We start from the raw sequence: 57,671 nt of genomic DNA, 5'->3' as shown, positions 1-57,671 counted from the left end.
CGCCACCGAAATCGAGAGCGAGGATATGTCTCCGATATCCGTGCGCTCGACGATGGAGCTCTCTTCCGCACTCTACTCGCTACACCCTGCCTTCGCCGAAGCGCGCATTGTGGAAACCCGGGTCAACTGCCGCCCGGCCACCATGGACAATATGCCCTATCTCCACAGTGAGTCGGGGCTGGTGTGCGTCAATGGCCTTTACCGTCACGGTTATTTGCTGGCACCGGCGTTGGTGGAACAGGTAGAGCGGAGAATCGAACAACAAATCAATGGGGAGAAAGTCTGATGCGGATTTTCGTCAACGGTGAGGCGCGGATTGTTGAAGGTTCCCCGGATCTGGCCAGCCTCCTGCAGCAGATGGAATACAGCGGAGAGACATTCGCAGTGGCGGTCAACGGCGACTTTGTACCGCGCTCGGAATATCCGCGTACACAAATACAAGACGGCGATACCCTGGACGTGGTGGCGCCGGTGGTCGGGGGGTAGTGCTAGCTGTGAGCGATCCATTAAAACTCTACGGCAGGGCTTTTGGCAGCCGCTTACTGGTCGGTACCGCCCTTTATCCATCGCCGGCAGTGATGCGCGAAGCCGTACTCGAATCGGGGGCAGAAATTATTACCTTGTCCCTGCGCCGACAAAACCCGCAGCAGCGGCAGGGCAGAATGCTGTGGGATTACATCCGCGAATCCGGCTGTTGGCTGTTGCCGAACACCGCTGGCTGCAAAACCCCGCGGGAGGTGATTACTCTGGCGGAGATGTCGCGGGAAATTTTCCAGACCGACTGGATCAAGCTGGAAGTGATCGGCGACGACTACAATCTTCAGCCGGATCCCTACGGCCTGATTGAGGCCGCGAGAGAACTGGTAATACGCGGCTTTAAAGTACTGCCCTACTGTACCGACGACCTGGTTGTTTGCCGCAAATTGCTCGACGCGGGCTGCGAAGTACTGATGCCCTGGGGGGCACCGATCGGCACGGGACAGGGGCTGTTGAACAAATACAACCTGAGGACACTGCGCGAACGCCTGCCGGATACACCGCTGATTATCGATGCCGGTGTCGGTGCGCCTTCGCAGGCGGCGGAAGCGATGGAGATGGGCTACGACGCCGTGCTGCTCAATACCGCCATTGCCAAGGCTCAGGACCCGGTACAAATGGCGCGGGCTTTCCGCCTCGCTGTACAGGCCGGGCGCGAAGCATATAGGGCCGGTCTGATGGTGAAGCGCCAGACCGCAAGCCCCAGCACCCCGACCCTGGATATGCCTTTCTGGCAGCAGGTAGATAAGACACAGCAGGATTGATTGGCGATTTATGCGAGCGACTTCTCCCGGGCAAAAGCCCATTGTCTGGTCCATTGCGGGCAGTGATTCCGGCGGCGGGGCTGGCATACAGGCCGATCTGCTGACCTTTGCCGATATGGGGTGCCACGGCTGTACCGCGATCACGGCCAACACCGCACAAAACACACTGGAGGTGGCCGCCGTAAATGCGGTGGCACCGGAAGTACTGGCATCGCAGCTGGACGCACTGCGTCGCGACCTCTTTCCCGCGGCCATCAAAATCGGACTGCTCGCCAACGCCGAACAGGTCATACTTGTCGCAGAATTTTTACGGGCGCTGTTGAAGGTTAAGCAAATTCCCGTGGTCTACGACCCGGTGGCCGTGGCCAGTAGTGGCGGGACGCTGACCGAGGGCAATATTGGCGAAGCCGTTGTCGATCATTTATTGCCGCTGTGTGATCTTGTCACGCCCAATCTGCATGAACTGGAGTGGTTGGTCCGCGCCGCCGCAAACGACGCCGGAGAGAGAATAAAGGCCGCGCGGCGACTGTGCGACCGTGGTTGCGGTGCTGTATTGGTCACCGGTGGTCACCGCGAACTTGTGCACGGCGAAGTCGCCGATCTGCTGTGGGACGGCAATGACGTCGATTGGTTTATCGGGAAAAAAATTGCCAATAACAACAGTCACGGCACCGGTTGTACCTTGTCTTCCGCCATCGCCGCCTGCCTTGCCCGGGGCTATCCGCTGCGGGATGCCTGTGTAGTGGCCAAGGCTTATGTACAGCGGGGGCTGCGACTGGGGAGCGCGGGCACCGGTTCCGGTATCGCCCCGGTGGGTCACTGCGGCTGGCCATCTGAGCTGCGGGATTACCCGGAGATATTGCTGCCGACTGAGAGCCGGGCGGCGGCCTATGCCTACACAGACAATTCCTGGCAAGGCGCTTTTGTGCAGGGATTTGCCACACCGGATACCACCGCACTGGGGTTATATCCGGTGGTGGATTCCGTGGCCTGGCTGGAGAAACTCGCGGCGCTGGGGGTGCGTACCCTGCAGTTGCGGATCAAGAATCCCGATGAAAACCTCCGCGAACAGGTGCAGCGCGCCGTGGCCATTGGCAAGAAATACCAGCTGCGTCTGTTTATCAACGATTACTGGCAGCTGGCAATCGACTGTGATGCTTACGGCGTGCACCTCGGACAGGAGGACCTGCGCTGCGCCGATCTCGCCGCGATCAAGGCCGCGGGTCTGAAACTGGGCATCAGCACCCACGGATTTTACGAATTACTGCTCGCCTACCGCTATCGCCCAAGCTATCTGGCGATTGGAGCGATATACGCCACTGATACCAAAGACATGGGTGGCCAGCTGCAGGGAACCGAAAAGCTCGCGCGCATGGCCGAGCTTCTGCCGGAGTACCCTCTGGTCGCCATCGGCGGTATCAACCGTGCCCGGGCACCGGAGGTACTGGCGACTGGAGTGGGCAGTATCGCGGTGGTCAGCGCCGTTACCAAGGCGGATGACTACCGACGTGCGGTCGAGCAATTCCAGACGTTGATGGGGCCTTGCATATGCTGAGCCGGAAAGAATTGCAGCGTTACAGTCGCCAGATTATGTTGCCTCAAGTGGGGGAGGTCGGGCAGCAAAAACTATCCGCGGCGCGGGTGATGGTGGTTGGGCTGGGCGGGCTCGGCAGCCCGGTGGCACTCTATCTGGCCGCTGCCGGTGTGGGGGAACTCCACTTGGTGGACGGTGACAAGGTGGAAGTATCCAACCTGCAGCGTCAGATCCTATACAAAGTCAACCACCGGGAGAAACCCAAGGCAGAGGTGGCGGCACGGCAACTGACCGCGGCTAACCCGGAAATCCGGGTACATGCCCATCCTCATATGGCGAACCAGAACTGGTTGCGAAAGAGGGTAGCGGAGGTGGACTTGCTGCTCGACTGCACTGACAACCTGGAGACCCGCTATAGCATCAACCAGGTTTGCCGCGAAGTCGGGAGGCCAGTGGTGATGGCATCGGTGCGTGGTTTTTCCGGGCAGTTGATCAGTTTTGACTTTTCCACCAGCCGCTCGCCCTGCTACGCCTGCTTGTTTCCGCCCCGGCAGCAGCGGGAACCGCTGAACTGCGCTGGCGCCGGTGTCATAGGTCCGGCACTGGGGGTGATCGGCAGCATGCAGGCGCTGGAAGCGCTCAAGTTGTTGCTCGGTCTCCCCGTGGCCAGTCTGGCGCGGCTGCATTTATTTGAGGCGGAAACTCTGGAGTTGCGGCCGTTGCAAGTACAAGGTAATAATGACTGTCCCGTATGCGGGCAGAATCAACGATCGTGAAACGAATTGCAAAAGGTTTGACCGCGCTGGCACTGGTGGGTATTGCTGCGGGGTGCTCACAGGAGGATGGGGCGACCGGAAGCCAACGGGTCGCCGATGTGTCCGGAGGTGGGCAAATGAGCGTTATGGCGACCCGGGAGATCTACCTGCGCAGCTGTCACAGCTGTCACGGCAGCGGTGTCAGCGGTGCGCCGCGTACCGGTGATACCGCCGCCTGGGCGCCGCGCCTGGCCAAGGGCATGGACACGCTGGTTGCCAATGCAATCAACGGATATCAGGCAATGCCGCCAAGGGGGCTATGCTTTGACTGCAGCGAGGCGCAATTCGCCGATCTGATTCGCTATATGGCCAACTCTCCAGTGGATTAATTGGATACCAAGGACCGGAGCCAGAAATGTACAATTTTTCCCGTCGGTTCCCTTTTTCACTTTTCGTCGCATCCGTTGCTCTCTTGCTGCTTTCCGCCGATATCGCCGCACAGGGCAGTGCCCTGCAGGACAAGCTGGTTTTGAACGAATGGAAGGTCCCCTGGGGCGGGCGCCCCAGGGACCCTCATGTGGACGCCCAGGGCGATGTCTGGTTTTGCGGTCAGGGAGGTAACTATATCGGCCGCTTTTCACCGGTCAGCGGCATATTCAAACAGTTTTCCGTTCCGGACGGCTCCCATCCGCACAACCTGATTGTTGGAGACGGGGATCAAATCTGGTATGCGGGTAACCGCAATGCGCATATAGGACGTTTGAATCCGCAAAGCGGGGAAATACAGCGTTTTCCCATGCCCGAGGGCGTTGAAGATCCGCATACACTGATTTTCGGGTGCGACGGCAATATTTGGTTTACCGCCCAGAACAGCAACCGTATCGGCTGGCTGAATGTGTCCAGTGGTGAAGTGAAAGTGGTGGCGCCCAAAACCGCACGGGCGCGTCCTTACGGTATCAAGGTGGACAAAAACTGCCGGCCCTGGATCGCCCTGTTTGGGACCAACAAATTGGCCTGGGTGGAGCCGCGTACCATGGCGCTCACCGAGGTTGCACTTCCCCGTTCCGACGCGCGCCCGCGCAGGCTGGAGGTAGATGCCAACGGTAATATCTGGTACGTGGACTATGCGGAAGGCTATCTAGGCCGCTATGTTCCTGAATCCGGAAAGTTTACTGAGTGGAAGCTGCCCGGCGAGTCGCCGCGCCCCTACGGAACCGCACTGGACGGCAATGGGCGGATCTGGATTGCCGATACCGGAGTTATTCCCAATCGCCTGCTCGCCTTCGACATGGAGGCCGAGGCGTTTGTCAGCGAAAGCCGGATTCCCAGCGGTGGTAATGTGCGCCATATGTACTTCAACAGCGAGGACGGCAGTTTCTGGTTTGGAGTGGATACCGGTTATCTGGCGCAGGGAAAACCCCGTTCCTGAGCGCTGGTGCCGGTTGTAATGGAAGAATGCCGAGCGTGATCCATGGCACCCATGAACCTTTGTGCGTGTTCTGTTGTTCGTTCAGGGGGGGCTGAGAGGCGGATCGTATTTTTCTTGGACGGGGATCAGACAAAGGCTCCCTGCTGATTCGGAACGGTTTAAACCGGAAAGCCCAAAAGACGAGGTTATTCATGCAAAAGATAGATATCGGTATTGACGCCAAAGATCGCGAAAATATTGCCAGCGGACTGAAGCGTCTCCTGGCGGACAGTTATACCCTGTATCTGCAGACACACAATTTCCACTGGAATGTGACAGGCCCTATGTTCCGCGAGCTGCACTTGATGTTCGAAGAGCAGTACACCGAGTTGGCGCAAGCGGTGGACGATATCGCCGAGCGCATCCGCACCCTGGGGGCTCCGGCGCCGGGTACCTACCAGGCATTTGCGCAGCTCAGCTCCATCAAGGAAGTGGTGGAAATTCCTGAAGCCGAAAAAATGGTGGAGATCCTCACTCAGGGCCACGAGCAGGTGGTCAAAACCTGCCGTGAGGTGCTCAAAGCCGCTCAGGCGGGCGGGGACGAATCCACCCTGGCCCTGGTTTCCGATCGCATGCGCGTGCACGAAAAGACAGCCTGGATGCTACGGGCCACAGCTAGTTAAATCCCGATACCCCCCTTTGCCGCAGCGGCGCTTTGCGGCAACCCTCTCACAGATCTGCCGCCCCCTTTTGTGGGGCGGCAACTTTCCCCGGCGCCTCTGAGAGCTTTCCGCCAGTGCGGCACTAGCGGTGTTAGTCCGAAAGCAGCGCCAAAAATGCCTTTGCGGGCGCGGATAGTGCGCCGTGGCTTTTGATCAAGGCACCGACCTCCTGCGCCACCACCGGCGCGGACAAAGGCAGGCACTTGAGACCGTACTCGGTCATCTGGTTTTCACACATGCTGGGTACGGCACTGAGGCCCAGTCCCGCCTTCACCAGTCGCCCGATGGTGCTCAGCTGATTGGCCTCGCAAAGGCGTCGCACCGGCCTGCCGCATTGAGAAAAAGCTTGATCCGTCCAGCGCCGTACCGCTGAGCCGCGGTTCATACAAATAAACGGTTCGGCGGCGAGATGACTCCAGCGCAACGACGGTCTCCCAGCCAGGGCATGGTCCATCGGCAGTACGGCGATAAAGCGGTCGCGGGCAAAGGGCAGGAAATCCAACCCCTCCAGCTGATCCGGGCGGAAACTGATGCCCACCTCCGCGCGTTGTTCTTGCACCGCCTGTATGACCCGCTCCATAACAATATCCTCCAGCACTATGTCGATTGCTGGGTAGGCCTGGTGAAAATTCGCCAGCAGTGCGGGTAGTTGATTCAGGGCAAAGGCGGGAATTGCCGCCAGCGTTAGTTGGCCGCGCTGTAGATGGAAACGCTGTTGTATGGCCTCCAGAGACTGGTCCCAGCTGCGCAGCAGCTGTTCAGCGCGGCCGAGGAATTCGCGTCCCTCCGGGGTCAATGTCAACTGGCGGCTGTCGCGGCTGAACAGAGGGCCGCCGGCAATAGTTTCCAGATTGCGGATTGCTACCGACAGTGCGGGCTGGGAAATATGCAGTTGGGCGCTGGCCTCGGCCAGGTTTCGGCTGTGCGCTACGGCAACGAAGGCACGCAGTTGTTTGACGGTAGCGCTCACGGTCACTCCCCGGGGCTTTCGCCTATTTTCTGATAGTAATGTTAAATAGAATTTAACAAATACTAGAAAATTTAAAATAGTTTTAACTGTTAGACCAAGGCATGATTGTTCGCATCGCGCCGATGCGAATAATGGGCAGCGATGGGAAAGCGACTACCCTTGACAAAAACGAGCGAATTAGGGTCAACAGAGATGAACAACAATAATGTCCAGCCCCTGTGGCGACCGACCGAGCAAGCGATTGCTGCCACCCAGATGGATCAGTTTCGCCGCCGGACCAATGAGCGGCACGGCCTGAGTCTGGCGGATTATTCCGAGCTGTACCGTTGGTCCGTGGACAAGCGGGAGGCGTTCTGGAGCGACTTATGGGATTTTGCCGGAGTGATCGCCAGCCAGCGCGGTGAACGGGCACTGGCCCGCGATACGATGCCCGGCGCCGAGTGGTTTCCCGATGCGCGGCTCAACTTCGCCGAGAACCTGCTGCGCTACCGGGACGAGCGGATCGCCCTGGTAGAGCGGCTGGAAAACGGCAGGCGCCGCCAACTGACCTATGCCGAGCTCTACCGGCGCGTGGAGCGACTGGCCGCGGCCCTGGTGGCCCAGGGCGTGGAGCGGGGGGACCGGGTGGCCGGCTTTATGCCGAATATTATCGACACCGTTGTCGCCATGCTGGCCACCACAAGCCTCGGAGCGATCTGGACATCCTGTTCGCCGGACTTTGGTATCAATGGTGTACTGGACCGCTTTGGCCAGGTGCAGCCCAAGGTCCTTTTCGCCTGTGAAGGCTATTTCTACAACGGCAAAACCATCGACTCGCTGCCGCGTCTGACAGAGATAGTGGCGCGTATCGATTCCATCGAGCGTATGGTGGTGGTGCCGGTGGCGCGCTCCTCGGAGGACACGGCTGCGGCGGTGGGCACCCTGGAGAAAGCTGTGACGCTGGACGCCTTTGTCGATGCGGCACCGGAGCGGGCGCTCACCTTTACACAAACCGAATTCAACCATCCGCTTTACATCATGTACTCGTCCGGCACGACCGGCGTACCCAAGTGCATTGTCCACGGTGCTGGCGGCACACTGCTGCAGCATTTGAAGGAGCACCGCCTGCACTGTGATCTGAAGCGCGAGGACACGCTCTTCTATTTCACCACCTGTGGCTGGATGATGTGGAACTGGCTGGTGAGCGGTCTGGCCAGCGGTGCCACCCTGGTGTTGTTTGACGGTTCGCCTTTCTACCCCGCGGCGGAGAGCCTCTGGGATATGGTGGATGAGGAGCACATCAGTATTTTCGGTACCAGTGCCAAATATATCGCCGCGCTGGAGAAATCCGGCAGCAAGCCGCGTGAGACCCATCGGCTGGAGAAGCTGCGCGCGGTGCTCTCCACTGGTTCGCCTTTGGCCCACGAGGGTTTTCGGTACGTTTACCGGGATATCAAGACTGATCTGTGCTTGTCTTCCATCTCCGGCGGCACTGACATTATTTCCTGCTTCGCCCTCGGCAACCCCACCCTGCCAGTCTACGCGGGCGAACTGCAGTGTCGCGGGTTGGGTATGGCAGTGGAAGTGTGGGATGACGACGGGCGGCCCGTTGTCGGTGAAAAAGGCGAACTGGTCTGTACCAAATCGTTTCCGTGTATGCCCATCGGCTTCTGGAACGACGAGGACGACTGCAAATACCGAAGTGCTTACTTTGACAACTGGCCGGGCGTCTGGGCGCATGGTGACTATGCGGAGATTACCGAGCACGAGGGGGTGGTGATCTACGGCCGCTCCGATGCAGTGCTGAATCCCGGTGGTGTGCGTATCGGCACTGCGGAGATCTACCGCCAAGTGGAAAAGGTAGAGGAAGTGCTCGACAGCATCTGCATTGGCCAGGAGTGGAAGGGCGATGTGCGGGTAGTACTGTTCGTGGTGCTGCGCGAAGGTATCGAACTGAACGATGATCTGGTACAGAAGATTCGCAGCACCATCCGCGCCAATACCACGCCGCGCCATGTCCCCGCCAAGGTGGTGCAGGTTGCGGACATCCCCCGCACCATCAGCGGCAAAATCGTGGAGTTGGCGGTGCGCAATGTAGTACACGGCAAGCCGGTGAAGAATGTGGAGGCATTAGCCAATCCGGAAGCCCTGAAACTTTACGAAAACCTGCCAGCGCTGATGGAGGACTGACTGTCGTCGGCTTGTCATAAAGACAAGCCGTGTTTGGGAGGGCGCCTTGAGGCACCTCTGGTGAATCCGCGCAAGTGCTGCAGCTAGTTCCAGGATATCGCGTCTCGTTACCGCCAGCACGCGGATTTACCGGAGATTCTCTAGGGGCTGCAATATTGGAAAACCCGTCGAAATGACGGCGATCGCCAACGACCGTTCTGCCGAGGGCAAATCTGCGCTAACCTATCGGCGATACAAACACGGATGGATAGTGATGGTCACATACTTTTACTGGGCGGCGGTAATCGCCTTGGTCGTTTTGTCTCTCTTTGCCGGCAGTCGCCTGGGCAGTCTCAAGGCGGGTGCCATCTTTGCCGGTATCTTTTTCCTGGTCGGCTGGTTTGCTTATTACTTCCACTTCGAACAGGTTTTCGTCAAACGTTTTGGCGGTGTGATGTACATTTCGGTACCGAAAGGACAGCGCCATATCGGTGCCACCTGGAAGGATGACAACCTGTGGGTCGAAAACTATGACCCAGAGACCAACCGCTGTATCTTCTCTGAGTATTCCAAAGGCAATCTGCTTGAAGGCCGGGTGATTATCCGCGACTGCAATCCGCTGTTGGAAAGGGACGCGCCGCGCCAGTGACGGGCGCGATGCAACTTTTGTGCGCAACCGGAATCGGAAACTCTATTGTCGGCAACGGATAGGGAACGTCTGATTTATTCGCATGAGCGCTGTCGGTTGTCTCGGGGCGCTCAGGCAATGGGATGGACATGCCGAAAACGCAGAATGCGTCCCCGTCGCTCCCTTCCCCGTATGGGGCGGCCTCGACATGTCCATGCCATCACCTGAGCTTCGCATCCGGCCTCGAAGTATCACTATCGCCAGGAAGCGGCTTAATCAGAGGTTCCTAAGTCTTTTGCGTGTGTTCATTCCACTCCTGCTGAGCGGGTTATTGTTATCGACGGCGCTACCGGCACTGGCGATACCCTTCCTCGATCAATTGCCCGGATTCAAACTGCGCGTGCAGGGTGACCGCGAGCTGCAAGAGCAATTGCGCGATGAGCTGGAGAAACTGCGCAAAAGTGACAGTACCTTAAAGAGCTACAAAGATCCCCGAGAGGTAGCGCGCTACGAACGGGGCACGCTGGAAAAACTGCTGCGTTCACTCGGCTATTACGATGCCTGGGTGCGCCAGGCTGTCAGTGACGGAGACATTCTCTACCGGGTCAAGCCCGGCCCCAGGTACCGGATCAAAAGCCTGTCGGTAACAATGCCGGAGTCTCTGCGTGAAGGTTTGGGCGGCCTGCCCTTGGAGGTGGGAGATCCTCTGGTGGCGGAAAAGGTGCTTGCAGGGGTTAACCGTATCAAGCAGTACTTGGCTGACAATGCTTGCCTGCTCGAAATTGATGTCAGTTACAAAGCCACCGTGATACACAGTGAGGCGGCGGCGCGGTTGGAGTATCGGGTCGCCCCCAGCCCCGATGTCAGGGTAGGGGAAGTTTACCTCGAAGGGCTGACCTCGGTGGAACCCGCCTACCTACGCGACAAGTTACAGTTGAACAGCGGCGACTGTTTCAATCGGGGTAAAATCGATGCCGCCCGCCTGCGCCTCCTGCGCACCAATCTGATCTCCAGCGCCAATACCCGGGTATCTGAACCTTACGGCGGCTTGGTGGATATTACTTTTACCTTACAAGAGCGCCATCACCGTACGGTGAGTCTGGGGGTGGGTTACACCTCCGATGAAGGCGCTGGCTTTTCCGCCGGTTGGGAGCACCGCAATATTTTGCGCCGGGGAGAAAAAATTGAAGTCGAAGCAAAAGTGAATCCGGTGCAGCAGACGCTGAAGGGAGAACTCCTGGCACCGCGTTTTTTCAGCCGAGAACAGAACCTATCCGCCTCTGCAGAACTATCCAACGAGGATCGAGATTCGTACCAGGCTAAAGCCATCACCCTGGGGGCCACGGTAGCGCGCAAACTCAGCAAGCACCGCACCGCCAGCATAGGTGCCGAGCTGAAATTCAGTGAAGTTGAAGAAAGTGAAGAGCTGGCCAGCGCAGAAGACGACAGCAGCGACGAGAATTACCAACTACTTTCCTTTCCCCTGGGAATGAAATGGGATACCACCGATAAATTGCTGGATGCCCGTCGCGGTGCCACTGTGGCGCTGGAAGTCCGGCCCTACGTCGATTTGGGCAACACGAGTACCACTTTTATCAAAAACACGCTGGTGCTCACTGGTTACAAGACGGCCGAGACCCTGCGCTACCAGCCGACTTTGGCCCTGCGAATCAAGGCCGGGGTGATTTCCGGGATTGAGAACCTGGATATTCCCGCCGACGAGCGCTTCTACGCCGGTGGCGGAGGCTCCGTGCGCGGCTATGCCTACCAGGCGCTGGGGCCACGGCTGGTGGTATCGAGCGATGGCGAGACCTCGTTAAGTGATCCGATCGGCGGTCGCGCCCTCAGTGAGCTTTCTATCGAAGGGCGCTTCCGTTTCAGCAAATCTTGGGGTGGGGTATTGTTTCTGGACGGCGGAAATGCCTACGCGGACCCCAGCCCCGATTTCTCCGATCTCTACTGGGGCGCCGGTTTCGGCGTTCGCTATAACACTTCCTTCGCGCCCCTGCGCTTCGATATCGCCTTTCCCCTGGATAAGCGCGAGGACATAGATGATGACTTTCAGGTCTATGTGAGCCTGGGGCAGGCCTTCTGATGAAAGCGGTCATGGCACTGTTGGCCGGTTATACCCGAGCCATGGGGATTTTGCTCAAGTGCCTGTGGCAGGCGTTCAGCGGGCGCGTTTCACTGCTTTTTTCACTCGTTGTCCTGGCGGGCTTTTCCCTGTTTTATCTGCTGGGTACTGAATCCGGACGCGTCACTCTGACGCGGGGCGCTATCTACGCCGCGCAGCAGTGGCACCCACAACTGCACATCGACGCAGGCGCAATCTCCAGTGGCCATCTGGGTCAATGGTCTTTCTCCCGTCTGAAAATCGACCATGACAGCGACACTCTGGCGCAGGCCCGTGCACTTGCGCTGGATATCGACCTGGGCGGATTGTTGCGCGGCCGTATCGATATCGCTGCGCTCGATGCGGCTGAATTGACCTTCGATATTGACCTTCTCAACACCCTGCTGGCCGCACACCCGCAAGAGGAAAACACAGAACCTTCACGGACACCTCTGTCGGTGCCCGCCGTGCGCCTCGGTGCGCTCAACGTCGACCGGCTGCAGCTCATAGACAGCCGCATGCCGGAACTGCCGGTGGTCTCTGTCAGTGCCAGTGGCCGCTACCGCTGGCTGCGGGAACCGGCGCGGTTGTCGTTGGAAGTACGGGAACACAAGGGGGGCGGCCTCCGCTTATCGCTGACCGGCAGAGAAACACAACCCGGGCGCTACCGGCTGGCGTTTTCTGCCAGTGAAGGGGCCGGGGGCTTTGCAGGTAAGCAGCTGCAGCTGCCGGAGGGGCAGGCACTGGATGTGGATGGCAGTGTTTCCCTGCGGCAATTGGATGGTCGTTTGCTGGCGGATATCGAGACATTTTCCCTGCCGCTGGTGAATCACCACTTTGCTCTGTCCGGGGATGTCGAGATCCTGTTTTCCCCGTGGCAGATCTCCACACAAGCGTTGTTACTGGAAGTCGATGACAGCCGGCATCGCATCGCCGGCAGTATCAGCGCCGACAAGGTGGACGCGGAAATCAAATTCCAGCGCCTGCCGGTGGCCATCTCCCAACCCTGGCAGCACTACCTGGTGGGCGGCTCTCTCAGCGCGGACCTCAGCGTGCGCGGCTCCATGCCGCTGCCATCCATATCCGGTATTTTGGATCTGGACAGCCACTTCCGCGCCAGGGCCGAAGACCAGCCACAACCCCTGCACCTGCAGGCGAAAGTGCAAACCCGTGACAAAATTATTCACCTAGATACCGCGACCCTGGATTATGCAGAAGCCACCATAGGCGCTGCGGGCCAGGTGGATCTGGGGGGGGAAACCCTGGACCTGCAGGGCACTATTCAGCGCCTGACGCTCGACGAGCTGCGCGCCCTTCTGGCCGTACTTCCGGGCACGGACGGGGTGGCAATTCCGGAGGACCTGGATGGCGCCCTGGAACGCCTGCAGATTGCCGCCAAAGGTCCATGGAAAAACCCGGCGCTGAGCGGGCGCCTGGCGGCAACGCCCGCCTACCGGCAGATGCGTGGCCACTTGAGCGCCGCGGTGTCGGGTGATTTAGAGGCGCTAAAACTGAGCGAGTTTCACTTCCTCAGCGACACCGTTCAAATAACGGCTGACGGAGTCATCGCCATCGCGGACAAATCCCTGCAGCTGGCGCTCGCAGTGAAAGGGCGAGATTTCCGCCCGGCGCGGGAACTGCAGCTGGCGGCAGCGGAAGGAATCTCTGTGGATCTGGACACAGCGCTGGAGATCTCTGGCCCCTGGGCCAATCCACACCTGGAAGCCCGCCTGAACTCCGACGGACAGTATCAGAACTACCGCTACAAGCTGAGTGGTGCCGCCGCCGGTAACCCGGAAGCACTCACTTTCGAGCGGCTGCGGCTGGAACTGGCAGCCGGCAGCGGGTACAGCGGCTTTGAACTGCGGGACTGGGCTGGCGAGCAGGGGCCAGCTTCCGCTCTGCCAACGGGGCCGGAGAAGCTGACGGAAGCGGATATGGCGGCGAGACAGTACCGCGGTGCCACAGCGGTTCTGGTGGAAGAAGCGATTCAGTCAGCGCGTGCCGGCAATGCCTGGCTGGAAGTCAACGGCGTCTTGGATATCGGCCAGGCACATGCCAGTGGGCAAGTGAGCGGACACAACATCCCCTTGTCCCTGGCGGAACTGGCGGGCGTGGCGCTGCCCGCTTCGCTGGTGGGAGACATCAGTCTCGATGGCCGTTTTTCCGGCCCCTTCGACCAGCCCCAGGCCAGTGTCAAACTCTTCGCCCTGGGAGAATTCCGCAATGCCCCCTGGCAATTACAGGGGGATTTGCGTTACGCCAGTGCGCGTCTGGATCTGGCGGGTCTGGAACTGCTATGGGCAGAGCGCAACCGTCTGAGCGTGCATGGCAAGCTGAATGCCGAACAATTGGATCTGACTATCCGCGGCCAAGCCGCACTCGCGGATCTGAACCTTGGATTGCCCGCAGAGCTGGCTGAAAACGGTTTGATGACTCTTAGCGCCACGGCGGCCGGAAGCCCTCGCCAGCCGCAACTGAACGGAGAATTGAGTATCAGCGGTGGAGCGGGGACCGCAGGCGCCGCCCCACTCAGTGCGCAGCTCCACTGGCATTCCGAAGGCCGGAACCTGTCCCTTTCCCTGCTAGCCAGTCAAGGCAGCCGCAGCGCAGTGGATGCCCAAGCCAGAATGGCTCTGGCGCCCATTCTGGAACAGCTGTTTGCCGAGCGCGTGCCGGGAGCGGAGACAGTGCCGCTGCCGCTGTGGCTGGAGAGCAGCGGCAGTGCGGACCTGTCTGTGGTGGCGGAATTTATCGATCCGGAAATCCACGCCTTGCGCGGCGCCCTGAACTTCAGTGTCATTGCCGACGGCGATTTCGCCAGCCCCAAGCTCAACGGACATATAACCGTCGATAATGGCGGCTATGAGCACAGGCCCAGCAGTACCCGCCTGCGCGATATCGACATGGCGGTGAATCTGACGCCCGCCGAGTGGCGCATCGCAAGCGCCAGCGCGCAAGCCGGCGACAAGGGCCGTCTCAGTCTCGCTGGCGCCTTGACTTTTCCCTCACAAATGCCGCCCTCGTTCAATTTTGAACTGCGCGCGGACGAAGCCTATCTGCTCAACTCTCCGGCGGTACGCGGTGCCGTTTCCGGCAATCTGGCCCTGACCGGAACCACCGGAGACGCGATGCTGAACGGCAGTCTGACACTAGAGCCGTTTTCCGTACAGATAGAACAACTGATCGGCGGCAGCGTGCCGGAAATTGAAGTGGTGGAAGTAGACGAGGATGGTCCGGAAACTGAGCAAGCGTCGCCACTGCTGCGCAATATCGCGCTGGACGTCGCCGTGGATTTGGACAAGCAGTCCTTTATCCGCGGCCTTGGACTCGACTCCCAGCTGCGCGGCCAGGTCAAAATCGGCGGCACCGCAGCAAGCCCTGATGCCTCCGGCGAATTGAACATCGTGCGCGGCAGTTTCGATCTGCTGGGTAAAAAATTCGAGCTGGAGGAAGGGCAGGTGCGTTTTGAGAACAATATCGCCGCCATCTACGTGACGGGCCTGTATGAATACAGCGACGGCGAGATCACCGCGGAAATTTCCGGAACCACCGATGATCTCGACGTGACCTTCAGTTCCACTCCCGAGGCTGCCCAGGACGAGATTTTTGCCCAGCTGTTGTTTGGAAAATCCCTGTCGGATATATCCCCATTGCAGGCAGTGCGCCTGGTGGGTGTGGTGCGCAGTTTGCAAAGCGGCGGCGCTTCATTTAACCCAATGGCCAAAACCCGCGAACTGCTGGGGGTGGACACCCTCGACATTGAACAGGAAGCCACAGACGAAGGTGACCAGTACGCCCTCAGCCTCGGTAAGTACATCACTAACCGCATTTACATCGAGCTGCAGCGCAGTACAGATCCGCTCAACCCCTGGCAGGCGGAGATGCAAGTGGAACTGCGGCGTAAACTGAATCTGGAAATCCAGTCCGCCGATGAAGGGGATAGTGGCGGTGGTAGTGTGGAGCTGCAATGGAAAAAAGATTATTAAGGAGCCTTTGAGGAATTCGTACGGAAGCTGTATTGGGTTTTGGGGCGCTCAGGCAATGGAATGCGCTTTCCATCGGGCGTCAACGTATCTATATCGGCATAACGCCTTAATCAGAGATTCCCTGTTCGATTCGCGCCAGCGAAGCATAGGGTTTGGCGGTGCTTAAACGGATGTATTGAAACCGTGTGAAGGCAATAAGGCCGCCGGATCCATCCGGTAAAAACTGCTCAGCTCCCGGTAAAGTTGCGGATGTGCAGCGCGCATCTCGTGCGGGATAACGAAAAAGGCCTCCGTGGCCACCGCGAAGAACTCCGCCGGAGACTCGGCGCCGTAGAGGTCCAGAACAGGCGCCGCGCCTTGTTGATCCGCTATTGTCTCCTCGTGTTTCAGGCGTCGGCGCAACTTTTCAAACTCGTCCCCGAATACTTCGGACCAACGTCTGCCATTTTCGACGCGAAGTGGGCGGCCGTCATAGGCACCGTCCTCCTCATCGATTTTGTGCGCAAACTCATGCAGCGCCACATTGCGCCCGTTTTCAGGGTGGAGAATATCGTCTTCCAAATCCCCCCAGGACAAAACCACCGGGCCCCGGTAGTGGGCCTCCCCCTCGCGTACACTGTGTGCCGTGGTTTCGATATACCCCTCTCGATGAATTTCCCGGGCGACATAGGTAGTGGGGTAGAGCAACACAGTGTAGAGATCCGGATAACAGCGGTTCTCCCTGCCAAGTAGCAAAAGGCAGGCGTGCGCCGCCACGGCCACACGCATTGCTTCGGTAACCAAAAGGCCTTCGCAGCCGACGAAGGCTTTTTCGTGCAGAAAGAGCGCCATATTACCCTGGAACTCCCGCTTCTGCTCTGCCGGCAAATATCGGTAGAGCGGCAGCCACTGTGCCAGCAACTGTAGTTGCTCTGAGCTGAGCGGTCGCGAGCGCAGATAATACCGGCGCAAGCGCTGATAATAAGGCGGTATCAGCCAGAGCAGGGCTGCGAAGAGAACGATGGCCAGAAATTCGATCATGGTATTTAGTGAGAACAACAATTCGGCGTAACGCCTTGGAAAAAACAAGGCTACTATATCCACAGAAGCGCAAAGCGACCAGCGCAATAATCCCCGGAGAGATGTCATGTGCAGTGTATTTGATGTAAACGATGACGCTGGTATCGAGCGCTTTCTCGAAGACTATGGTGTACATAACCCGCAGCGCATGTTGTTTGGCCGGCGGCGGCGCCCCACTCAGCAGGTATCCATTGTCACCGCCAGGCACGGTAGGCCTGAAGTGGAAAACGCCATTTGGCATCTGTACCTTGAACGCGACGGCGAAAACTGGAAACCCCACCGCAAATACTGGTCTATCAACAGCAACTGGCAGAAGCTGGATAAACGCCCCGAATACCACAATTCACGCTGCCTGGTACCCGCCACCGCCTGGGTGGAAAGCCTGCATGGAAAAAATCCGGTGGAATTCAGTTACGGCCAGCCTTTCTTCTTCTGCGGTTTATACAAAACCTGGGGCGATATACTCAGCTGCTCTATCATCACCATCTCCGCACACCCAAAAACCCGCAAATATCACGAAAAATCCCTTCCCATGATTGCGCCGGCGGACAAACACTTTGTGGAACAGTGGCTCAAGGGCGGGCACGACACCGCTCTCTTTGAACCCTATCTGCAGCTGCATATTGAATACGCTGGGCAGCCATTAGCTGTACAGCCGTTGGTGCGAGCTACATCTACAGAATATGCAGGGGATAGGGTGATACTCGGCTGATGATGTATTGAAACTAAATTCTTTCTCCGATAATGAGACTGAGCAACTCTGCGTATTCCGTTTGCCAGAGTCATCCACCCCTACTGTCATCAGTACCACACAGCCGAGCACGCTGCCACCATGAAAACTTATTTGTAACGGGTATCGAGCTAAAGGTGGGCATAACTTCCCAACGCTCCCGTATGAATATGTATACGCTTCTGCTTAAAGCCGTTGGAAAATCTCCTGGGATTCTCTGAGCACTCGTAGAAGGGCATATCCCAGGCACTGCTCTTTCTCTATCAGCATCGGCTCTTTGAGTGGCACCTAGAGATCCGAAGCCAGCTCATAAAGCCTTGTTTAGAAAGGATTTCAGCTATAGCGGATATTGCTGTATTCTCATTGTCGTGGATCACGGTTATTTCCTTTTTGGATTGAATGTCTGGCGACTATCAGTCTAACCGAGGACCACTCTTAAATTTCATGGGGGTGAATTGACAGAATGGATGGGGTATCACCGGTTGAGAAAAAATGGGTGGTAGATGAAAGTATTTGACAATTTTAAATGTTATTAGATGGTAATGTTATAATCTCACAAAAAATGAAAGTTATATAAAAATGGAAAATAAGTGGTCAAGCGGTATTTGGTAATGCATTTGGGTGAAGTTTCCATGGAATATGTATGCGCTCTACATGTTGGCTGTGTAAATATTGGGATGTCATGAGAAAAAGTTTAATTTTATTTGTAACCTGCTTACTCGTATCAATGGATGCTGTCGCTTCTGATTGTGTGATTTTATTGCATGGGCTGGCGAGATCTGAGTCATCAATGTCTAAGATGTCTAACGCACTCGAAGAAGCAGGCTATTATGCGGTGAATATGGGTTATCCATCACGAGAAAGCGAGATTGCACTGCTTTCTGAAGATACAATTCCAAAAGCATTAGAAAGATGTCCAGAGGGAGTTCCTGTAAGTTTTGTAACCCACTCTATGGGCGGGATTATTGTTCGGCAGTATTTGTCTGAGTATGAAATACCAAACTTAAAGCATGTGGTGATGCTCGGACCACCGAATCGAGGGAGCGAGGTGGTAGATAATCTAAAAAATGTACCGGGCTTTAAGGCAGTCAATGGCCCTGCTGGATTGCAGCTCGGTACAGATAAGTCCAGTGTGCCAAACTCTCTGGGACCTGCAACTTTCAGCTTGGGGGTTATCGCGGGAAGCAGAAGCATAAATCCAATTTTGTCTACGATGCTTCCAAATCCGGATGACGGAAAAGTTTCCGTCGAAAATACGAAGTTGGAGGGCATGAAGGATCATATAGTGATGCCGGTTACGCATCCATTTATGATGAAAAATAATGAAGTTATCGAGCAGGTTCTACACTTTTTGGAGTTCGGAGAATTTTCACATAGTAATCCTGAGCAATCTAGAGATGATGAAGTGAGCGAACTGAAGTAGCATCGCAGATAAGTATTGGGCATCTGTAGAAGATAAATTATGAGAGAAAATCGCGGATTTTTATCTGTGGCTATCAGTTTCTGTTGAAAGTATCAATCCGAACCTCCAGTATCTATGCCATGAAAACCTCCATCAAAATCAGTGCTGGAAGGTAAGACTTCATGGGCGCTAAAATTTGTGTTTCCATTGAAGAATAGGTTTCCTACATAGCTGCGCATCGCTTCATAATCGCAGGTTTCTCCCATTTCCGTGTGATAGCGGTCAAAGGCTTTTTTCGAGCAAAATATTAAAATTGCGTAGCAAGAAAATTCTACCGGAAGACCAGACCTCTCGATTGTGGCTCTTACCTGCCTTGGTCGATACCGCTTGGATCTTCCATAATCTTTTTGCAACAGACGTGGAAGTTTGCGTAAATACAACTTTATTGCTCTATTTTTCTTTATTCTTAGTATAAATCCAGTAAAAAATGCCATGGATGGCGTAACCTCTCAAAAAACAGCTCTACATGGAGTCTGATACTTGATAAACCACTATTTGTATTTGAAGTATATTAATCCTGTCAATAGTTGTTTTCGGTATGTGCTATGGTCGGAGTTATGAAAGCCTCTGATTAGATCGCTTCGCAGCAATAAGGATGTGATGAGGCAAATTGAGAGGTTAGTTACATCGTCTGTGTGAAATAATTAGGGAACCTCTGATTAATTCGCATGAACGCTTTGGTTAGTTCTGTGGCGCTCAGGCAATAGGATGGCCATTTCGAAAACGCACGAGTACTTCCCTGTAGCTCCGACGGATACATCCCTGTATCCGACGGTTTCGAAATGGCCATCCTATCACCTGAGCTTCTCATCTAGCTCCAAAGAATTTTTACCGTTAGGAAGCGAATTAATCAGAGGTTCCTCAGAAACTCCTTGTGAGTCTTTTTTAATCAGCGTCAAGAGCGAGTGTGTAGTCACAGAGGCGGCTCGGCTCTGCTTGCGACGGAAGGGGAGGTGAAATGGTTGCTGAAACAGTGCATCCGACCCAAATGTCTTTAACTCCTCATAAAACGGATGATCGATACCAAGTTCAAGCGCGCCCTGGAATTGCTTGAATCGGGCTTCCGGTGATACATCTTCACCTGTGGTGCCAGCCCAAACTTCATCTGTTCTCTCGGTTACAGTGGGTAAATACGATCATAGGGCCTGAAAAAATTCCTATAGATAGACGCTAGACCACCTGTTCACCCGCCTTGGTAAGCGTCATAATGCTATCGCACCATCAAAGTCGGCTAAAGTGGACCCGTCCGCAAAGCCACCACGCCGTAGGTCGCTCCCTGCCCATTGTCACAATTTGCCGGTGGGGTGGCGGTCGACACTGCGCCACATCGCTGATCGCGACGCCTACAGCGGTGTCCGCGTCTATTCGAACGACAAAGGTGGCGTCGTCCGAAAGACCGTGCTGGCAGGTCTCAGCAACGGCGCTAAATGTCTGAGGGAAGCCTTCGCCTGTGAGCAGCAAGTACAGGAAGCAAAAGAACTGGCGGAGGCCGAGCGGCAGCGCATCCAGGGGGGGGAGGCTACCATGGGCTATCTACTGACCTTGGGTGAGCTGATATTTCCTCCGAACAGTCAGCGCGGTTTCGCGGGTTAAAATTGCTAATTTTTAGTAACTCATCACAGTCCCCCTCCTTTGCCAAAATTTTTCATTAATTTAAAATTTGGCTTTTACAACAGGCCAAGGGATTGTCTATGTACTTGAGCGTCGAAAACCGCCGGGGAATTCGCTATCGGGTGAGAGCGGGATGGACTTACCACACCGGGATGCCCCAAAACCTCGACGTCCACCTCCTGCTGGAGACTTTTGACACGGACGTACTCGATCAGATTTACGAGCAATTCCTCGCCTTCGACAAAAAATATCCCGACCCTTCTGCGCGCAGCCTGCATACCGCAGAAAGCCACACTTCCATCACCCTCCACGCAGAGGCGCCGAGCCATCTGAGCGACAGGCACCGGCAGGTGTATCTGGCCCTGCGGGAAAACCGCCTGATCATCGAGGAAAACCCTCTGGGTGAAAACCAGTTGGCGGAACAGCAATCCCAGCTGCTGGAGCAAATCCGTCGCGGCCTGCAGCGGATTATCGCCGAGGAGCGCGCCGAGGCGGCGCGGATTCAGAAAGTCCACGAGAAGCGCAGCACACTGGAAAAAGTCGGCGCCTATATCGAGCGCGGCGCCACCGGCCTTGGCAATGCTGCCTGGGACCTGGCGGTATGGGCCAAGGACGTGATGGAAGTGGTGGCTCTGGTTCACCCCGTCCGCCAGAGTATTACAACGGTAACTGCCTCATACGACTACCTCCTGTACGACAAACCCCTGGACCAGTCCATTAGCGAACACCTGTCGCAGGTACACAAAGAAATCGTCGATGTGCTGGGCTTTGACCCCAGCAAGATTTCCCGCAAACAACTGGAACAGGCCTTTGAAATCGCCGAACTGCTGTACGGCGATCCCAACCTGCGCAGCGCTGTCACCCAGTTCGCCAAAGACTATGTCAAGGCCCAGCACAGCCTGGAAATCACCGAACTAGCCGGTGCCGGCGTATTTGAAATTATCCTCACCATCATATTGGCCGCTGTTAGCGGCGGTGCCGGCGCTGTGGCCAACATAGCCAAAAACACCCGCCTGCTCGGCCGCTTCAAAGTCGTGGGCGAACTGATGATGGACTTTGCCAAGGGCCGAAGACAACAACTGGCTCGGGCCAAAACCCGCGGCGCCCGAGGTAAAGGCGCCAGCTTCGACGACTTGGAAACCGTCGACGCCCCCGCGCCTCAGGGACCGCCCGCAGCCCCCGCACAAACCAAGGCCAGCAGCACCGACAAGAGCGCCCCGCCAGCGGACAGCGACAGCGCCAAGCAACCCCAGGCCAAAGCCGACCCCACCGAACCGGACAACACCAACAGCGAGACCGGGCAAAACCAGAGCGGCGAAACCAGCCAGAACAATGCCAACGCCGTCGAGGGCGGCGAGCCCATCAACCTGAAGACCGGCGAGGAACGCCTGACTCTGGTGGACGCCGTCCTCGACGGCCCCCTGCCGCTGGTGATGGCGCGCACCTACCGCAGCAGCAACCCCAAAGACTTCGGCCTCGGCCACGGCTGGACCCACACCCTGGGCGAACGCCTCGAATACCGCGGCAAGGACAAACCCCTGCACTTCCACGACGCCGAAGGTCGCGTCATCGCCCTGCCGGTACCCGGCAAAAGCGGCCGCAGCCACAATGTGGCCGAACGCCTCAGCCTGACCCGCATCGCCGACGACCACTGGATCATCAGCCCCTACGGCGCCCCCAAAGGTGTGCAAAAACACTTCACTGCCGCAGGATCTTCCGCCAACGCCCTGAGGCTGGCGGAAATCCGCGACGGCTACGGCAACGGCTACCGCTTCCACTACATCGAAGAACGCCTCATCTGTGTGGAAAGCAGCCTCGGAGAAGCCCTGCACATCAGCAGTACCGGCGGCCGCATCAGCGAACTGAAAAAAGAAACCCGCGACGGCCGCATCACCCAACTGGCCCGCTACCAATACAGCGAAGAAGGCGACCTAATCCAAGCCACGGATGCCGAAGGCCACAGCGAACACTACCGCTACCACCAACACGTCATCCAACAGCGCACCCTGAAAAGCGGCTACAGCTTCCACTTCGAATGGGACCGCGAAGGCCCCGGCGCCCGCTGCCTGCGCCAATGGGGCGACCCCATCGACGGCCAGCCCACCTACAGCTACCAATTCGACTGGGACCAGGACGGCAAAGGCGTCACCGTCACCGACACCCGCGGCGGCGTAGAACGCTACCGCTTCAACGACCGCGCCCTCCCCATCTACCACCGCGACCCGGAAGGCGCAGAAACCCTATACACCTACAACGACCTGGGCCAACTGACCAAAGTCCAACTGCCCAGCGAAGACGGCCAGCTGCGCGAAGAACACTACGAATACGACAGCCACAACCGCCTTATCAAAAAAATCGACGCCACCGGCGGCGAACACCGCATCGAATACAACGCCGAAGGTCTACCGGAAAAAATTACCGACCCCGCCGGCCACCGCTGGCAACGCCGCTACAACCAAAGCGGCCAGATCACCGAAACCATCGACCCCCTCGGCAACGCCACCCAATACAGCTACAACCCCCTGGGCCTCGTGGGTGCCGTCACCGACCCCCTCGGCCACACCACCCGCTACCTCTGGAACCCCCAGGGCAAACTCACCGCCGTGCACGACCCCATGGGCCGCTCGCAGCACTACCGCTACGACAACGCCCAACGCCTGATCGAAGTACAACACGGACCCAATCAGAGCACCCGCTACGAATACGACGCCCAAGACCGCATCAGCGCCGTTATCGCGCCGGACGGTACCCGCACCGAATACCGCTACACCCCTCATGGCCTGGTAGCGGAAATCATCGACGCCGAAGGCCGCAGCACCCGCTACGAATACGACGGCTTAAGCCAAGTCAAAGCCCGTACCAACCCCGACGGCAGCCGCCTCCAATACCACTACGACGGCGAGCGCAACCTCATCGGCCTCACCAACGAAAAGGGCGAACGCTACACCCTCAAATACGACCTGGCCGAACGCCTGATCGAAGAAACCGGCTTCGACGGCCGCATCACCCGCTACGCCTACAACCGCGCCGGCCACCTCATCAGCAGCCGCGCCGTCACCGACCCCGACACCGGCAAAGGCATAGACACCCTCTTCGAACGGGACCCCTTCGGCCGCCTGCTGCAAGAAATCACCCCCGACGGCACCACCAGCTTCCGCTACAACCGCCTCGGACAACTCATCGAAGCCCAAAACCCTCACCGCAAACTGCGCTGGGAATACGACCCCTGCGGCCGCGTGACCGCCGACTGGCAAGGCCAGGCCAAAATCACCCACCACTACGACGCCGCCGGCAACCGCATCGCCACCACACTGCCCGACGGCGAACAACTGAAATTTGCCTACAACGCCGCCGACCAATTCCAAAGCCTCCACCGCCGACCCGCCGGCGCCCAAGCGGAACAGCTACTCGCCGCGATAGCCCACGACGACCTCGGCCGCGAAATCCAGCGCCAGCACGGCAACGGCCTTGCCACCGAACACCAATACGACCCCCAGGGCCGGCTGCAACAAATGCGCCTTGGCAAAGCCCAAGGCACCACCGAAAAACCCGTGCAGAACCCCCTGCACCAACGCCGCTACCGCTACAACACCGCAGGCCAACTGGCACAGATCGAAGACAGCCTGCGCGGCACCCGCAACTACCACTACGACCCCCTCGACCGCCTCACCCAGGTCGAAGGCCCCAACCCCGAACACTTCATCCACGACCCGGCCCACAACATCCTCGCCGCCGCCGGCTCCGTGGAAGAAGCCAAACAACAAGCCGCCAACACCCAAATCCGCGGCAACCGCCTCGCCTTCCGCGGCGACACCCACTACCGCTACGACACCCACGGCAACCGCATCGCCGCCCTCAGAGGCAAAAACCAAAAGCTGCAAACCCGCTACCACTACAACAGCCGCCAGCAGCTGACCCGCGTCGAACAACTCAAAATCGACGACAACGGCCAGGAACAACTACAACAACAAACCCACTACCAATACGACCCCTTAGGCCGCCGCATCGCCAAAATCAACGACGACCAACACACCGACTTCCTCTGGGACGGCGACCTACTCCTGCGCGAAACCGTACAGAAAACAAACAGCAAAGAAACCGCCAAAACCCGCACCTACTACTTCGAACCGGGCACCTTCAAACCCATCGCCCTGGACGAAAACGGCGAACTCTACCACTACCACCTGGACCACCTGGGCACCCCCGACACCCTGACCGACAGCCAGGGCGAAATCGCCTGGAGCGTCAGCTACACAGCCTATGGCAACCTAGCCATCAAACACTGCAACCGCATCGAACAACCGATCCGGTTCCAGGGACAGTACTACGATGAAGAAACTGGGCTGCACTACAACCGGTTCAGGTATTATGATCCGGAGGTTGGGGCGTTTACGCAGCAGGATCCGATTGGACTCTTCGGTGGCCTGAATAACTATATCTACGTAAAAAACCCCGTTAGATGGGTCGATCCATTAGGCCTAACATGTAAAGAAATCCCAGAAAATTATGACCCCTTGACAGACACCTATACTGGTGTTGATATAAACCTATTCCCAGAAAATGAACAAATACATTATTCAGCAAAACTAGTAGCCAACAACCACACTAGTTTGAGTATTGGCGCCCATGGATCTCCGCACGCAATTGTTGACCAAAATCGAAAAGTCATTCCAGCCAAAAACCTGGCCCAAAGAATATTAAACCACCCCAAATACGAGCCGGGAATGCGTGTAAACTTACTGTCTTGCAATACTGGAAACTTCATGGCAAATAGCAACTGTTATGCGCAACAATTAGCGAATGAGTTAAATACAGAAGTTGTAGCTCCTGACACCTTGCTTTGGTATTGGACAAACGGAAATATAGCTCCTTACCAAAAATCGCCTAATGGAGAGATAGACTACAGCAAGCCTGGACAGTTTTACTTATTCAAACCGAAAACTAGATCCTAGTTATAGAAATAAAATGACTAAAAAAAAACCTGAACCAATAGATATGAGTTGGATGAACAAAGACAACTCCCAAAAGTCTAATGAACCCCCAACTTCCACTGGGGCCATTTACTTCCTTACACCAGAAGAATTAGCTTGCCATATAAAAAACGGAGAATCTGGCAACAAAAAAAGTGCAATAAAAGTTCTAAATTACTATATGTTTTCAAACCTCAACGAGGAACTAAAAGTTTACTGGATGAAAAAAGCTGCAGAATTAGGAGACACCCCATCCCAGTTTAATTATGCCTTATATTTGAGCGAGAAAGGTGAAATTGGAGAGGCAATAAAATGGGCTAAAAAGGCTGCATCATCAGGAGATTCCAGTGCGCATGAATTTATAAAGAGACTTAAATCTAGCTCGTAAACATGAAGACCTTTTGAAGAGCCTTTCTAAATATCCGTGAAAATGGAGCAGTGAAGGCCCACTTCCTGCGTCAATGGGGCTCCCCCATCGACGGCCAGTCTACCTACAGCTACCAATTCGACGGCACTATGATGAAAAAGGCGCCACCGGAACTGTGGTGGCGTAGACGGTACCGCCTCAACGGCCACCCCCACCCCATCTGCCACCACGCCCCGGAAGGCGCCGAGACTTCTGGAAAAATTTCAAACTAAAGGAAAATAAATGAGTAATTCCGATATTTAAGATCTTGTTGTAGGTAAGCGGTAATTCTTCCACACCTTAACACCCCGCTTCCCAAATGCCATCCTGCCTTCAAATCCATAAAAAAGCAGGATCAGCAATGCCATAAATCACCAAAAAGCAAAAGTACTGGCTGGACCACTACCAAGCCGCAAAATTCTCCGGAAAATCCCTCGCTGTCTATGCACGCGAGCACCAACTGGATGCCAAGTGCTTTCACAACTGGGTATACCTGCTGCGAAAACGCGGGCTGATTCCGGGGTCAGAGCCCACAAATTCCAGTGGCCGCTTTGTCCCGGTTAAACCAGTCGAGGTGGCTGTGTTACACCTACACCTTCGCCTGCAGAAATTGTGTTGCCCAACGGTATAGCCTGCAGGTTCCAGCGCTCAGCAAGGCCTTGCTGTCTGACTTATTGGCCCTGGAGGTGACATCGTGATCCGGTCATCAAAGCATTACCCCAGAGTTTACCTCTACCGAGACTGGATGGATATGCGCAAATCCATCAACGGCCTGGCGGCCATCGTCGAGTAAGAGAAGGCTCTCAATCCCTTTGAAGAAACGCTGTTTGTGTTCTGCAATCGGGCCAAGGATAAAATCAAGATTCTGTGTTGGGAGAAGAATAACATTTCGAGACACCCATAAAAATAGAAACCCTTCCTTAGCTTCATCGCCGACTGGCAAGGCCAGGCCAAAATCACCCACCACTACGACGCCGCTGGCAACCGCATCGCCACCACACTGCCCGACGGCGAACAACTGAAATTTGCCTACAACGCCGCCGGCCAATTCCAAAGCCTCCACCGCCGACTCGCCGGCGCCGAAGCGGAACAGCTACTCGCCGCGATAGCCCACGACGACCTCGGCCGCGAAATCCAGCGCCAGCACGGCAACGGCCTTGCCACCGAACACCAATACGACCCCCAGGGCCGGCTGCAACAAATGCGCCTTGGCAAAGCCCAAGGCACCACCGAAAAACCCGTGCAGAACCCCCTGCACCAACGCCGCTACCGCTACAACACCGCAGGCCAACTGGCACAGATCGAAGACAGCCTGCGCGGCACCCGCAACTACCACTACGACCCCCTCGACCGCCTCACCCAGGTCGAAGGCCCCAACCCCGAACACTTCATCCACGACCCGGCCCACAACATCCTCGCCGCCGCCGGCTCCGTGGAAGAAGCCAAACAACAAGCCGCCAACACCCAAATCCGCGGCAACCGCCTCGCCTTCCGCGGCGACACCCACTACCGCTACGACACCCACGGCAACCGCATCGCCGCCCTCAGAGGCAAAAACCAAAAGCTGCAAACCCGCTACCACTACAACAGCCGCCAGCAGCTGACCCGCGTCGAACAACTCAAAATCGACGACAACGGCCAGGAACAACTACAACAACAAACCCACTACCAATACGACCCCTTAGGCCGCCGCATCGCCAAAACCGACAGCGACCAACACACCGACTTCCTCTGGGACGGCGACCTACTCCTGCGCGAAACCGTACAAAAAATAAACAGCGGAGAAACCGCCAAAACCCGCACCTACTACTTCGAACCGGGCACCTTCAAACCCATCGCCCTGGACGAAAACGGCGAACTCTACCACTACCACCTGGACCACCTGGGCACCCCCGACACCCTGACCGACAGCCAGGGCGAAATTGCCTGGAGCGTCAGCTACACAGCCTATGGCAACCTAGCCATCAAACACTGCAACCGCATCGAACAACCGATCCGGTTCCAGGGACAGTACTACGATGAAGAAACTGGGCTGCACTACAACCGGTTCAGGTATTATGATCCGGAGGTTGGGGCGTTTACGCAGCAGGACCCGATTGGACTCTTCGGTGGCCTGAATAACTATATCTACGTAAAAAACCCCGTTAGATGGGTCGATCCATTAGGCCTAACATGTAAAGAAATCCCAGAAAATTATGACCCCCTGACAGACACCTATACTGGTGTTGATATTAATTTATTCCCGACAAATGAACATATTCACTACTATGCTAAAAAAGTTCCAAACAACCATACTAGCTTAAGCATTGGGGCTCATGGGGATCCGCATGAAATTATCGATCAAAATCACAATCCAATTTCAGCAAATAAATTGGCCCAAATGATATTAAGTCATCCCAAGTATGAACCCGGGATGCGAGTGAACTTGCTATCATGCAACACCGGAAATTTCAAAGCCAACAGCAACTGCTATGCACAGCAATTGGCTAATGAAATAAAGTCAGATGTATTGGCGCCAGATACTACGTTATGGTATTGGCCTGATGGAAAGGTAGCCCCTTATGAGGAATTAGAAATCGGGGGCATAGACTACAATAGGCCTGGAAATTTTTATCTTTTTAAACCTCAAAACGGCTTATAAGAAAAGGATAGATAGCACCATGTCACAAGAAAAACCAAAACCTGTTGAAATACCAGAGATAACTAAAAGTAAAGAAAGCGCCATTATCTCCGATGAGCAACCAATTTCTACTGCCTCGATCTATTTCCTGAACCCTGATGAACTTTCTAGTTATATAAAGAAGGGGGAGTCTGGCGACGTAGTAAGTGCCACAAAAGTGCTAAATTATTATACGTTCTCCCGTTTAGACCGAAAAAAACAAATTTATTGGATGAAAAAATCCGCAATCTTGGGGGACGCCATATCCCAATTTCGTTACGCCATTTTTTTAAGAGAAGAAGGTCAAATTAAAGAATCAATAAAATGGGCTGAGAAATCAGCATTATCAGGAAATGTTGAGGCTAAAGCTTTTCTTGCAGAAATTAAATCCAATGGCTATAACCCATAGATCATTTCCGGGAGCATTTTCGGGGCGCCCAAAACTTGGAAAGATAAAGAAAATTAGCCATAAACGCCATCATTTCGGGACACCCATAAAAATGTAACCCCAATGTATTTCGGGACACCCATAAAATGTAATCGAAAAGCCCCAGCGCCCGCTGTCTGCGCCAATGGGGCGCCCCCATCGACAGCCAGCCCACCTACAGCTACCAATTCGACTACGACATTTCGGTACGACATTTCGGGACACCCATAAAAATAGAATACCCTCCTTAGCTTCATCGCCGACTGGCAAGGCCAGGCAAAAATCACCCACCACTACGACGCCGCCGGCAACCGCATCGCCACCACACTGCCCGACGGCGAACAACTGAAATTTGCCTACAACGCCGCCGACCAATTCCAAAGCCTCCACCGCCGACCCGCCGGCGCCCAAGCGGAACAGCTACTCGCCGCGATAGCCCACGACGACCTCGGCCGCGAAATCCAGCGCCAGCACGGCAACGGCCTTGCCACCGAACACCAATACGACCCCCAGGGCCGGCTGCAACAAATGCGCCTTGGCAAAGCCCAAGGCACCACCGAAAAACCCGTGCAGAACCCCCTACACCAACGCCGCTACCGCTACAACACCGCAGGACAACTGGCACAGATCGAAGACAGCCTGCGCGGCACCCGCAACTACCACTACGACCCCCTCGACCGCCTCACCCAGGTCGAAGGCCCCAACCCCGAACACTTCATCCACGACCCGGCCCACAACATCCTCGCCGCCGCCGGCTCCGTGGAAGAAGCCAAACAACAAGCCGCCAACACCCAAATCCGCGGCAACCGCATCGCCAAAACCGACAGCGACCAACACACCGACTTCCTCTGGGACGGCGACCTACTCCTGCGCGAAACTGCGCGCGACCTGAACACCCAACAGCAACTCAAAACCCGCACTTACTACTTCGAACCGGGCACCTTCAAACCCATCGCCCTGGACGAAAACGGCGAGCTCTACCACTACCACCTGGACCACCTGGGCACCCCCGACACCCTGACCGACAGCCAGGGCGAAATTGCCTGGAGCGTCAGCTACACAGCCTATGGCAACCTAGCCATCAAACACTGCAACCGCATCGAACAACCGATCCGGTTCCAGGGACAGTACTACGATGAAGAAACTGGGCTGCACTACAACCGGTTCAGGTATTATGATCCGGAGGTTGGGGCGTTTACGCAGCAGGACCCGATTGGGTTACTGGGAGGGATTAATAACTACCAGTATGTGCCGAATCCGGTGGGTTGGGTTGATCCGCTAGGATTGACGTGTAAAGAAGAAACGCAGCATCCTAATGTTTCAGGCAATAGTAGTACTGTAAATAGTGCGTTGCATGCTAAGTACGTGGATGAACTAGCTACGCTGAATAAGCAGCTATTATTTAGATGAGCTTAGCCAGAGAGTTATTAAGCATACTGCGGAAAACATCGTAGACATACGTAAGGCTCAAGATGGAAAAATTGTCTTCCTCGAAACGGGAAATAAACGAGCTGGCCTTGAGCATATACTAACTCAACATAAGCAAGATTTTGCCAATGTCGGAATACATTCAGATCAGATTCCAGACGCACTAATGACTGCGGTCACTCAAGGGAAAATAATAGGATATCAAGGTAAGAATCGGGGTAGACCAATCTATGAAACTGTGTTTAACGATACTAGGCACCGAATTAGTGTCACTGTCTCTGATAACGGATTCATCGTTGGAGCTAATCCTCAATCACGGCCTTCACCATATACAACGGAGTAAGATACATGGTTAAAAATTTAAAGCTTATGCCGGATTACGAATGTTTCGCATTGTGGGATATCGATAGTACTGACAATATTAATCCAGCTAGCTTGCCGATCTCAGAAGATCTCAAAAAAAGAATCGAAAAGTGGCAAGATGTATATGACGCCACTCTAAATGAAGTTGATCCAACCTCATCTGGCTTTGAAAGCCCTGATGCAGAACAAGCTTTTGACATCGAGGGCAGGGCAATTTGGGAAGAACTTAAGAATGAGTTGGGAAGATCATATAATATACAGCACTTCAGTGTTATAGAAAATGACGTGATCAAGTAAACACGGACATTCCTTGCAACATTTCGGGACACCTATAAAACTGTAATTGAAAAGTTCGAGGGTGTTCAAAATTCTGTGTCAGCCAAATAGCCTCATAGACTGATGTATTTCTCCAAGCGCTCTGGGAAGTGGATCGCCAGCTGTGACAGCGTCAGGTTCCAGTTCAGGATTGGGTGCGTCCAGCGCTCGGAGGCCTTCAGTATACCGGCGTACAGCAGCTTGAGTAAGCTGTTCTCATTGGCGAAGCCACCTTTGGTTTTGGTCAGTTTTCGAAACTGCCTGTGCACGGCTTCAACGGCGTTTGTGGTGTAAATCGGCTTGCGTACGTATTCCGGATATTTGAAGTAGGCCGATAGTGTGGGCCACTTGCTGCGCCAGGATTTGATCACCATCGGGTATTTGTCGCCCCACTTGGCTTCCAGCTCGTCCAGTGCGCTCTCGGCAGCATTGAGTGCTGCCGCTTTGTAGACACATTTGAGATCCGCCATAAAGGCCTTCTGGTTCTTGGAAGCCACGTACTTCTTCGAATTTCGGATCTAGTAGATCACGCAGTGCTGGACCTCCGTCTTGGGGTAGATACTCTCAATGGCTTCGGGGAAGCCCTGTAGGCCATCCACACAGGCTATCAATGTATGTGGGATGTCCTGGTAGCTGTTACCGAGGGCAAACAGGTAATCACTTTGCGCTCCAGTTCGTCGGTAAGCTGGGTTTGACGCTTTTGGGCGATCTGTGGTTCTAAGGTGCCGGCACGGTCCCGCGGCGTATCCAGTTCAAAGCTGCCAGTGTAGCTCTTTATGGTCTTAGATGTATGGCCATTCTTTCGGTTGGGCTTGTCCTCGCTTGTGAGGTGCTCCTCCTGCTCCGCCCGCATGGCCGCTTCGGTAAGCTGTTTGATCAGTGGGGTCAGGATGCCGTCTTTGCCACTGAGGTCTTTGCCCTCACGCAGTGCCTTGATGCGGCATCCATATCGAAGGTAGGTTTGGTCATGGGTCATCTCTTTTTTGTTAATGGTAAAGAAATGACGCAGAATTATGAACAGTATTTCCAAACCGTATGCCCACTTTTTCAACTCGTGAGCAAGTATTGGCAAATATTGCTGGTAGTCGTGATGATTGCGAAGTCTTTAATTCCATCGGCCTGGTCGATACGAAACTGTATATGATTTTTATCGTCAGGCTGGGGTCGTGTAGACCAAGCACTGAGTCACCTTGATGGGTGAACCTTTCAAAAATAAAAATTTTTTTAACAGAAGGATGAAGTTGCACTGGATTTTTAGAATCCGAAGCAAGTCTGTTGATGAAATTGCTCGATCTAAATGCTGGGTAGTTTAAGAAAGTGCCAAAAAAACAAAATTTATAGCATTGTTTCACATTTTAAGCGGAGGCTCTTTGCTACGGTACTGGGGCTTATCTTCTAATTGGGTTAGAAGTCATTTTTTTCAAAAAATATAGTATGCCTAGCCCAATGGTGTTAATTGAAAAGAGTGTGTTTAGGATGCATAACTAATGCGTAGTTCCTATTAACAATAATTTTTGTTAGATCGCTGCTAAAAAATATTCGATCTAAATGCCGAGAACATTGCTCAGGGAACGCTATGTTGAAAATATGTCGCATTTTGTTGGCAATCACTATGGTTGCCGTCAGCTCGTTTACGCTATCAGCACCTATGGTGTCTATTGATTTAACCGCCGAGAAAAAAATTGGTGGGGTCTCATCACTTGATCGCAGTAAATATTTTAATCTGCACTCAACCCACGCCTCTGCAGGAATGACTGAATCTGAATTGGACTATTTAGTCAATGATCTCAATATTGGCTATGGCCGTCAATTCTGGAGCCCGTTTTCAGTTTATAAAGGTAATGCACCTTACCCTAGCGAGGCCTTTGCCAAAGAGAATGGTCCAAAAAATATTTCCAATACCAAAAAAAATCCAAAGTATCGTTTTTTTTCTAATCGAGTTGTCGTGACAGATCATCCTAAAGCCGTTTTTGTTGCCAATGAAGACCCGACTAAAGGGGCCAAATGGGCTGCTAACTATTTTAAATATTATTTTGACGACGAAACCCGTCCTAAATTTTATGAGCCAATCAACGAGCCGTTTGTGCACGCTGATGAGTTTGGTATAGATGATGATATTGCTCGAAAGCAAATAACGAATTTGTACAAAGAAATTGGTAAAGAGTTTGATCGGCAAAATATTGATACAAAAGTCCTCGGGTATGCCAGTGCATGGCCCTCATTGGAACTCTGGGATTTTGATCACTTTAATTCACGCATGAAAATGTTTATGGATGAGGCTGGTCCTTACATGGATGGTTTTTCCTTGCACCTATATGATGGTGTAAATGTTACCGGCGCCAATAGTCAGCGTTCTGGTAGCAACCTGGAAGCCATATTGGACTTAGTGGAAACCTACAGCTATGTGAAGTGGAACAAAATCAAACCGCTCGCCATTACGGAGTATGGTGGAATTGAAGAAGGATATGGCGATACTTACAGCGATGTTAAAAGTGTTCAGTCTATCCGTTCAATTAATCACATGTTGTTCCAGCTTATGGAACGTCAAGATCGTCTGCTGACTTCCATTCCCTTTATTAGCGATAAATCCGCATGGCACTACAGTGCTGAAAACAATTGGGAACCATATGTTGCAGTACTTTTGCGCCCCGATAAAAACAGCATTGTAAATGGAAAACCAACACGGTTTATTTGGACGCCGCGCGTTCACTTTTACCAGCTGTGGTCAGAAGTAAAAGGTAAGCGAGCCTATGCCGTTTCTGACAACCCTGATATTCAAGTTCAAGCTTTTGTCAGCGGTAGCAAAGCCTATGTGGCATTGAACAGTCTATCTGAAACAAACCAGTGGGTTGATTTGGGGTTTGTGAATGATATGGGTTCAGTCACCAATGTACGAAAAAAGTCTTTGAAAATATATACCCAGTCTAACCCAATATATTCTGACCAAAGTAACCTTTCTGCACCATCTTCTGTCCAGTTAATTCCTGGAGAAACGGTGGTGCTGGAATACTCTTTTAATTCCCCAATCGAGTTTACTAAGACTGTCGATGTGAATTCTTATTATTCGAAATCGCATTTGACTCCCATTGTTGCGAACAAGACGCTTAACTTCCCAATTAATGGCATTAAAGTGTCAGAGGGGACATCGGTTTTAAAATTGAGTGTTGGTCGAAAGCATGGAATGTCTTTAAAGCCCGTTGTAAAAGTAAATGGGCATACGGTAGGCGTCCCAAACAATTGGATGGGTGGCGATCAGGCGTCTCGCAATGACTTTTTTGGTTCGCTCCATATTCCGGTAAATAATGACATACTGAAATCCAACAATACTATATCTGTTACATTTCCGGACACTGGTGGTCGAGTAAGTTCGGTCGTTCTTAAGGTTGTTAACGGTGGTGCGATAGAAGCTGGTAACGAATCAGTATCCTTCGTTAGTGCCTTGCAGTACCTTGAACCGGCCAGTCAATATACACTTGACGTGAAATACAGCGCTCTTCAGCAGAGAGACTTGGTTCTGGAATTGTGGAAAGACAATATTTATCTGAACCAAACTCGTGAAACGGTGCCTGCTGGCAGCGGCAGCAAGTCTATGACAGTATCGCTCCCTAACCCAACCATAGATGGTGAGCAGGGCTATTACTTCAAAGTCAGTATTCGACCTGTAGGCGGCGACTGGCATACTAATTTAAATATTGCAACGACAGACAAGTTGGCGGTCAAGAAATCATTGGGCGCAGTGATCGATGAGTTTCGCTTTGCTGACGCGTTGACCTCGTTACCGAGTCAAAAAGAGTATCACTTCAAAGTGAATTTTAAGGCGAAGCAACGAAGAGATATTGTTGTTGAAATTTGGAATGCCGCCGGTTGGTTGAGCCAAGGTAGAACGACGGTTTCTGCGGGCGAAGGTATCGCTACAGTGACTGTTCAATTGGAGGCTGATGCGGTTCCAGGAAATGATTACATTTTGAAAGGGTCAATTCGTCCCGTAGGGGCGGATTGGAAGCAGAATCTTGATACTGCACAGATAAATGGTATTCAAGTGACGAGTGTGGGGTCTACTGTCCCTACAGGCTGGACCCAAATACAGGTTCGCCATTCCTCAAAATGTGTGGATGTTGCTGGTGGAAAAACTACCAATGGCAGTGGCTTGCATCAGTGGACGTGTGACGCTTCGAATGTGAATCAACGGTTTAAGTTTGAAAGCCGTGGCGATGGGTATTATAGCATCCGTGCGCAAGTCAGTGATAAGTGTATTGATCTCGCGTATGGGGGAAGCGCAAATGGCCAGATGATCCAGCAATACAATTGTGGTGTGGCCAATGAAAACCAGCATTGGTTGCTAACTCCGGTGATTGATGGTTGGTTTGAGTTAAGAGCCAAACCCAGTGGAAAGTGTATGGATATCGCTGGTTTTGGTCAGAACAATGGAGCAGCTGTACAGCAATGGGCGTGTACGGCGGCTAACAATCAACAGTTCAAATTCTTACCTTAGAGAAAACAGCGAATCGATTCGAATACAGATGGGTTCTTAACTCAAAGCGCCGCCAGTGGCGCTTTGAGTTAAGACATTAAGGCCCCACCACCGGTGCAGTCCTCAATCGGGGTGGTTGATTCGATTTTACTGGACGGGAACCGGCACCTGAATGGCTTGCAAGTTGTTGCACAAAAGTGCCGGGATCTAAATGCTCTTAGTTGGCTACTGAGTTGTGCGAGCAATGGCACCTTGGCAGGACACTGCTCTCAGGTGCAAGTTGGCGGGTTGCTCAGATACATTGGCTTTGGGTACGCCTCTCATGGGCACGCGTGCTCGCCCTGAAACTGGCTTTTGTTATCAGAGGAGGTGAAAGAGGGGTAATGTTCTGGTGGTGTCTCTGCACCGCATTTTGATTAGCGTTGACACTTCAACGAAAAAGGGCGGTATCAATCACTTGATGCCGCCTTTTCTTGCTTGCAACTTATTGATTTGACCTGCCCCCAATTTTTAATCCAACCTCGTGTTAGTAATGTTCGTGTTGATAGATTCTTTTTTGTGCGACCTGAACGCTGCAGCAAATTCCGCCGGTGTCTGATAGCCCAGCGATGAGTGTGGCCGCTGCTCGTTGTAGTCTTGCCGCCACTGGCTGATCAGCCCCCGAGCATGAGCCAAGTCCCGAAACCAGTGCTCATTGAGACATTCATCCCGAAATTTGCCGTTGAAACTCTCGATATATCCGTTTTGTGTCGGCCTCCCTGGCTGGATCAACTTTAGATCAACCCCGTTGCGATAGGCCCACTGATCAAGCGCTTTGCCGGTAAACTCCGGCCCTTGATCTGTCCTGATGGCTTTGGGATAACCACGGAAGGCCGCTATGGCATCCAAACTCCTCACCACCTGCTCTCCAGATATCCCGCTGGCTACCTGAATATCGAGACACTCCTTGGTGAAATCATCGACAATGGTCAGACACTTGATACGACGGCCATTGGCCAGAGCATCCATCACGAAGTCCATCGACCACGTATGGTTCGGGGTTTCCGGTAGCGATAGAGGCTGTCGCTCAACCATAACGCCCTTGCGACGCCTACGTTTGCGGACGGCTAGTCCCGCCTCGTGATATAACCGATAGACCTTCTTATGGTTCACTTTCAGCCCTTCCCGACGCAGCATCTGGTGCACTCGCCGGTAGCCGAATCGCCGTCGCTCGAGTGCTATTTCCTTGATACGTTCAGCCAGTTCAGACTCTGTAGCCTTTTTGGACTGGTATCGCATGGACGCGCGAGATAACCCGACGAGCGAACAGGCCCTACGTTCTGAGATAGTCGTTTCCGACCGCATGATTTGTACGGCCTCGCGCTTGTTGCCGACGGTTAGTACTTTCCCTTAAGGGCAGCCTTCAATGCTTCCTGATCCAATAGAGACTCCGCCAGCAGCTTCTTAAGGCGGGCATTCTCCTGTTCCAAGGCCTTGAGCCGCCGGGCCTCAGATACCTCCAGACCTCCATACTTCTTACGCCAGGTGTAAAAAGTGGCATCCGAAATACTGTACTTGCGGCAAAGCTCTTTCACCGGGATACCGGCCTCAGCTTCCTTCAAGATTGGGATAATCTGTTCTTCAGTAAAACGTTTCTTCATGTTCATCGTCCTCATTGGTGATGAACATTACTAGGATTGAAGTGGACTAGAAAGTGGGGAGCAGGTCAAGCGGCCAATCTGTTAACTCTAATTTGGATGATTGGGAAGATTTGAGCAGTAATAGTAATTGGAAATGGGAATCTCTTCTTCTTGGTAATGGATTTAGAGGGTGTTCAAAATTCTGTGTCAGCCAAATAGTCACAGAATTCTGAACACTACCGTTAGTCAAGCTAACAGCGTTGCTCTTCTTCCTGCTTTCCATTTCAATCTGCTTCACTTCTGTGTCGGTAGTGTTCAGAATTCTGTGTCATTTCTTTACCATTAACAAAAAAGAGATGACCTATGACCAAACCTACCTTCGATATGGATGCCGCCATCAAGGCACTGCGTGAGGGCAAAGACCTCAGTGGCAAAGACGGTATCCTGACCCCACTGATCAAACAGCTTACCGAAGCGGCCATGCGGGCGGAGTTGGAGGAGCACCTCGCAAGCGAGGACAAGCCCAACCGAAAGAATGGCCATACATCTAAGACCATGAAGAGCTCCGCTGGCAGCTTTGAACTGGATACGCCGCGGGACCGTGCCGGCACCTTCGAACCGCAGATCGTCAAAAAGCATCAGACGCAGCTTACCGACGAACTGGAGCGCAAAGTGATTGCCCTGTTTGCCCTCGGTAACAGCTACCAGGACATCCGCACACACATTGCCGAAATCTACGGTATGGAACTCTCCAACGGTACCATTAACGCCGTTACAGACAAGCTGCTGCCCGAGCTTCAGGCCTGGCGTGAGCGCGATCTGGAGCCTATCTACCCTATCATCTGGCTCGATGCTATCCACTATAAAATCAAGGAAAACGGCCGCTATATCAGCAAGGCTATTTACACCATCCTCGGCCTGAACATCGAAGGCAAGAAAGAGCTGCTGGGACTCTACTTGTCCGACCAGGAAGGCGCACACCACTGGCTGAGCGTTCTGACCGACCTATACAACCGCGGGGTCAAAGATATCCTGATCGCCTGTGTGGATGGCCTCCAGGGCTTCCCCGAAGCCATCGAGAGTATCTACCCCAAGACAGAGATCCAGCACTGCGTGATCCACCAGATCCGCAACTCGATGAAGTACGTGGCTTCGAAGAACCAGAAGGCCTTTATGGCGGATCTCAAATGTGTCTACAAGGCGGCAACACTCAATGCCGCTGAGAGCGCACTGGACGAGCTGGAAGCCAAGTGGGGCGACAAATACCCGATGGTGATCAAATCCTGGCGCAGCAAGTGGCCCACACTATCGGCCTACTTCAAATATCCGGAATACGTACGCAAGCCAATTTACACCACAAACGCCGTTGAAGCCGTGCACCGGCAGTTTCGAAAACTGACCAAAACCAAGGGTGGCTTCGCCAATGAGAACAGCTTACTCAAGCTGCTGTACGCCGGTATACTGAAGGCCTCCGAGCGCTGGACGCACCCCATCCAGAATTGGAATCTGACGCTGTCACAGCTGGCGATCCACTTCCCAGAGCGCTTGGAGAAATACATCAGTCTGTGACTATTTGGCTGACACAGAATTTTGAACACCCTCTCTGTGTCGCGACGTAACAGTGTTACAACATGCGGAATTACTACCACAACCCAATTGAAATTCGCATAACTTACCGCCTGTTTGCAGTGGTGTTTTTTCACGCTCGGGCCCAAATCACTCCTCCCCACGCCTGCCGATTTTATGGGCTTTTTAACTTGATGAAACTCCAAATCGGACCAGAGGTCTGCGCGCCAAGTCATTGGGGAGGCTTACATTTTTCGCAAACCGAAAGGTTGGGAAGTTTTTTGAACAAAGAGTTCATAGCTAATAGATACTCAAATCTAGGACTGGTAGGGTTTCCCAGAGAAGGGGGGAGAGCGTTGGGTGACAAGGGGGGGGTAACATCCTCTTTGCTTTTCTTTTGAAGGATGGATTGTGCGCCATTACGGCTTGAGAAAGTATCTTGAAAAACGCCGCGAGCAGTACTTGCGGATTTCGATAGGTTGTAAAACTGGGCAAGGGCTATTGCATAAGGTCCAAGTGAGGTGAGGAGGTGGGGAGGGGCGGAGCTCTACCTTTCTTCAGTGCGGTAGCTCCAGGCATACCATGTATAGAAAGCATGAACCTTGTCCAAGGGGTTAACTTACTAGGTCTAGGTCCAGTACCTGAGTTAGCGTTGACACTTCAACGAAAAAGGGCGGTATCAATTGGCTTGATACCGCCCTTTTCTTGACTTTAACCCATTGATTTTCAATGGATTTATATGGCGCGCTCGGGAGGATTCGAACCTCCGACCGCCTGGTTCGTAGCCAGGTACTCTATCCAGCTGAGCTACGAGCGCGTTGCGTTGTGGTTGCGAACTATAGTGAGTTGGCTTTGCGGTGTCAACTCTTTTTTAAGATTTTTTTAAGAAAAAAGTCTTAAAAATCCGCAACTTACCGAAACTCCAAGGGGCCTTTGGGGGCACCGCTGAAGCTCGACAGGGCGCGCATTCTGCCGCGACACGCGGCGCTTTGCAAGCCCTAATTTTAGATTTTTTCACACGCGTGGGAGACGGGGTCCAAAGGCGCGGGAAACTATACTGGTGACGGGTGCCATCCTGTGCCTGTTTGCACGGGGACTAGTGGTCACTGTCCGGTTCCGGTAGTGGCGCCGCGGAGGGTATATGACAGAAGAGCAGGGCGAGGATAAACAGACGCGCGGGCCGGGCCCCCCGCCGGTTCAGCCGCCTCCACCGCGGCCCATGACTCCTTGGGGGCAGTATCTGATCTGGATGTTTCTGGTGTTCCTGGTTGCCCAGTTCTGGATAGGAATGGTGCGGGACCAGGGTCAGCAGTCCCTCTCCTATACGGAGTTCAAGGAAAAAGTGCGCAGCGGCCAAGTTGTCGTTGTGACCATCAAGGGCGACCGACTCACTGGAGAATACGAGGAGGCAACGGGCGGGCAGATAGCGTCCGGCCAGCCCCGCGAGAGCCGATTTACTGTGATCTTGCCGCCCGTGGAAGACCCGGAGCTGATGCCGCTGTTGGAGGAGCAACAAGTTGAGATTAGGGCCGAGTCAGAGCAGGCTGATTTGTGGACGCGGGTCCTGATTGGGGTATTGCCCTGGATTCTGATTATCGGCCTGTTTATCTGGGCCGGGCGCCGGATGCAGGAGCGCATGGGGGGAGGTGTTGGCGGCGGCGGTGCTTTCGGTTTCGGCCGCTCTCGCGCTAGGCGGTTTGAGCGGGGTGAATCCAATGTGACCTTCGACGATGTGGCGGGACTGGAGAACGCTAAACGCGACCTGTGCGAGATTGCAGAATACCTGAAGAATCCAGAGCGCTTCCAGCGGCTCGGTGCCAAGGTGCCGAAGGGCATTTTGCTGATGGGCCCCCCCGGCACCGGTAAGACACTGCTGGCAAAAGCGTTGGCGGGGGAGAGTGATGTGCCTTTCTACAGCATCAGCGGCTCCGAATTTATTGAGATGTTTGTGGGGGTCGGCGCGTCTCGAGTGCGGGACATGTTTGCCGACGCCAAGAAGGAGGCGCCATCGATTATCTTTATCGATGAGATTGATTCCGTGGGCCGGGCTCGTGGCACGGGTCTCGGTGGCGGCCACGACGAGCGCGAGCAGACGCTGAATCAAATCCTCAGCGAGATGGATGGTTTTTCCCCGCAAGAGACGGTCGTGGTGCTTGCCGCTACCAACCGCCCGGATGTGCTCGATGCGGCGCTGCTGCGCCCTGGCCGTTTCGACCGCAAGATCACGCTGGATTTACCGGATAGAAAGGCGCGCAAAGCGATTTTGCATATCCACGCGCGCGAAGTGCCGCTGGCTGCGGACGTGGATATGGAGCGGCTGGCGGCGCTGACGGTGGGCTTCTCCGGCGCGGATCTGGAAAACCTGATTAACGAGGCGGCCCTGCTGGCGGGGCGCCAGGACAGTGAAGCGGTGGATATGGCCGCAATGCTTTCCGCCCGCGATAAGGTGGTACTCGGTGGTGAGCGGGAGATGGTCATCAGCGATGAAGACAAGAAAACCATTGCCTACCACGAGGCCGGCCATGCCCTGGCTGCCAGCCTGCTTCCCCACGCTGATCCGCTGGATAAAGCCACAATTATTCCCCGTGGGCACAGTCTGGGGGCCACAGAACAGATTCCAGAGGAGGAGCATCACAATTTGCGCGCTAGCTACCTTTGCGACCGCATCGGAGTGATGCTGGGTGGACGTGTGGCGGAGCAGGTGGTTTTCAATGAACTCAGTTCCGGGGCTGAGGCAGATCTGAAGCAGGCCACACGCTTGGCGCAACATATGGTGACGCACTGGGGAATGAGTGAGAAACTGGGCCCGGTGGCGTTTCGCCGCGGTGAGGAGCATATTTTTCTCGGCAAGGAAATGGCGCAGTCGAGGGACTTCAGCGAGCACACTGCGGAGATTATCGATGAGGAAGTCGTCAAGCTGATTACCGGTATCGAAAGCCAAGTGCGGGTATTGCTGGAAAGATATCGCGACAAGTTGGACGCATTAGCCGAGGCACTGCTGGAAAAAGAAACGCTGGAAGCTGCGGAAATTCAAGCGATTGTCACTGATTCTGGTCGGGCTTCAAAGAACGCAACAGGTGTCTATAAATAGTTAAAGCTCAAATATTTAAGGTGTCTTAGACGTATTTGTGCGAACCGTCTATCTGGGTTAGAGCAGCTATTTAAAATTCTTCTATTGCGAAGATAAAAATAATTTGTGCATTTCTCAATACTTGTTTTTTTACCTTTTCGCTCCAAGACCGTTCGCAGTGATTGCGCAGCTTTGCACAACTTTATCGGTTACAACGGGCGTTACGCGGCTTCGGTTTTTGTAGACAGTTCTCGGGAAAATTCCACTTCAATGCATTCTGCATCGCGAAGCCGTTTAATGCGCTCAAAAAATAATTGCGCCTCTGGAAAAGTGAGTTTGAGATAGGCCAGCCACTGCTTGATGCGGTTGCCCAAGTATTTGGCTGGATATATTTCGCGGGTCGTTAGATAGTAATCCCACAGTAGCGCTACCACCTGTTTCCATGTTATGGGTTCATAGTGGCGCCCTTCCGTGAAGGCTTTGACCTGCAGTCCCAGGTCGGGCCGCGCCAACAGGGTACGGCCGAACATAAAGCGGCGGCAGCCGGTCACTTCGCGGCAGCGTTGGAAGTCTTCCAGTGTCCAGATGTCGCCATTGGCGATTACCGGTATGGCCAGCTGTTGACGGATCTCGCCGATATACTCCCAGTAAGCCGGCGGGCGGTAGCCGTCGGCCTTGGATCGGGCGTGCACGGCCAGCTCGGCGGCGCCGCCATTCTCCGCCGCGCGAGCGTTGTCCATGTAGCTGCTTCTGTCCAAATAGCCGAGGCGGATTTTCGCGGTCACAGGGATGTGATCCGGCAGGGCACGGCGCACGGCGCCGACGATGGCTTCCACCCGGTGGGGGCTCTGCAGGAGGCAGGCGCCGCCGTCGCTATTGTTGACTGATTTGGCCGGGCAGCCAAAGTTGAGGTCTATGGCGCGGGCCCCGGTTTCCGCTGCTTTGACCGCATTGATGGCCATGGCCTCCGGATTGCCGCCCAGCAGTTGTAGGCGCACTGGAACCCCGCATGCGGTCACCGCACCAGCTTTCAGCTCCGGGCACAGGCGGGTAAAAACCCGGCGCGGCAGCCGGGTGTGCGTGACGCGCACAAATTCGGTGACACAGATATCCACGCCGCCGAGGGCGGATAGCAGGGCGCGCATATGGTGGTCTATGACCCCTTCCATTGGGGCCTGGTAGATCATTGGCGTATCTGAGCTGGTGGTCATTTGTGCGCGTTTAAGTGATGGGTTGGATTAGACGCCCATTCTAAAGGCGATCAGGGAATCGCAAAAGATAGGGTGGTAAATCGATATCGGGAAGATATTGATCACATTTTTTCGGGATTTACAGGGTTTGTGTTTTCTGCGTTATCGTTGCGGCTGAAACTAATAAGTGTTTGATTTTAAAAGGTTGTTGTATTGATAATAGCGCCCGCGGTGGCGCCTAAAGTTGTCATAACAATCTGCTAGGGAATTTGACCGGATAGGATATTGCAAATCTCCCGCGAGCCACACTGCGCCAATATATCCGTGCGGTTAAGCGGATATTATTGCGGACGGAAATAAAACCATTCAGGATGTCCGGTTTTATCGCCCGATTCGAATAGGGGAATAAAGTGCAAGACACGCTTCTACAACAGGGGCTGGACATTACGTTGTTCGGCATGGGGATTGTTTTTGCTTTCCTGCTTGTGCTGGTAATTGGAACCAGCATTATGTCCCGCATTATTACCCGCAATTTTCCTGAGGAGGAGCCGTCGGCTCCTGTACCCGGCAGTGCCAGCGGTGAGGATGCGCGCCTGCGCGCCATTATCAAGGCGGCCATCGATCAGCACCGCAAAAGACGTTGATACGTAAAACTGCTGAGTCACTTCCTGTAAATTTGCCGAGAGAGACGACCCATGACTGAGGTTAAAAAGCCACTGGGCATTACTGACGTAGTCCTGCGCGACGCCCACCAGTCACTGTTTGCCACGCGCCTGCGACTGGACGATATGCTGCCGATTGCGGAAAAACTCGACAAAGTGGGGTTCTGGTCATTGGAATCCTGGGGCGGTGCTACTTTTGATGCCTGCATCCGCTATCTCGGCGAGGACCCCTGGGAGCGTATCCGGGAGCTGAAAAAAGCTATGCCCAATACGCCGCAGCAGATGTTGTTCCGCGGGCAGAATATCCTCGGTTACCGCCACTATGCCGATGACGTGGTGGAAAAATTTGTCGAGCGGGCGGCAAAAAACGGCGTGGATGTTTTCCGTGTTTTCGACGCAATGAACGATATGCGCAACTTGGGAACAGCGCTCAAAGCAGTGAAAAAACAGGGCAAGCACGCCCAGGGGACTATTTCCTACACTGTAAGTCCGGTGCATACCATGGATTTGTGGGTGGATCTGGGACGCCAGATCGAGGACATGGGCGCAGACTCTATCTGCATTAAGGATATGGCCGGTTTGTTGCGCCCCTATGAAGGCTACGAGCTGGTTAAGCGCCTGAAGGCGGCGGTGGATATTCCCATCCATATGCAGTGCCATGCCACCACCGGGCTTTCTACCGCTACCGCACTCAAGTGTATTGAAGCCGGTATCGACAATGTGGATACCGCGATTTCCTCCATGTCCATGACCTATGGCCACAGCCCCACCGAGGCGCTGGTGGCGATTCTCGAAAACACTGATCGGGATACCGGCCTGGATATCAAACTGCTGGAGGAGATTGCGGCCTATTTCCGCGAGGTGCGCAAGAAGTACGCTAAGTTCGAGGGCTCACTGAGAGGTGTGGATTCCCGCATTCTGGTGGCTCAGGTACCCGGTGGCATGCTCACTAATATGGAAAATCAGCTGCGCGAGCAGGGCGCCGGCGACCGCCTCGACGAGGTCCTGGAAGAAATCCCCCGTGTGCGAGAAGACCTGGGGTTTATTCCGCTGGTTACACCGACTTCTCAGATCGTCGGCACCCAGGCAGTGCTCAATGTGCTCACCGGCGAGCGCTACAAATCCATCTCCAAGGAGACTGCAGCGGTGCTGAAGGGCGAGTACGGTTCTACGCCGGCTCCGGTCAATAAGGAACTGCAGGCGCGGGTATTGGAAGGTGCTGAGCCTATCAGCTGCCGTCCGGCGGACCAATTGCAACCGGAATTGGAGAAGCTGACCGCAGAGTTGAAAGAGAAGGCTGCGGAGCAGCAAATCGCACTAACTGAAGGTGAAGGGGAAATCGACGATGTCCTCACTTACGCACTGTTCCCGCAGATCGGTCTCAAGTTTTTAAGCAATCGCGGAAACCCTGATGCCTTTGAGCCTGTACCTACGGGCAATGAAGGCAGTGCGGTTAAAAACGACAAGGGTGAAGAAGTCTACACCGTGACAGTGGAGGGTAAGAGCTACACGGTGACCGTTGCCGACGGCGGCGACCTGACCAGTGTCACCCCCGTGGCCAGTGAGGCTGCGTCGCCTGCTGGTGCGGCGGCGCCTGTCTCCGGCGGTGAACCAGTCAAGGCACCTCTGGCGGGCAATATCTTCAAGGTACTGGTCAAACCCGGTGACCAGGTGACGGAAGGGCAGACCATTATTGTGCTGGAAGCCATGAAAATGGAAACCGCCGTCAGCGCGCCTCGCGCCGGCAGTGTGACCAGCGTGTCTGTGAAAGAGGGCGATTCCGTGGCGGTGGGCGATGCCCTCCTGTCCATCGCGTAAGGTCGTAACAGGAGTCGCAAGTGGAAAATCTACTGAATCTCTGGCTGTCGTCCGGCGCCAATCAGATCACGTCAGGTCAGTTTACGATGATCCTGATCGGGTTGGTGCTGCTGTTTTTGGCCATTCGCAAGAACTTTGAACCGCTGTTGCTGGTGCCCATTGGTTTCGGGGGCATTCTCGCCAATATCCCCGGAGCACATTTGGCGCTGTCGGCGGCGGAGACAGCATTGACCTCCGGCGATGCGTTGGTGCTGGCGCAAATGGCTCAGATCCTGGGCGTGGAAAGTACAAGTGATATCTACGCGCTAAAAGCGGCTCTATCCAGCGCGCCGGCGGCAGTGCACGCCCAGGCGACGCAATATGCGCTGGATGCCGGCTTCAGCAATGGCATGCTTTATAACTTCTATTCCGTTGCCATTGCGTCCGGCGTTGCACCGCTGGTAATTTTTATGGGCGTCGGTGCCATGACGGACTTCGGTCCGCTGTTGGCCAATCCGCGCACCCTGTTTCTAGGGGCCGCGGCACAGTTCGGTATTTTTGCCACTGTGCTGGGAGCGGTGGGCCTGTCTGTGGCGGGAATTATGGATTTCTCTATCGCCGATGCTGCGGCCATTGGCATTATCGGCGGTGCCGACGGGCCCACGGCCATCTATGTGTCCAGCCTGCTGGCTCCGGATCTTCTCGGTGCCATCGCGGTGGCGGCCTACTCCTATATGGCGCTGGTGCCCTTGATTCAGCCGCCGATTATGCGCGCCCTGACTACGCCGGAAGAGCGCAAAATCGAAATGGTGCAGCTGCGCCATGTGAGCAAGCGCGAGAAGATCGTATTTCCGTTGTTGTTGCTGATTCTGGTGGCTCTGTTCCTGCCGGACGCGGCGCCGCTGCTGGGTATGTTCTGTTTCGGTAACCTGATGCGCGAGTGCGGCGTGGTAACCAGGCTGTCGGATACGGCTCAGAATGCGCTGATCAATATCACGACGATTTTCCTTGGCCTGTCTGTGGGCTCCAAGCTGGCTGCGGATAAATTTCTGGACCCCAAAACCCTCGGCATTCTCGCACTGGGAATTATCGCCTTCGCGATCGGTACCGCCGCAGGTGTATTGATGGCGAAACTGTTAAACCTAGTGAGTAAGCACAAGGTCAACCCGCTGATCGGCTCTGCCGGTGTTTCCGCAGTCCCCATGGCTGCGCGGGTATCCAACAAGCTGGGCCTGGAAGCCAACCCGCATAACTTCCTGTTGATGCACGCTATGGGGCCCAATGTGGCCGGTGTGATCGGCTCAGCGGTGGCCGCCGGTGTGATGATCACCATGGTGCGGGCGATGACAGGCTGATGTATCTTCGACAACACTTCTGATTTATTTGCTTCAGATGCGCTGAGAGAGCGATTTTTTGAAGCCGCTGGATACAGGGATGTGTCCGGCAGCGCAACAGAAATCAGTTTTCCAAATTCACAAAGCCCTCTAGAAGCGAATACGCCTTTCCCGCGAGCTTATCAATCGTTGCTTGAATTCAGGCCGGCTTTTCAATTCTGATAAAGCACACGGGTATAGCGCGTCAGAGTCGGTGCCTCCCGCTGGAACCACTCGAGGCTATCCTCTGACGACGGTGTACACGGGGTAAAGGGAAATTCCATTTCGCAACAATCAATACGAAAGAGCCGCTCTACTGCTTTGCCGTTGTCTTCTGTGCGTTGGCGCAGGTAACCCGATTTTGCATCGAGCTCAAACCCGGTCAGAGAAAGCAGGGGGTGTTGCAAGCGGTATTTATGCAGGCTGTGCTGTACGGTGAACCCTTCAGACAGCGATCCCAAAGCCACTGAAGTTTCAAAGTCCAACAGATTGCTCCGTTCGCTTTCATCAATCTGTAGATTCGTCAATCGTTGCTTTAACAGGCCTCCACTATCGCTGATCGGGTGGGGGCGGTCGATTACCAGTCCGGCATGCCGGCCGCAGATAATCAGTGCCCCCTTGCGCGGAGACGTTGTGCCGCTGCTGAGGTCTGTCTCACTGATCAGCTCCAGTCCAATGAGTGGCCCAGGTTGATCTGAAAGTAACCGCCAATCCTCGACATAAATACCACTCGGGGCAAATTCCATCATGCAATTGCCGATGCGCTGTAAAATCGCCGGTTCCGGCCAGCGATTGTGCAACTGATAAGTGGCACCACCACGCCACTGAAGTTGTTTTCCATCCCAGTCGGCATGCGCATACCAACCTTCGTAATCTGCTTTTTTTTGAATATCGTCGCCTTCTTTTTCCTGCTGTGCGGTGACCGGTAAACGCAGGTCAATGGTCAGAAGGTTAGACTGCAGCCAGAATACGCGGGTATCTGTATCCGTCTGGCCATTGGCAAAACTGATACTGCGCCGCTGAAAGCAGCCGCGCATCCAGCGCGGCACAGTGTTAGCAGTGGGTGTATTGATTACAGAAGTGAGCTCGGCAAGGTGCATGATTATAAAACCTCCCGCAGTTTGCCGAAGGATGATGCATCGGCCGAGGAATCTGGAAATTGCAACTCGCCTTTTGCTACCCGCTCCTTCAAGTAGTGAAACGTATGCATGGTTTGAGCGAGTAAATGATCTCCACAGCACATGGGTTGATAGGTTCCAGGCTTAATTCCGGGAGCCGGATCGACGAGAGGTTCAATGATCGTGTCGTAGTCACAACTGCAAAACAATGGGAAAGAATAGCGCTCTTCTTTTACTTTGCGGACTCTATGTGAGGTGGCGATAAAACGGCCATTACTGAGTATTTCCATCATGTCGCCGATATTGACAACAAAGCTCTCAGGAATTACGGGCGCATCAATCCATTCTCCGTTATCGTTTAGAACTTCCAATCCATCGGTAGTTGGTAATAGCAGGGTAAAGCACTCGTAATCTGTATGAGCACCGATGCCCTCCCGGTCCTGAGCATCGGGGTTGTAAGGGTAATGGATCAGTCGAAGCTGGCTGGGAGGGTTTTTGACTTTATCGTCAAAGGTATCTTCCGGCAGGTCGAGTGCAAGCGCAAAGCCCCGGAAGAGTAACTGGCCTAAATTTAACGCAGCTTGGTAATAAGCGCTGACATCCTCTTTAAAACCAGCCATATCCGGCCATTGGGTCGGGCCTATCATTGGCCCTTGCTGGCTCAGATGGCCAAGATCATTATTGATGTCATAGGCTTCTTTGTGATCGATTTTTCCACCGTAAAACTGCTCTTCGCCTTCGGGGACATAACCGCTATGGTTGGATGAATTGCCGATGTAGTAGCGCATTTTTTCCCGGTGAGGGCGGGCGAAGAATTCCTTGGTACGGACTAGCAGGGCATCGATCAACGACTGTGGAATTCTGTGGCCCGTAATGTACAGGAAGCCCACGTTGGTGGCTGCATCAGCGATTTGTTTGGCCACTTGCTGCCGATCTGCCAATTTATCGGAATAAAGGCCGCTGATATCGACAACAGGGATGTGGTCAAAGGTGCGGGTGGGTTTGCTCATGCTCCAGTCTCCTTTGTGCAATAAAAAGGTTTCTGGCCGTCCAGAGCGGTTCCGGCGGATGCCGGCCGGGTCGTCCCGGTTGGGGGAATACTTTATGTAACTATGTAACTCAATTTTTATGCACTAATTATGCCACTCGGCCACTGGAGAGTATGCTTCCCGGTGTGCAGGAATATGCTGGCGGGTATAGGAAGCGCAAGTGATGGGATGGCTCTTCTGAAAGAGAGGGTTTTAAGAGTATTTTCAGAGGGATTTGGTGCATTTTTGTGGAACAATTTTATTGTGATAGAGGCTGGTGAAGCGAAGAAAGCACCAACAAAGGTTGGGTCTTGGCTACATGCATGGAATATTGGTTTATTCCATGGGTAAAAATGTATGTGCTTTGGAGTAATGCGATGTCGGCGCATTGTGTTGCGCCAAAAGTGGGCGCTCAGAGGTTTAGATTGATTCAAAGTGGTGCGCAAAAGGGCTGGATATTGTTCTGTTTGGACTTTTATATGGAAATGAAGCGCAAAGACAGACTTTTATGTTTGGCACGTATTTTGATTGTTTATTTGTGTCCGTACTCCTGACACTACGTGACAGACAATTCGCAAAATGGAGCGCTAGGGTTCCGGCTGTTTTATAACGGTGACTGGTCCGAGAGCACTCGACCTTTCAGTGAAAGGTTACACGGCGGGATAAAAGCCCGGGAGGACTACAGGCGTGATGCCGGGAGTACTCCGTGAGCAACCGACCGAAGCCAACTGAGAGGTGCGCCATGAAGCGACTTTCCATTCTTCTACTTGCCTTGACGCTGTCGTCGACAGCTTCCGCCCGCGATACTTTCAAAGTGTGCTGGTCCATCTATGCCGGCTGGATGCCATGGGCATATGGTGTCGAGCAGGGGATTGTGCAGAAATGGGCCGATAAGTACGACATCGATATCGAAGTTGTGCAGTTCAATGACTATATCGAATCGATCAATCAGTACACGGTCGGCGAATTCGATGCCTGTTCCATAACCAACATGGACACGCTGACCATTCCCGCAGCAGGTGGTGTCGATAACACCGTCTTGATTATCAATGACTTTTCCAACGGCAATGATGGCATTGTACTCAAAGACAAAACGTCATTGGCGGATATTAAAGGCCAGAAGGTGAATCTGGTCGAGCTCAGTGTATCCCACTACTTCCTCGCCCGCGCTCTGGAAACGGTCGGCTTGAGTGAGCGGGATATTCAGGTGGTCAACACTTCTGATGCTGATATGGTCGCGGTCTATGGAACGCCGGAAGTTACGGCGGTGGCGACCTGGAATCCGCCGTTGGGTGAGATTTTGTCCATGCCGGGCGCAAACCAAGTATTTGATTCGTCCCAAATCCCCGGGGAAATCCTCGATATGTTGGTGGTTAAAACCGAAGTTCTGGAGAAAAGCCCCGAGCTCGGTAAAGCTTTGACCGGAGCCTGGTTCGAATTAATGGAAATTATGCAGGCGAAGGATGCCACCGCTAAGGCAGCAAAAACCTTTATGGCTCAGGCCGCAGGTACTGATTTGGCGGGCTATGAAGCACAGCTTGCCACTACCGCGATGTTCTACACCCCTGAAGCGGCCTTGAAATTTACCAACAGTCCAGACCTGCGCACCACGATGCAAAAAGTGGCCGAGTTCTCCTTCGAGCACGGTCTGCTTGGGGAAGGCGCACCAGATGCCGGTTTTATCGGTATCGAAACACCTGCCGGTATCTATGGCGATCGCAACAATATCAAGCTGCGTTTCAACCCAGCCTGGTTGCAGATGGCCGTTGATGGTGATCTCTGAAGCCCTGCGTGCGGGCGTATTAAGCCCGGTACCCCCGAGCCCTTAGGAGGGAAGTGTGTGCTTCCCTAAGGACTGAAGATGAAACGATTTATTAACCTGACGCCGGCACCGGCAACGCGCATGATGTTCGGTTTGCTGCCTTTTGTATTGCTGGTGATTCTTTACATTGTTGCGTCGGATGCACGCTTGGCCGAAAACCCCAGTGACAAACTGTTGCCGGGCTTCAGTCAGATTGGCGACGCTATCCAGCGTATGGCGTTTGAACCGAGCAAGCGCACGGGGGAATATTTATTTTGGGGGGATACCACCAGTAGCCTGACCCGTCTGGGGCTGGGTGTATTGATCGCAGCGTTTGTCGGTTTAGTGCTGGGTTTACTGACCGGTGCATTGCCCAGCGTTTCTGCGGTGGCCAGTCCACTGCTCACTGTGGTATCGCTGATTCCCCCGCTGGCTCTTTTGCCGGTGCTGTTTATTGTCTTCGGTTTGGGGGAAGTATCCAAAGTGGCGTTGATCGCCATTGGGATCACACCCTTTATCGCGCGTGATATCCAGCGCAGAACACTGGAAATTCCCCGTGAACAGCTGGTAAAGGCACAAACCCTCGGTGCCAATACCAGCCAAATTATCTTCCGCGTATTACTTCCGCAGTTGATGCCGAGACTGATTGACGCCGTGCGCCTGTCACTGGGCGCTGGCTGGTTGTTCCTGATTGCGGCGGAAGCCATTGCCTCCACTGATGGCCTCGGCTACCGGATTTTTCTGGTCCGTCGCTATATGGCCATGGACGTGATATTGCCTTATGTGGCCTGGATCACTGTGTTGGCCTTTTTGATCGATTCGGTTCTGGCCTGGGTCAGTCGCCGTCTCTTCCCCTGGCAGAGTAAAGGAGTGCAGTAATGATAGAGGCGCGCAATCTGTGGAAGAAATACGGTGACAAGGTTGTTTTGGAAAGACTCAATCTGCGGGTTGAAGAAGGTGAATTTATTACGCTGGTCGGGGCGTCCGGCTGCGGTAAGAGCACCTTTCTTAAAATGCTGTTGGGGACAGAGACCGCCAGCAGTGGTGAACTTCTGCTAGACGGAAAACCGATCCCCGACGAGCCGGGTCCGGATCGAGGCATTGTTTTTCAGCAGTACTCGGTTTTTCCTCACATGTCAGTGCTGGAAAACGTCATGGCGGCCCGCGGTTTCGGGCGCCCCGGCGTGACCGGTTTGTTGTTTGGGGCGGCCCGCCAGCAGGCGCGGGATGAAGCGCGGGCAATACTGGCGGAAGTCGGTTTGGGAAATGCGGAATCGCTTTATCCGGGGGAGCTTTCAGGGGGAATGCGACAACGTCTCGCCATTGCTCAGGCACTGTTGGGACAGCCGCGTATTCTGCTCCTGGATGAACCTTTCGGCGCACTGGACCCCGGTATTCGGGCCGATATGCATGATCTCGTGTTGCGTCTTTGGCGCGAATACGAGCTCACTGTGTTTATGGTTACCCATGACCTCACCGAGGGGTTTTATTTAGGTACCCGGTTGTGGGTGTTTGACAAGACCCGTCTCGACCCCCAGGCGCCTGATGCCTATGGCGCTACGATTACTTACGACCTGCCGGTGGGTCAGATGGACGGCGGAAAGCTTAAGAAAATTGATCGCGATCTCACGCTCACTGCAAGAGAAACAGAAAAGGCATTATGAAAAGCATTGAATACACCACCGAAATTCCGGCGGGTGGCCACTGGTCGCTGCGCATGCGCAAAGGCACCTTGATGCGCCTGACCGATCTCGAGGGCGGCGCCAATGTGGGCATGCTGTTCTACAATCCAGAGAACCTGCTGGAGCGCTACAACGCACCAGATACGCTCAAGTGCCAACATACCTTTAAGCTCACCCGGGGCAACTGTCTCTACTCCGATATGGGACGTATTTTTGCCTCCATTGTTGAGGACAGCCTGGGTTGGCACGAAACCGTCTGCGGCAATATCCGCGCCGATCAGGTCACCGGGCGCTGGGGTGTGCGTGATTATCAGCACGACCGCAATAACTGGCACCAGAATGGTCACGACGCCTTTCTTGTCGAGCTGGCTAAGTACGGTCTCGGATGTGCGGACCTGGCGGCCAATATCAACTGGTTCAGCAAAGTGGCCGCCGACGCTGAAGGTCGTATGCAACTGGTGGAGGGACACAGCCAGCCAGGCAGCCATCTGACCCTGCGTTTCGAGATGGACACCCTGGTGGTTCTGCACAATTGCCCGCACCCTCTGTGCCAGGAGCCCACCTATCCCCAAAGGCCGGTCCGTATCGATCTGGGTGAAGCAGATCCCGTGTCCGACGACGATTACTGCCTGAATTTCCGCCCGGAAAACCGGCGCGGTTTCCAGAACAACGCCCTGTATCACCTGGGCAAATAAGGAGGCGAATATGTTGACTGAAAGTACACGTCAGGCAGAGCAGGCGGTTTCCCGCACCAAGGTGGATGCTGGGGATTACTTTATCGGTATTGTCCGTGAAGGGCAGACATTGCGCATCCTGGATCTGGAGGGCAACCAAGCGGCGGACACGCTCTTTTACAGTGCGGCCGACCCTGCCGAACGCTACAGTGCCATGGATACCATCCGCGAGCAGGGCAACCTCTACCTGACTACCGGCAGCGTACTGCGCTCCAGCGAAAACCGACCGATGCTGGAAATCGTGGCTGATACCTGTGGCCGCCACGATACCCTGGGCGGCGCCTGTGCCACCGAAAGCAACACCGTGCGTTACGACCTGGAAAAGCGTTGCATGCACGCGTGCAGGGACAGTTGGATGCTGGCCATCGCCGAGCACCCGGAATATGGCATCAGCAAGCGCGACATCGGCCACAACATCAATTTCTTCATGAATGTTCCGGTCACCGAAGAGGGCGGACTCACCTTCGAGGACGGCATCTCGGCCCCCGGCAAATATGTGGAGCTGACGGCTCTGATGGATGTGGTGGTACTGATCTCCAACTGCCCACAGCTAAACAACCCCTGCAACGGCTACAACCCCACGCCGATTGAACTGCTGGTGTGGGATAACGAATAAGGCTCTGCCAACCATCCCCCGTTTGCTCCCTGTCAGCAACGGTCTTCAGACACCACACCGGATACACACCTTCAGCGGACGACCGCTGTCGTATAGAAGTTCACGGGACGGCCCGTGCGGGATACCACCATGTTTACCAAGGTTCTGATTGCCAACCGCGGCGCTATTGCAACCCGCGTGATTCGCACGCTGCGGCGTATGGGTATCGCCTCGGTGGCGGTTTATGCCGAGTGCGATGCCGACAGTCTGCATGTGCGTCACGCCGATGAAGCCTACAGTCTGGGGGAAGGCGCTGCAGCTGATACCTATCTGAATGTCGAGCGCCTGCTGGAGATCGCCGCCGACAGCGGCGCTCAGGCCATACACCCCGGTTACGGATTCCTCAGTGAAAATGCCGCCTTTGTGGGACGCTGTGAGGCGGCGGGCATCACCTTTATCGGCCCCACCGCTGAGCAGATGCAGGCGTTCGGTCTGAAGCACCGGGCCCGTGCCCTGGCGGAGGCCGCCGGTGTGCCCCTGCTGCCGGGCTCGGAGCTGTTGACCGATCTGGCCGCGGCCCGCGCCGAAGCGCAACGCATCGGTTATCCGGTTATGCTCAAGAGCACCGCCGGTGGTGGCGGCATCGGTATGCAGTTATGCCATGACGTCGCAGAGCTGGATGCGGCCTTTGATTCCGTCAAACGCCTGGGCGCCAACAACTTTGCCGATGACGGTGTTTTTTTGGAGAAGTTCATTGCCCGTGCCCGCCATATCGAAGTCCAGGTGGTGGGCGACGGCTCCGGCAGAGCCCTGGCCATCGGTGAGCGGGACTGCTCCAGCCAGCGCCGCAACCAAAAGGTGGTGGAGGAGTGCCCGGCGCCCAATCTGAGTGAAGCGGTGCGCACCCGCCTGCACAGTACCGCAGAGAAGCTGCTGGCCAGTGTTGAGTATCGCAACGCGGGCACGGTGGAGTTCATCTACGACGCTGACAGCGGGGATTTCTACTTTCTTGAGGTCAACACCCGGCTGCAGGTGGAGCACGGGGTGACCGAGGAGGTGTATGGCGTTGATTTGGTGGAATGGATGCTGCGTATCGCCGCTGGCGAAGCACCGGATCTGGAGGCGCAGCGGGCACAGCTGAAACCGACGGGGCACGCTATCCAGGTGCGCCTCTATGCGGAAGATCCCTGGCGCGATTTCCAGCCCTGTGCCGGCCTGCTGAGCCATGTGTCCTTTCCCGAGGGGGAAGGTGTGCGGATTGACCACTGGATCGAATCCGGCATCGAGGTTCCTCCTTTCTTTGATCCCATGCTGGCCAAGGTCATTGTCCGCGCCGGCGATCGCCCCGCAGCATTGGAAAAACTGCAACAGACACTGGATGCCACCGAACTGTACGGCAGCGAAACCAACCTGGACTACCTGCGTGCGCTCAGCCGTGACGATACCCTGGCCCGGGGCCAGGTCACCACTCGCTACCTGAACAGCTTCCGCTATCAGCCGGCCCGGATCGATGTGCTTCAGGGGGGCACTCAGACCACCATCCAGGATTTTCCGGGGCGGCAGGGGCACTGGGATGTGGGCGTGCCACCCTCCGGTCCTTTCGACAGCCGCTCCTTCCGCCTGGCCAACCGATTGCTGGGCAACCCGGACAGTGCAGCGGGACTGGAGATCACCCTGCAGGGACCCACACTGACCTTTGCCTGTGATACCCGGATTGCCCTCACGGGCGCCACCATCGATGCCACCCTGGACGGACAGGCAATACCGGGCTGGCAGATAGTTCCGGTGGCGGCGGGACAGATTCTGCAGCTGGGGCGAGTCCGGGCGGGGGCGCGGGCCTACCTGGCTGTGTGTGGCGGTATTCAGTGTCCCGGTTACCTGAACTCCCGCTCCACCTTCACCCTCGGTCAGTTTGGCGGCCACAATGGCCGCGCTCTGCGTACCGGTGATGTACTGCATCTCGATGCGGCCGCTGACCCCGGCTCTGTTTCCGTGCGGGGGGGCGCGGAGGCGCTGCGGCCTGTTCTGGACCATCACTGGGAGCTGCGCGTGATCTACGGCCCCCACGGGGCTCCGGACTTCTTTACCGATGAGGATATGCGCACCTTCTTCGATACGGATTGGGAGATCCACTACAACTCCAGCCGCACCGGTGTGCGTCTGATCGGCCCCAAGCCGCAATGGGCGCGCCGCGATGGGGGGGAAGCCGGTTTGCATCCCTCCAATATCCACGACAACGCCTACGCCTTCGGCACCGTGGATTTTACCGGCGACATGCCGGTGATTCTGGGGCCGGACGGGCCTTCCCTGGGCGGCTTTGTCTGTCCGGCCACGGTGATCACGGCGGACCTGTGGAAACTGGGCCAGTTGCGGGCCGGGGACAAGGTGCGATTTGTGCCGGTCAGCCTGGAACAGGCCGTGGCCCTGGAAGCGGCTCAGAACCGGGCGATCGAAACACTGCAGGCACAGACGTGCAGCTGGCAGCCGGTGGAACCGGACACCCCAATACTGGCCCGATTTGACGCTGAGACTTTTGGCGACGAGATCGTCTGCCGCGCTGCCGGGGACCATTTCCTGTTGGTGGAGTACGGCCCCCAGGCGCTGGATATCCGCCTGCGCTTTCGCGCCCATGCGCTGATGCAGTGGCTGCAGCAGCATCCCTTGCCCGGGTTGCGCGAGCTGACCCCGGGTATCCGTTCCCTGCAGATCCACTTCGACACTCAGGAGCTCAGCCATAAACATCTGCTGGCCCATATAGAGAAAGGCGAGCGCGAGCTGTCACAGCAGCTGGCGCAACTGAGTGTGCCGTCGCGTATTGTCCACCTGCCACTTTCCTGGGATGACGCGGCCTGCCGGCTGGCTATTGAGAAATACGAACAGAGCGTGCGCAGGAATGCTCCCTGGTGTCCAAGTAATTTGGAGTTTATCCGTCGCATCAACGGCCTGGACAGCATTGACCAGGTCAAACAGATCGTATTCAACGCTTCCTATATGGTGATGGGGCTGGGGGATGTCTACCTGGGGGCACCGGTGGCCACACCGGTAGACCCGCGCCACCGCCTGGTGACTACCAAATACAACCCGGCGCGCACCTGGACCGCGGAGAACTCTGTGGGGATTGGCGGCTCCTATCTCTGCGTGTACGGCATGGAAGGGCCCGGTGGCTACCAGTTTGTCGGCCGCACCCTGCAGATGTGGAATCGCTACCGGCGCACCGATGCTTTTGAAAAACCCTGGCTGCTGCGTTTTTTCGATCAGATACGTTTTTACGAAGTCAGTCACGAGGAGCTGCAGCAGATTCGGCGCGACTTCCCGCAAGGTCGCTACCCGTTGAAGATCGAGGACAGCCATTTCTCCCTGGCGGAATACGAGCAGTTTGTTGCGGACAACGCCGGTGACATCCAGACATTCCTTGAACAGCGCAACGAGGCCTTTCAGGAAGAGCTGGAACGCTGGCATGCCAACGGCCAGTTCAACTTTGAAGTGGAGGAGGCAGAAGCCGAATCCATTGAGCAGAGCTGGCCAGAGGACGCCACTCTGGTGGACAGCCCTGTGTCCGGCAGCGTCTGGCAGACGGAAGTCCGGGCCGGTGACACGGTGGAAGCCGGACAGCTGCTGATGATTCTTGAGTCCATGAAAATGGAAATCCCCATCTGCGCCCCCTGTAGCGGCGTCGTCAGCCAGCTGCTCTCCAACCAAGGCGGGCGGGTCAGCGCCGGTCAGGCGCTGGTGGTGCTGGAGGATGAAGCCACACTGACAACCGGGGAGGACAAGGTATGAGCATTGACATGAGTATTTCTGCGCTTCAGCGTGCCTTTGCCGAAGGCCGCCTGACACCGGCACAGCTGATGGCGGATATCCGCCGCCGTGCAGCTGAATATGAGGCGCACAATATCTGGATTCACCTGCTGACGGCCGAGGAGCAGCAACCCTGGCTGGAGGCCCTGGCACAGAAGGACCCGGCCAG

Annotated in this window: 46 protein-coding genes, 1 tRNA gene, 1 pseudogene and 1 riboswitch (2 of these 49 only partly in view); of the genes and pseudogenes, 36 read left to right on the top strand and 12 right to left on the bottom strand. The window is 54.9% G+C overall.

From position 1 onward, the window contains the following. From thiO to A3224_RS09895, 8 genes are all read left to right on the top strand, one after another. A protein-coding gene (thiO, locus tag A3224_RS09930) for a glycine oxidase ThiO (protein WP_231902350.1) crosses the window boundary here: on the top strand, positions 1-286 show its 3' end. The gene continues 791 nt to the left of window position 1, outside the view; 286 of the gene's 1,077 nt are visible here — the last part of the coding sequence; its start codon lies off the left edge, out of view; the stop codon is at positions 284-286. Then, positions 286-486, top strand: coding sequence for a sulfur carrier protein ThiS (gene thiS / locus A3224_RS09925; RefSeq protein ID WP_067153961.1), 201 nt, complete (start codon positions 286-288; stop codon positions 484-486). The genes thiO and thiS overlap by 1 nt, the downstream gene beginning before the upstream one ends. 8 nt (positions 487-494) lie before the next feature. Further along, entirely contained in the window at positions 495-1,301 is an 807-nt protein-coding gene (locus A3224_RS09920) for a thiazole synthase (RefSeq protein ID WP_082817612.1), read from the top strand. 10 nt (positions 1,302-1,311) lie between these two features. Beyond that, complete coding sequence (thiE, locus tag A3224_RS09915) at positions 1,312-2,856, top strand: thiamine phosphate synthase (RefSeq protein ID WP_067153955.1); 1,545 nt, start codon at positions 1,312-1,314, stop codon at positions 2,854-2,856. Beyond that, complete coding sequence (locus A3224_RS09910) at positions 2,850-3,611, top strand: HesA/MoeB/ThiF family protein (protein ID WP_067153950.1); 762 nt, start codon at positions 2,850-2,852, stop codon at positions 3,609-3,611. The genes thiE and A3224_RS09910 overlap by 7 nt, the downstream gene beginning before the upstream one ends. Continuing rightward, entirely contained in the window at positions 3,608-3,979 is a 372-nt protein-coding gene (locus A3224_RS09905) for a c-type cytochrome (protein WP_231902349.1), read from the top strand. Before A3224_RS09910 ends, A3224_RS09905 begins: the two co-directional genes overlap by 4 nt. A 26-nt stretch (positions 3,980-4,005) precedes the next feature. Beyond that, positions 4,006-5,019 carry a Vgb family protein gene (locus A3224_RS09900; protein WP_067153944.1) on the top strand — a complete coding sequence of 338 codons (1,014 nt, stop codon included), beginning with the start codon at positions 4,006-4,008 and terminating at the stop codon, positions 5,017-5,019. Between the two features lie 191 nt (positions 5,020-5,210). Next, entirely contained in the window at positions 5,211-5,681 is a 471-nt protein-coding gene (locus A3224_RS09895; protein WP_067153941.1) for a Dps family protein, read from the top strand. 130 nt (positions 5,682-5,811) lie between these two features. Here A3224_RS09895 and A3224_RS09890 read toward each other — a convergent pair whose 3' ends face one another. After that, entirely contained in the window at positions 5,812-6,690 is an 879-nt protein-coding gene (locus A3224_RS09890; RefSeq protein WP_067157796.1) for a LysR family transcriptional regulator, read from the bottom strand. A 255-nt stretch (positions 6,691-6,945) separates the two neighbouring features. Between A3224_RS09890 and A3224_RS09885 the strand changes: the two genes are divergently transcribed. The 4 genes from A3224_RS09885 to A3224_RS09870 all read left to right on the top strand — a co-directional run bounded on the left by A3224_RS09885 (position 6,946) and on the right by A3224_RS09870 (position 15,568). Further along, the gene (locus A3224_RS09885) at positions 6,946-8,859 is read left to right on the top strand and encodes an acetoacetate--CoA ligase (RefSeq protein ID WP_067157793.1); all 1,914 of its coding nucleotides are present in this window, start codon (positions 6,946-6,948) and stop codon (positions 8,857-8,859) included. A 172-nt stretch (positions 8,860-9,031) separates the two neighbouring features. After that, positions 9,032-9,487 carry a hypothetical protein gene (locus tag A3224_RS09880; protein ID WP_323054074.1) on the top strand — a complete coding sequence of 152 codons (456 nt, stop codon included), beginning with the start codon at positions 9,032-9,034 and terminating at the stop codon, positions 9,485-9,487. A gap of 280 nt (positions 9,488-9,767) precedes the next feature. Then, positions 9,768-11,561: an autotransporter assembly complex protein TamA gene (locus A3224_RS09875; protein ID WP_231902348.1), complete on the top strand. Its 1,794-nt coding sequence runs from the start codon at positions 9,768-9,770 to the stop codon at positions 11,559-11,561. After that, the gene (locus A3224_RS09870) at positions 11,561-15,568 is read left to right on the top strand and encodes a translocation/assembly module TamB domain-containing protein (protein ID WP_067153934.1); all 4,008 of its coding nucleotides are present in this window, start codon (positions 11,561-11,563) and stop codon (positions 15,566-15,568) included. The genes A3224_RS09875 and A3224_RS09870 overlap by 1 nt, the downstream gene beginning before the upstream one ends. A 162-nt stretch (positions 15,569-15,730) precedes the next feature. Here the strand turns inward: A3224_RS09870 and A3224_RS09865 are convergent, their stop codons facing one another. Then, positions 15,731-16,588, bottom strand: a complete 858-nt coding sequence (locus A3224_RS09865) for a M90 family metallopeptidase (protein ID WP_067153931.1) — start codon at positions 16,586-16,588, stop codon at positions 15,731-15,733. Between the two features lie 106 nt (positions 16,589-16,694). Between A3224_RS09865 and A3224_RS09860 the strand changes: the two genes are divergently transcribed. Both A3224_RS09860 and A3224_RS09855 read left to right on the top strand, forming a co-directional pair. Further along, positions 16,695-17,339 (top strand): SOS response-associated peptidase family protein, encoded by a 645-nt coding sequence (locus tag A3224_RS09860; RefSeq protein WP_067153928.1) that lies wholly within the window; start codon positions 16,695-16,697, stop codon positions 17,337-17,339. A gap of 700 nt (positions 17,340-18,039) precedes the next feature. Continuing rightward, positions 18,040-18,780: an esterase/lipase family protein gene (locus A3224_RS09855; RefSeq protein WP_067157787.1), complete on the top strand. Its 741-nt coding sequence runs from the start codon at positions 18,040-18,042 to the stop codon at positions 18,778-18,780. 92 nt (positions 18,781-18,872) lie between these two features. On the opposite strand, the gene A3224_RS16895 is transcribed toward A3224_RS09855, so the two are convergent. After that, positions 18,873-19,253, bottom strand: a complete 381-nt coding sequence (locus A3224_RS16895) for a DUF6559 family protein (protein WP_139223312.1) — start codon at positions 19,251-19,253, stop codon at positions 18,873-18,875. Between the two features lie 865 nt (positions 19,254-20,118). Here A3224_RS16895 and A3224_RS09850 point away from each other — a divergent pair. The 5 genes from A3224_RS09850 to tnpA all read left to right on the top strand — a co-directional run bounded on the left by A3224_RS09850 (position 20,119) and on the right by tnpA (position 26,437). Then, positions 20,119-20,412, top strand: coding sequence for a hypothetical protein (locus A3224_RS09850; protein WP_067153926.1), 294 nt, complete (start codon positions 20,119-20,121; stop codon positions 20,410-20,412). Positions 20,413-20,510: 98 nt separating this feature from the next. Then, positions 20,511-25,382 (top strand): RHS repeat-associated core domain-containing protein, encoded by a 4,872-nt coding sequence (locus tag A3224_RS09845; RefSeq protein ID WP_082817471.1) that lies wholly within the window; start codon positions 20,511-20,513, stop codon positions 25,380-25,382. A gap of 13 nt (positions 25,383-25,395) precedes the next feature. Further along, entirely contained in the window at positions 25,396-25,788 is a 393-nt protein-coding gene (locus A3224_RS09840) for a sel1 repeat family protein (protein ID WP_067153921.1), read from the top strand. A 50-nt stretch (positions 25,789-25,838) separates the two neighbouring features. Further along, positions 25,839-26,039: a hypothetical protein gene (locus tag A3224_RS16890; RefSeq protein WP_139223324.1), complete on the top strand. Its 201-nt coding sequence runs from the start codon at positions 25,839-25,841 to the stop codon at positions 26,037-26,039. A gap of 137 nt (positions 26,040-26,176) precedes the next feature. Continuing rightward, positions 26,177-26,437 carry an IS66 family insertion sequence element accessory protein TnpA gene (tnpA, locus tag A3224_RS17645; RefSeq protein ID WP_407939294.1) on the top strand — a complete coding sequence of 87 codons (261 nt, stop codon included), beginning with the start codon at positions 26,177-26,179 and terminating at the stop codon, positions 26,435-26,437. Between the two features lie 75 nt (positions 26,438-26,512). On the opposite strand, the gene A3224_RS17715 is transcribed toward tnpA, so the two are convergent. Continuing rightward, entirely contained in the window at positions 26,513-26,860 is a 348-nt protein-coding gene (locus tag A3224_RS17715) for a hypothetical protein (protein WP_231902347.1), read from the bottom strand. Between the two features lie 39 nt (positions 26,861-26,899). Beyond that, entirely contained in the window at positions 26,900-27,259 is a 360-nt protein-coding gene (locus A3224_RS17275) for a hypothetical protein (protein ID WP_231902346.1), read from the bottom strand. On the opposite strand from A3224_RS17275, the gene A3224_RS09830 reads away from it, so the two are divergent. Further along, a complete protein-coding gene (locus A3224_RS09830; protein ID WP_231902345.1) occupies positions 27,239-28,447 on the top strand; it encodes an RHS repeat-associated core domain-containing protein in 1,209 nt (402 codons plus the stop codon). The genes A3224_RS17275 and A3224_RS09830 overlap by 21 nt on opposite strands. Before the next feature lie 19 nt (positions 28,448-28,466). Next, positions 28,467-28,874 carry an SEL1-like repeat protein gene (locus A3224_RS09825; protein WP_067153912.1) on the top strand — a complete coding sequence of 136 codons (408 nt, stop codon included), beginning with the start codon at positions 28,467-28,469 and terminating at the stop codon, positions 28,872-28,874. 438 nt (positions 28,875-29,312) lie between these two features. On the opposite strand, the gene A3224_RS17415 is transcribed toward A3224_RS09825, so the two are convergent. Continuing rightward, positions 29,313-29,441 (bottom strand): hypothetical protein, encoded by a 129-nt coding sequence (locus A3224_RS17415; protein WP_269454572.1) that lies wholly within the window; start codon positions 29,439-29,441, stop codon positions 29,313-29,315. An 18-nt stretch (positions 29,442-29,459) separates the two neighbouring features. On the opposite strand from A3224_RS17415, the gene A3224_RS09820 reads away from it, so the two are divergent. Beyond that, on the top strand, positions 29,460-30,302 hold the full coding sequence (locus A3224_RS09820) for an RHS repeat domain-containing protein (protein WP_231902344.1): 843 nt from the start codon (positions 29,460-29,462) through the stop codon (positions 30,300-30,302). 366 nt (positions 30,303-30,668) lie between these two features. Continuing rightward, complete coding sequence (locus tag A3224_RS09815) at positions 30,669-30,980, top strand: hypothetical protein (protein WP_067153906.1); 312 nt, start codon at positions 30,669-30,671, stop codon at positions 30,978-30,980. 92 nt (positions 30,981-31,072) lie between these two features. Here the strand turns inward: A3224_RS09815 and A3224_RS09810 are convergent. Then, positions 31,073-31,967 (bottom strand): annotated as a pseudogene (locus A3224_RS09810) (IS256 family transposase). A gap of 607 nt (positions 31,968-32,574) precedes the next feature. On the opposite strand from A3224_RS09810, the gene A3224_RS09805 reads away from it, so the two are divergent. After that, entirely contained in the window at positions 32,575-35,490 is a 2,916-nt protein-coding gene (locus A3224_RS09805; RefSeq protein WP_067153903.1) for an RICIN domain-containing protein, read from the top strand. 489 nt (positions 35,491-35,979) lie between these two features. Here the strand turns inward: A3224_RS09805 and A3224_RS09800 are convergent. Then, a protein-coding gene (locus tag A3224_RS09800; RefSeq protein WP_407939248.1) for an IS3 family transposase occupies positions 35,980-37,109 on the bottom strand; the annotation gives its coding sequence in 2 pieces (ribosomal slippage) (positions 35,980-36,851 and positions 36,851-37,109; 1,131 coding nt in all). 342 nt (positions 37,110-37,451) lie between these two features. Between A3224_RS09800 and A3224_RS09790 the strand changes: the two genes are divergently transcribed. Further along, positions 37,452-38,657: an IS256 family transposase gene (locus A3224_RS09790; protein WP_067153116.1), complete on the top strand. Its 1,206-nt coding sequence runs from the start codon at positions 37,452-37,454 to the stop codon at positions 38,655-38,657. Positions 38,658-39,394: 737 nt separating this feature from the next. Here the strand turns inward: A3224_RS09790 and A3224_RS09785 are convergent. Next, positions 39,395-39,471: transfer RNA gene (locus tag A3224_RS09785), tRNA-Arg, on the bottom strand. A 324-nt stretch (positions 39,472-39,795) separates the two neighbouring features. Here A3224_RS09785 and ftsH point away from each other — a divergent pair. Continuing rightward, on the top strand, positions 39,796-41,745 hold the full coding sequence (gene ftsH, locus A3224_RS09780) for an ATP-dependent zinc metalloprotease FtsH (RefSeq protein WP_067153898.1): 1,950 nt from the start codon (positions 39,796-39,798) through the stop codon (positions 41,743-41,745). 200 nt (positions 41,746-41,945) lie between these two features. On the opposite strand, the gene A3224_RS09775 is transcribed toward ftsH, so the two are convergent. Continuing rightward, positions 41,946-42,935, bottom strand: coding sequence for a tRNA dihydrouridine synthase (locus A3224_RS09775; protein ID WP_082817468.1), 990 nt, complete (start codon positions 42,933-42,935; stop codon positions 41,946-41,948). 389 nt (positions 42,936-43,324) lie between these two features. On the opposite strand from A3224_RS09775, the gene A3224_RS09770 reads away from it, so the two are divergent. From A3224_RS09770 to A3224_RS09760, 3 genes are read left to right on the top strand one after another with little or no spacing between them, the layout of a single operon-like run. After that, positions 43,325-43,558: an OadG family protein gene (locus tag A3224_RS09770; RefSeq protein WP_067153893.1), complete on the top strand. Its 234-nt coding sequence runs from the start codon at positions 43,325-43,327 to the stop codon at positions 43,556-43,558. 51 nt (positions 43,559-43,609) lie between these two features. After that, positions 43,610-45,394: a sodium-extruding oxaloacetate decarboxylase subunit alpha gene (oadA, locus tag A3224_RS09765; RefSeq protein WP_067153885.1), complete on the top strand. Its 1,785-nt coding sequence runs from the start codon at positions 43,610-43,612 to the stop codon at positions 45,392-45,394. Positions 45,395-45,414: 20 nt separating this feature from the next. After that, a complete protein-coding gene (locus A3224_RS09760) occupies positions 45,415-46,728 on the top strand; it encodes a sodium ion-translocating decarboxylase subunit beta (RefSeq protein WP_067153880.1) in 1,314 nt (437 codons plus the stop codon). A gap of 191 nt (positions 46,729-46,919) precedes the next feature. Here the strand turns inward: A3224_RS09760 and A3224_RS09755 are convergent, their stop codons facing one another. Both A3224_RS09755 and A3224_RS09750 read right to left on the bottom strand, forming a co-directional pair. Then, complete coding sequence (locus A3224_RS09755; protein WP_067153877.1) at positions 46,920-47,846, bottom strand: hypothetical protein; 927 nt, start codon at positions 47,844-47,846, stop codon at positions 46,920-46,922. A 2-nt stretch (positions 47,847-47,848) separates the two neighbouring features. After that, positions 47,849-48,874: an isopenicillin N synthase family dioxygenase gene (locus A3224_RS09750; protein ID WP_067153875.1), complete on the bottom strand. Its 1,026-nt coding sequence runs from the start codon at positions 48,872-48,874 to the stop codon at positions 47,849-47,851. A gap of 594 nt (positions 48,875-49,468) precedes the next feature. After that, a riboswitch (guanidine-I (ykkC/yxkD leader) is annotated at positions 49,469-49,571 on the top strand. A gap of 63 nt (positions 49,572-49,634) precedes the next feature. Between A3224_RS09750 and A3224_RS09745 the strand changes: the two genes are divergently transcribed. The 7 genes from A3224_RS09745 to atzF all read left to right on the top strand — a co-directional run. Beyond that, positions 49,635-50,675, top strand: a complete 1,041-nt coding sequence (locus tag A3224_RS09745) for a putative urea ABC transporter substrate-binding protein (RefSeq protein WP_067153860.1) — start codon at positions 49,635-49,637, stop codon at positions 50,673-50,675. Positions 50,676-50,753: 78 nt separating this feature from the next. Beyond that, positions 50,754-51,572 carry an ABC transporter permease gene (locus A3224_RS09740; protein ID WP_067153859.1) on the top strand — a complete coding sequence of 273 codons (819 nt, stop codon included), beginning with the start codon at positions 50,754-50,756 and terminating at the stop codon, positions 51,570-51,572. After that, the gene (locus A3224_RS09735; protein WP_067153857.1) at positions 51,572-52,357 is read left to right on the top strand and encodes an ABC transporter ATP-binding protein; all 786 of its coding nucleotides are present in this window, start codon (positions 51,572-51,574) and stop codon (positions 52,355-52,357) included. Before A3224_RS09740 ends, A3224_RS09735 begins: the two co-directional genes overlap by 1 nt. Further along, positions 52,354-53,070 (top strand): urea amidolyase associated protein UAAP1, encoded by a 717-nt coding sequence (locus tag A3224_RS09730; protein WP_067153854.1) that lies wholly within the window; start codon positions 52,354-52,356, stop codon positions 53,068-53,070. Before A3224_RS09735 ends, A3224_RS09730 begins: the two co-directional genes overlap by 4 nt. 10 nt (positions 53,071-53,080) lie before the next feature. Beyond that, entirely contained in the window at positions 53,081-53,725 is a 645-nt protein-coding gene (locus A3224_RS09725) for an urea amidolyase associated protein UAAP2 (protein WP_067153851.1), read from the top strand. Between the two features lie 129 nt (positions 53,726-53,854). Next, entirely contained in the window at positions 53,855-57,484 is a 3,630-nt protein-coding gene (uca, locus tag A3224_RS09720; protein ID WP_067153849.1) for an urea carboxylase, read from the top strand. Then, on the top strand, positions 57,481-57,671 hold the beginning of the coding sequence (gene atzF, locus A3224_RS09715) for an allophanate hydrolase (RefSeq protein WP_067153848.1). It continues 1,612 nt past the right edge of the window; the window shows 191 of its 1,803 coding nt (coding positions 1-191); the start codon lies at positions 57,481-57,483; the stop codon falls past the right edge of the window. Before uca ends, atzF begins: the two co-directional genes overlap by 4 nt.

Source organism: Microbulbifer thermotolerans (assembly GCF_001617625.1).
Lineage (GTDB): Bacteria > Pseudomonadota > Gammaproteobacteria > Pseudomonadales > Cellvibrionaceae > Microbulbifer > Microbulbifer thermotolerans.
Note: the sequence above shows the minus strand (reverse complement) of the source record. Positions and strands in the feature narration are given on the sequence as shown.

Coding starts and splice junctions, on each gene's coding strand:
- thiS (WP_067153961.1), top strand. CDS start 286: ATGCGGATTTTCGTCAACGGTGAGGCGCGGATTGTTGAAGGTTCCCCG.
- thiE (WP_067153955.1), top strand. CDS start 1,312: ATGCGAGCGACTTCTCCCGGGCAAAAGCCCATTGTCTGGTCCATTGCG.
- A3224_RS09910 (WP_067153950.1), top strand. CDS start 2,850: ATGCTGAGCCGGAAAGAATTGCAGCGTTACAGTCGCCAGATTATGTTG.
- A3224_RS09900 (WP_067153944.1), top strand. CDS start 4,006: ATGTACAATTTTTCCCGTCGGTTCCCTTTTTCACTTTTCGTCGCATCC.
- A3224_RS09895 (WP_067153941.1), top strand. CDS start 5,211: ATGCAAAAGATAGATATCGGTATTGACGCCAAAGATCGCGAAAATATT.
- A3224_RS09885 (WP_067157793.1), top strand. CDS start 6,946: ATGGATCAGTTTCGCCGCCGGACCAATGAGCGGCACGGCCTGAGTCTG.
- A3224_RS09880 (WP_323054074.1), top strand. CDS start 9,032: ATGACGGCGATCGCCAACGACCGTTCTGCCGAGGGCAAATCTGCGCTA.
- A3224_RS09870 (WP_067153934.1), top strand. CDS start 11,561: ATGAAAGCGGTCATGGCACTGTTGGCCGGTTATACCCGAGCCATGGGG.
- A3224_RS09865 (WP_067153931.1), bottom strand. CDS start 16,588: ATGATCGAATTTCTGGCCATCGTTCTCTTCGCAGCCCTGCTCTGGCTG.
- A3224_RS09860 (WP_067153928.1), top strand. CDS start 16,695: ATGTGCAGTGTATTTGATGTAAACGATGACGCTGGTATCGAGCGCTTT.
- A3224_RS09855 (WP_067157787.1), top strand. CDS start 18,040: ATGAGAAAAAGTTTAATTTTATTTGTAACCTGCTTACTCGTATCAATG.
- A3224_RS16895 (WP_139223312.1), bottom strand. CDS start 19,253: ATGGCATTTTTTACTGGATTTATACTAAGAATAAAGAAAAATAGAGCA.
- A3224_RS09845 (WP_082817471.1), top strand. CDS start 20,511: ATGTACTTGAGCGTCGAAAACCGCCGGGGAATTCGCTATCGGGTGAGA.
- A3224_RS09840 (WP_067153921.1), top strand. CDS start 25,396: ATGACTAAAAAAAAACCTGAACCAATAGATATGAGTTGGATGAACAAA.
- A3224_RS09825 (WP_067153912.1), top strand. CDS start 28,467: ATGTCACAAGAAAAACCAAAACCTGTTGAAATACCAGAGATAACTAAA.
- A3224_RS09815 (WP_067153906.1), top strand. CDS start 30,669: ATGGTTAAAAATTTAAAGCTTATGCCGGATTACGAATGTTTCGCATTG.
- A3224_RS09805 (WP_067153903.1), top strand. CDS start 32,575: ATGTTGAAAATATGTCGCATTTTGTTGGCAATCACTATGGTTGCCGTC.
- A3224_RS09790 (WP_067153116.1), top strand. CDS start 37,452: ATGACCAAACCTACCTTCGATATGGATGCCGCCATCAAGGCACTGCGT.
- ftsH (WP_067153898.1), top strand. CDS start 39,796: ATGACAGAAGAGCAGGGCGAGGATAAACAGACGCGCGGGCCGGGCCCC.
- A3224_RS09775 (WP_082817468.1), bottom strand. CDS start 42,935: ATGACCACCAGCTCAGATACGCCAATGATCTACCAGGCCCCAATGGAA.
- oadA (WP_067153885.1), top strand. CDS start 43,610: ATGACTGAGGTTAAAAAGCCACTGGGCATTACTGACGTAGTCCTGCGC.
- A3224_RS09755 (WP_067153877.1), bottom strand. CDS start 47,846: ATGCACCTTGCCGAGCTCACTTCTGTAATCAATACACCCACTGCTAAC.
- A3224_RS09750 (WP_067153875.1), bottom strand. CDS start 48,874: ATGAGCAAACCCACCCGCACCTTTGACCACATCCCTGTTGTCGATATC.
- A3224_RS09745 (WP_067153860.1), top strand. CDS start 49,635: ATGAAGCGACTTTCCATTCTTCTACTTGCCTTGACGCTGTCGTCGACA.
- A3224_RS09740 (WP_067153859.1), top strand. CDS start 50,754: ATGAAACGATTTATTAACCTGACGCCGGCACCGGCAACGCGCATGATG.
- A3224_RS09735 (WP_067153857.1), top strand. CDS start 51,572: ATGATAGAGGCGCGCAATCTGTGGAAGAAATACGGTGACAAGGTTGTT.
- A3224_RS09730 (WP_067153854.1), top strand. CDS start 52,354: ATGAAAAGCATTGAATACACCACCGAAATTCCGGCGGGTGGCCACTGG.
- A3224_RS09725 (WP_067153851.1), top strand. CDS start 53,081: ATGTTGACTGAAAGTACACGTCAGGCAGAGCAGGCGGTTTCCCGCACC.
- uca (WP_067153849.1), top strand. CDS start 53,855: ATGTTTACCAAGGTTCTGATTGCCAACCGCGGCGCTATTGCAACCCGC.